This is a genomic window from Amycolatopsis sp. NPDC005961 (assembly GCF_040629235.1).
GTDB lineage: Bacteria > Actinomycetota > Actinomycetes > Mycobacteriales > Pseudonocardiaceae > Amycolatopsis > Amycolatopsis camponoti.
Genome location: NZ_JBEXVF010000068.1, coordinates 1 through 50656 on the forward strand (window position 1 = coordinate 1; position 50656 = coordinate 50656).

The 50656-nt window shown below is 69.5% G+C and carries 55 protein-coding genes and 1 pseudogene; 41 read left to right on the top strand and 15 right to left on the bottom strand.

All coding sequences use genetic code 11. The annotated features are described in order from the left end of the window. From ABZ342_RS39340 to ABZ342_RS39355, 4 genes are all read left to right on the top strand, one after another. The coding region (locus ABZ342_RS39340) for a threonine/serine exporter family protein (RefSeq protein WP_360484342.1) at positions 1-430 on the top strand (430 nt) is incomplete at its 5' end. 82 nt (positions 431-512) lie between these two features. Further along, positions 513-1955 (top strand): trehalose-6-phosphate synthase, encoded by a 1443-nt coding sequence (locus ABZ342_RS39345; RefSeq protein WP_155547713.1) that lies wholly within the window; start codon positions 513-515, stop codon positions 1953-1955. Positions 1956-1990: 35 nt separating this feature from the next. Further along, positions 1991-4525: a trehalose-phosphatase gene (otsB, locus tag ABZ342_RS39350; protein ID WP_360484346.1), complete on the top strand. Its 2535-nt coding sequence runs from the start codon at positions 1991-1993 to the stop codon at positions 4523-4525. An 85-nt stretch (positions 4526-4610) separates the two neighbouring features. Then, positions 4611-5138 (top strand): hypothetical protein, encoded by a 528-nt coding sequence (locus tag ABZ342_RS39355; protein WP_360484349.1) that lies wholly within the window; start codon positions 4611-4613, stop codon positions 5136-5138. Here ABZ342_RS39355 and ABZ342_RS39360 read toward each other — a convergent pair. After that, positions 5116-5355 carry a DUF397 domain-containing protein gene (locus tag ABZ342_RS39360; protein ID WP_360484352.1) on the bottom strand — a complete coding sequence of 80 codons (240 nt, stop codon included), beginning with the start codon at positions 5353-5355 and terminating at the stop codon, positions 5116-5118. The two genes, ABZ342_RS39355 and ABZ342_RS39360, sit on opposite strands and share 23 nt — an antisense overlap. Positions 5356-5369: 14 nt before the next feature. Next, a complete protein-coding gene (locus tag ABZ342_RS39365) occupies positions 5370-6188 on the bottom strand; it encodes a helix-turn-helix transcriptional regulator (RefSeq protein ID WP_360484355.1) in 819 nt (272 codons plus the stop codon). Positions 6189-6307: 119 nt separating this feature from the next. Between ABZ342_RS39365 and ABZ342_RS39370 the strand changes: the two genes are divergently transcribed. Both ABZ342_RS39370 and ABZ342_RS39375 read left to right on the top strand, forming a co-directional pair. Next, positions 6308-6874, top strand: coding sequence for a helix-turn-helix domain-containing protein (locus tag ABZ342_RS39370; protein ID WP_360484358.1), 567 nt, complete (start codon positions 6308-6310; stop codon positions 6872-6874). A gap of 18 nt (positions 6875-6892) precedes the next feature. Beyond that, positions 6893-8176 carry an alpha/beta hydrolase gene (locus ABZ342_RS39375; RefSeq protein WP_360484361.1) on the top strand — a complete coding sequence of 428 codons (1284 nt, stop codon included), beginning with the start codon at positions 6893-6895 and terminating at the stop codon, positions 8174-8176. On the opposite strand, the gene ABZ342_RS39380 is transcribed toward ABZ342_RS39375, so the two are convergent. Then, positions 8173-8766, bottom strand: coding sequence for a C39 family peptidase (locus ABZ342_RS39380; protein ID WP_155547718.1), 594 nt, complete (start codon positions 8764-8766; stop codon positions 8173-8175). The genes ABZ342_RS39375 and ABZ342_RS39380 overlap by 4 nt on opposite strands. Before the next feature lie 96 nt (positions 8767-8862). Then, positions 8863-9234: a hypothetical protein gene (locus tag ABZ342_RS39385; protein WP_360484364.1), complete on the bottom strand. Its 372-nt coding sequence runs from the start codon at positions 9232-9234 to the stop codon at positions 8863-8865. A 65-nt stretch (positions 9235-9299) separates the two neighbouring features. On the opposite strand from ABZ342_RS39385, the gene ABZ342_RS39390 reads away from it, so the two are divergent. Together ABZ342_RS39390 and ABZ342_RS39395 are read left to right on the top strand one after the other, a co-directional pair. After that, positions 9300-9893 (top strand): sigma-70 family RNA polymerase sigma factor, encoded by a 594-nt coding sequence (locus ABZ342_RS39390; RefSeq protein WP_360484367.1) that lies wholly within the window; start codon positions 9300-9302, stop codon positions 9891-9893. After that, positions 9886-11037 carry a hypothetical protein gene (locus tag ABZ342_RS39395; RefSeq protein ID WP_360484370.1) on the top strand — a complete coding sequence of 384 codons (1152 nt, stop codon included), beginning with the start codon at positions 9886-9888 and terminating at the stop codon, positions 11035-11037. Before ABZ342_RS39390 ends, ABZ342_RS39395 begins: the two co-directional genes overlap by 8 nt. Here ABZ342_RS39395 and radA read toward each other — a convergent pair whose 3' ends face one another. Beyond that, positions 11038-12396 (bottom strand): DNA repair protein RadA, encoded by a 1359-nt coding sequence (gene radA, locus ABZ342_RS39400; RefSeq protein ID WP_155547721.1) that lies wholly within the window; start codon positions 12394-12396, stop codon positions 11038-11040. It lies immediately after the preceding gene. Between the two features lie 39 nt (positions 12397-12435). Beyond that, on the bottom strand, positions 12436-13119 hold the full coding sequence (locus tag ABZ342_RS39405; RefSeq protein WP_360484375.1) for a hypothetical protein: 684 nt from the start codon (positions 13117-13119) through the stop codon (positions 12436-12438). Positions 13120-13394: 275 nt separating this feature from the next. Between ABZ342_RS39405 and ABZ342_RS39410 the strand changes: the two genes are divergently transcribed. The 19 genes and pseudogenes from ABZ342_RS39410 to ABZ342_RS39500 all read left to right on the top strand — a co-directional run bounded on the left by ABZ342_RS39410 (position 13395) and on the right by ABZ342_RS39500 (position 28339). Further along, positions 13395-13886, top strand: coding sequence for a CarD family transcriptional regulator (locus tag ABZ342_RS39410; protein WP_004559016.1), 492 nt, complete (start codon positions 13395-13397; stop codon positions 13884-13886). 52 nt (positions 13887-13938) lie between these two features. Beyond that, complete coding sequence (locus tag ABZ342_RS39415; RefSeq protein WP_360484378.1) at positions 13939-14568, top strand: 2-C-methyl-D-erythritol 4-phosphate cytidylyltransferase; 630 nt, start codon at positions 13939-13941, stop codon at positions 14566-14568. Then, positions 14565-15032 (top strand): 2-C-methyl-D-erythritol 2,4-cyclodiphosphate synthase, encoded by a 468-nt coding sequence (gene ispF / locus ABZ342_RS39420; RefSeq protein ID WP_360484381.1) that lies wholly within the window; start codon positions 14565-14567, stop codon positions 15030-15032. Before ABZ342_RS39415 ends, ispF begins: the two co-directional genes overlap by 4 nt. A gap of 17 nt (positions 15033-15049) precedes the next feature. After that, positions 15050-15163 (top strand): annotated as a pseudogene (locus tag ABZ342_RS39425) (2-C-methyl-D-erythritol 2,4-cyclodiphosphate synthase); the annotation flags it as partial. 180 nt (positions 15164-15343) lie between these two features. Beyond that, positions 15344-15739 (top strand): PPOX class F420-dependent oxidoreductase, encoded by a 396-nt coding sequence (locus ABZ342_RS39430; protein ID WP_360484384.1) that lies wholly within the window; start codon positions 15344-15346, stop codon positions 15737-15739. A 10-nt stretch (positions 15740-15749) separates the two neighbouring features. After that, positions 15750-16136: a PPOX class F420-dependent oxidoreductase gene (locus ABZ342_RS39435; protein ID WP_360484387.1), complete on the top strand. Its 387-nt coding sequence runs from the start codon at positions 15750-15752 to the stop codon at positions 16134-16136. A gap of 22 nt (positions 16137-16158) precedes the next feature. Further along, positions 16159-16845: an HAD family hydrolase gene (locus ABZ342_RS39440; protein ID WP_360484390.1), complete on the top strand. Its 687-nt coding sequence runs from the start codon at positions 16159-16161 to the stop codon at positions 16843-16845. A 42-nt stretch (positions 16846-16887) separates the two neighbouring features. After that, positions 16888-18276, top strand: coding sequence for a cysteine--tRNA ligase (gene cysS, locus ABZ342_RS39445; protein ID WP_360484393.1), 1389 nt, complete (start codon positions 16888-16890; stop codon positions 18274-18276). 28 nt (positions 18277-18304) lie between these two features. Continuing rightward, positions 18305-19261 carry a 23S rRNA (guanosine(2251)-2'-O)-methyltransferase RlmB gene (rlmB, locus tag ABZ342_RS39450; protein ID WP_360484396.1) on the top strand — a complete coding sequence of 319 codons (957 nt, stop codon included), beginning with the start codon at positions 18305-18307 and terminating at the stop codon, positions 19259-19261. Positions 19262-19313: 52 nt separating this feature from the next. Further along, on the top strand, positions 19314-20747 hold the full coding sequence (locus ABZ342_RS39455; protein ID WP_155547730.1) for an MBOAT family protein: 1434 nt from the start codon (positions 19314-19316) through the stop codon (positions 20745-20747). 742 nt (positions 20748-21489) lie between these two features. Next, entirely contained in the window at positions 21490-22563 is a 1074-nt protein-coding gene (locus tag ABZ342_RS39460) for a DUF262 domain-containing protein (protein ID WP_360484398.1), read from the top strand. 269 nt (positions 22564-22832) lie between these two features. Next, positions 22833-23222 (top strand): hypothetical protein, encoded by a 390-nt coding sequence (locus ABZ342_RS39465; protein ID WP_360484401.1) that lies wholly within the window; start codon positions 22833-22835, stop codon positions 23220-23222. A gap of 45 nt (positions 23223-23267) precedes the next feature. Next, the gene (locus ABZ342_RS39470; RefSeq protein ID WP_360484468.1) at positions 23268-23846 is read left to right on the top strand and encodes a tyrosine-type recombinase/integrase; all 579 of its coding nucleotides are present in this window, start codon (positions 23268-23270) and stop codon (positions 23844-23846) included. Positions 23847-24134: 288 nt separating this feature from the next. Further along, positions 24135-24497 (top strand): hypothetical protein, encoded by a 363-nt coding sequence (locus tag ABZ342_RS39475; protein ID WP_360484403.1) that lies wholly within the window; start codon positions 24135-24137, stop codon positions 24495-24497. Then, the gene (locus ABZ342_RS39480) at positions 24497-25102 is read left to right on the top strand and encodes a histidine phosphatase family protein (protein WP_360484406.1); all 606 of its coding nucleotides are present in this window, start codon (positions 24497-24499) and stop codon (positions 25100-25102) included. The genes ABZ342_RS39475 and ABZ342_RS39480 overlap by 1 nt, the downstream gene beginning before the upstream one ends. 73 nt (positions 25103-25175) lie before the next feature. Beyond that, the gene (locus tag ABZ342_RS39485) at positions 25176-25757 is read left to right on the top strand and encodes a transglutaminase family protein (protein WP_360484409.1); all 582 of its coding nucleotides are present in this window, start codon (positions 25176-25178) and stop codon (positions 25755-25757) included. 182 nt (positions 25758-25939) lie between these two features. Further along, positions 25940-26953 (top strand): hypothetical protein, encoded by a 1014-nt coding sequence (locus tag ABZ342_RS39490; protein ID WP_196425757.1) that lies wholly within the window; start codon positions 25940-25942, stop codon positions 26951-26953. Between the two features lie 2 nt (positions 26954-26955). After that, positions 26956-27594 carry a hypothetical protein gene (locus ABZ342_RS39495; RefSeq protein WP_155547734.1) on the top strand — a complete coding sequence of 213 codons (639 nt, stop codon included), beginning with the start codon at positions 26956-26958 and terminating at the stop codon, positions 27592-27594. 73 nt (positions 27595-27667) lie between these two features. Next, positions 27668-28339 (top strand): HD domain-containing protein, encoded by a 672-nt coding sequence (locus ABZ342_RS39500; RefSeq protein WP_360484413.1) that lies wholly within the window; start codon positions 27668-27670, stop codon positions 28337-28339. On the opposite strand, the gene ABZ342_RS39505 is transcribed toward ABZ342_RS39500, so the two are convergent. Beyond that, the gene (locus tag ABZ342_RS39505; protein ID WP_155547736.1) at positions 28336-28986 is read right to left on the bottom strand and encodes a class II aldolase/adducin family protein; all 651 of its coding nucleotides are present in this window, start codon (positions 28984-28986) and stop codon (positions 28336-28338) included. The genes ABZ342_RS39500 and ABZ342_RS39505 overlap by 4 nt on opposite strands. Before the next feature lie 163 nt (positions 28987-29149). Then, positions 29150-30079: a hypothetical protein gene (locus ABZ342_RS39510; protein WP_360484416.1), complete on the bottom strand. Its 930-nt coding sequence runs from the start codon at positions 30077-30079 to the stop codon at positions 29150-29152. A gap of 129 nt (positions 30080-30208) precedes the next feature. Here ABZ342_RS39510 and ABZ342_RS39515 point away from each other — a divergent pair, with 129 nt between their 5' ends. The 4 genes from ABZ342_RS39515 (at position 30209) to ABZ342_RS39530 (ending at position 34452) form a co-directional block, all read left to right on the top strand. Beyond that, positions 30209-31438, top strand: coding sequence for a DUF445 family protein (locus tag ABZ342_RS39515; RefSeq protein WP_360484419.1), 1230 nt, complete (start codon positions 30209-30211; stop codon positions 31436-31438). A gap of 59 nt (positions 31439-31497) precedes the next feature. Next, positions 31498-32673 carry a DUF445 family protein gene (locus ABZ342_RS39520; RefSeq protein ID WP_360484471.1) on the top strand — a complete coding sequence of 392 codons (1176 nt, stop codon included), beginning with the start codon at positions 31498-31500 and terminating at the stop codon, positions 32671-32673. Positions 32674-32713: 40 nt separating this feature from the next. Next, positions 32714-33922 (top strand): DUF445 domain-containing protein, encoded by a 1209-nt coding sequence (locus ABZ342_RS39525; RefSeq protein ID WP_360484422.1) that lies wholly within the window; start codon positions 32714-32716, stop codon positions 33920-33922. A 95-nt stretch (positions 33923-34017) separates the two neighbouring features. Continuing rightward, positions 34018-34452 carry a hypothetical protein gene (locus tag ABZ342_RS39530; RefSeq protein WP_360484425.1) on the top strand — a complete coding sequence of 145 codons (435 nt, stop codon included), beginning with the start codon at positions 34018-34020 and terminating at the stop codon, positions 34450-34452. 1 nt (position 34453) lies between these two features. On the opposite strand, the gene ABZ342_RS39535 is transcribed toward ABZ342_RS39530, so the two are convergent. The 3 genes from ABZ342_RS39535 to ABZ342_RS39545 are packed head-to-tail and all read right to left on the bottom strand — an operon-like array spanning position 34454 to position 37101. Further along, positions 34454-35332, bottom strand: coding sequence for a metal ABC transporter permease (locus tag ABZ342_RS39535; protein ID WP_360484428.1), 879 nt, complete (start codon positions 35330-35332; stop codon positions 34454-34456). Between the two features lie 3 nt (positions 35333-35335). Further along, complete coding sequence (locus ABZ342_RS39540) at positions 35336-36187, bottom strand: metal ABC transporter ATP-binding protein (protein WP_360484431.1); 852 nt, start codon at positions 36185-36187, stop codon at positions 35336-35338. 2 nt (positions 36188-36189) lie between these two features. Beyond that, entirely contained in the window at positions 36190-37101 is a 912-nt protein-coding gene (locus ABZ342_RS39545) for a zinc ABC transporter substrate-binding protein (protein ID WP_360484434.1), read from the bottom strand. Positions 37102-37279: 178 nt separating this feature from the next. Between ABZ342_RS39545 and ABZ342_RS39550 the strand changes: the two genes are divergently transcribed. The 5 genes from ABZ342_RS39550 to ABZ342_RS39570 all read left to right on the top strand — a co-directional run bounded on the left by ABZ342_RS39550 (position 37280) and on the right by ABZ342_RS39570 (position 41820). Then, positions 37280-38380: a LacI family DNA-binding transcriptional regulator gene (locus ABZ342_RS39550; protein WP_155547743.1), complete on the top strand. Its 1101-nt coding sequence runs from the start codon at positions 37280-37282 to the stop codon at positions 38378-38380. 99 nt (positions 38381-38479) lie between these two features. After that, on the top strand, positions 38480-38971 hold the full coding sequence (locus ABZ342_RS39555) for a carbonic anhydrase (RefSeq protein WP_360484438.1): 492 nt from the start codon (positions 38480-38482) through the stop codon (positions 38969-38971). Positions 38972-38974: 3 nt separating this feature from the next. Then, complete coding sequence (locus ABZ342_RS39560; RefSeq protein WP_360484441.1) at positions 38975-39916, top strand: glycosyltransferase; 942 nt, start codon at positions 38975-38977, stop codon at positions 39914-39916. A 9-nt stretch (positions 39917-39925) separates the two neighbouring features. Then, positions 39926-40801, top strand: a complete 876-nt coding sequence (locus ABZ342_RS39565) for an A/G-specific adenine glycosylase (protein WP_155547746.1) — start codon at positions 39926-39928, stop codon at positions 40799-40801. A 62-nt stretch (positions 40802-40863) separates the two neighbouring features. Further along, positions 40864-41820, top strand: a complete 957-nt coding sequence (locus ABZ342_RS39570; RefSeq protein WP_360484444.1) for an N-acetylmuramoyl-L-alanine amidase — start codon at positions 40864-40866, stop codon at positions 41818-41820. Here ABZ342_RS39570 and ABZ342_RS39575 read toward each other — a convergent pair. Continuing rightward, a complete protein-coding gene (locus ABZ342_RS39575; protein ID WP_360484447.1) occupies positions 41817-42563 on the bottom strand; it encodes an alpha/beta hydrolase in 747 nt (248 codons plus the stop codon). The two genes, ABZ342_RS39570 and ABZ342_RS39575, sit on opposite strands and share 4 nt — an antisense overlap. 75 nt (positions 42564-42638) lie before the next feature. Between ABZ342_RS39575 and ABZ342_RS39580 the strand changes: the two genes are divergently transcribed. Continuing rightward, positions 42639-44045, top strand: a complete 1407-nt coding sequence (locus ABZ342_RS39580; RefSeq protein WP_360484450.1) for a M1 family metallopeptidase — start codon at positions 42639-42641, stop codon at positions 44043-44045. Here the strand turns inward: ABZ342_RS39580 and ABZ342_RS39585 are convergent. Next, complete coding sequence (locus ABZ342_RS39585) at positions 44031-45419, bottom strand: AAA family ATPase (protein WP_360484453.1); 1389 nt, start codon at positions 45417-45419, stop codon at positions 44031-44033. The two genes, ABZ342_RS39580 and ABZ342_RS39585, sit on opposite strands and share 15 nt — an antisense overlap. Before the next feature lie 51 nt (positions 45420-45470). Here ABZ342_RS39585 and ABZ342_RS39590 point away from each other — a divergent pair, with 51 nt between their 5' ends. Continuing rightward, complete coding sequence (locus tag ABZ342_RS39590) at positions 45471-45782, top strand: antibiotic biosynthesis monooxygenase (RefSeq protein WP_155547752.1); 312 nt, start codon at positions 45471-45473, stop codon at positions 45780-45782. Beyond that, positions 45775-46593, top strand: coding sequence for a Sir2 family NAD-dependent protein deacetylase (locus ABZ342_RS39595; protein ID WP_360484457.1), 819 nt, complete (start codon positions 45775-45777; stop codon positions 46591-46593). Before ABZ342_RS39590 ends, ABZ342_RS39595 begins: the two co-directional genes overlap by 8 nt. Here the strand turns inward: ABZ342_RS39595 and ABZ342_RS39600 are convergent. After that, positions 46547-47641 carry a hypothetical protein gene (locus ABZ342_RS39600; protein ID WP_360484460.1) on the bottom strand — a complete coding sequence of 365 codons (1095 nt, stop codon included), beginning with the start codon at positions 47639-47641 and terminating at the stop codon, positions 46547-46549. The two genes, ABZ342_RS39595 and ABZ342_RS39600, sit on opposite strands and share 47 nt — an antisense overlap. 25 nt (positions 47642-47666) lie before the next feature. Beyond that, positions 47667-48626: an endonuclease/exonuclease/phosphatase family protein gene (locus ABZ342_RS39605; protein WP_155547755.1), complete on the bottom strand. Its 960-nt coding sequence runs from the start codon at positions 48624-48626 to the stop codon at positions 47667-47669. Positions 48627-48788: 162 nt separating this feature from the next. On the opposite strand from ABZ342_RS39605, the gene ABZ342_RS39610 reads away from it, so the two are divergent. Together ABZ342_RS39610 and ABZ342_RS39615 are read left to right on the top strand one after the other, a co-directional pair. Next, positions 48789-49772, top strand: a complete 984-nt coding sequence (locus tag ABZ342_RS39610) for an ATP-binding cassette domain-containing protein (protein ID WP_360484464.1) — start codon at positions 48789-48791, stop codon at positions 49770-49772. Then, complete coding sequence (locus tag ABZ342_RS39615) at positions 49769-50575, top strand: ABC transporter permease (RefSeq protein ID WP_155547757.1); 807 nt, start codon at positions 49769-49771, stop codon at positions 50573-50575. Before ABZ342_RS39610 ends, ABZ342_RS39615 begins: the two co-directional genes overlap by 4 nt. The last annotated feature ends 81 nt before the right edge of the window (positions 50576-50656 follow it).

The window sequence follows — 50656 nt, forward strand, 5'->3', positions numbered from 1 at the left end:
CAAGATGCGCGCGATGCTGGTCGCGGCGGCCGCCGGCACCATCGGCGCCGCCGTCTACGGCGCGCTCATGCTGTCCCAGCTCGACGGCGTCAGCTCGTCCGCGATCGCCGCCACGCTCGTCGGTTTCTGCGGTGGCGTGCTCGCGCGACGACTCGGCGTTACTCCACTGGTGGTCGCCGTGTCCGGGATCACTCCCCTGCTTCCAGGCCTCTCGACCTACCGTGGTCTGTATCAGATCGGGGTCGAGCCCGGCGGGAACATCTCGACGCTCATGACGGCCGTCGCTATCGGGCTTGCGCTGGCAGCGGGCGTGGTACTCGGCGAATGGCTCGCCCAACCGGTACGGACCGGCTTGGGCAGGCTCGAGCGCCGGTTCGCCGGACCACGCATGGCTGGTCCGCTCGAAGCGGCCGATCGACGCTTGGAGTAACCCGACGGTCACCGGCTGTTCATCGGTCACGCGATAGGGTTTCACTCTGGGGCCGCGACCCAGGACGCGAGGAGCAGCAGCTGTGAGTGACCAGAAGGAGAACGGGAACCAGGCCGACTTCGTCGTGGTGGCGAACCGGCTACCGGTCGACTTGGAACGCAGCACCGACGGCGAGCGCCGGTGGACGGCGAGCCCGGGTGGCCTGGTGTCGGCCCTCGAGCCGTTCCTGCGGTCGAGGAAGGGCGCCTGGGTCGGCTGGCCGGGCATCCCGGACGTCGACGTCGACGAGTTCGACGACGACGGCCTGGTGCTGCACCCCGTCTCGCTGAGCGCCGACGAGGTCCGCGACTACTACGAGGGCTTCTCCAACGCGACGCTCTGGCCGCTCTACCACGACGTCGTCGAGCGCCCGGTGTTCGACCGGGTGTGGTGGAACAGCTACGTCAAGGTGAACCAGCGGTTCGCGAAGGCCAGCGCCGAGGTCGCCGCACCGGGCGCGACCGTCTGGATCCAGGACTACCAGCTCCAGCTGGTGCCGGCGATGCTGCGCGAGCTCAGACCGGACCTGCGCATCGGCTTCTTCCTGCACATCCCGTTCCCGCCGGTCGAGCTGTTCATGCAGATGCCGTGGCGCGCCGCGATCATCCGCGGCCTCACCGGCGCCGACCTCGTCGGCTTCCACCGCCCCGGCGGGGCGCAGAACTTCCTCTGGCTGTGCCGTCAGCTGATCGGCCTCGAGTCGACGCGCGGCGCGGTCGGCGTCCGGTCGCGGCCGGGCACCATGCAGGTCGGCGACCGGACCGTCCGGGTCGGCGCCTTCCCCATCTCCATCGACGCCGCCGGGCTCGACACCCTCGCCCGCACGAAGGGTGTCCAGGAGCGGGCCGCGCAGCTGCGGCGCGACCTCGGCAACCCGAAGATCGTGATGCTCGGCGTCGACCGCCTCGACTACACCAAGGGCATCGACCTGCGCCTGCAAGCGCTCCACGAGCTGCTCCACGAGGGCAGGCTGCAGCCGGACGACGTCACGTTCGTCCAGCTCGCCACCCCCAGCCGCGAGCGCGTCGAGCACTACCAGCGGATGCGCGGCGAGATCGAGCAGATGGTCGGCCGGATCAACGGCGAGTTCTCCCGCGTCGGCCACCCGGTCGTGCACTACCTGCACCAATCGGTCGACCGCACCGAGCTGGCCGCTTTCTTCACCGCGGCGGACGTCATGGTCGTGACGCCGCTGCGTGACGGGATGAACCTCGTCTGCAAGGAGTACGTCGCGGCCCGGCACGACCTCGGGGGCGCGCTCGTGCTGAGCGAGTTCGCCGGCGCGGCCGCCGAGCTCTCTAGCGCATTCCTCGTCAACCCTCACGACCTGGACGGGGTGAAGGACGCTCTGGTGGCTGCCATTACGCTCGACCCGGCTGAGGGCCGTCGCCGGATGCGCGCCATGCGTCGCCAGGTCCTCACTCATGACGTCGATCGATGGGCGCGCTCGTTCCTCCAAGCTCTGGGTGCCGAAGCGGTCGACTGAAATAGTCCCGACCATGCACGAGCTCCCGAGGAGGAGTGTTGACTGCCGAGGCCCTGCCCGCCGAGTTGCGGCGCGCGATCGTCCAGATCGCCCGTACTCCGCGTCTGCTGGTCGCTTGCGACTACGACGGCACGCTGGCACCCATCACGCTCAACCCGGACGAGGCACGCCCGCTGCCCGAGTCCGTCGGGGCCCTCAGATCGCTCGCCGGTCTGCACGAGACCACCACGGCGGTCATCTCCGGTCGCGCCCTGCGTGACCTCGCCACGCTGTCGCGGCTGCCGTCCGAGGTGAACCTCGTCGGCAGCCACGGCTCGGAGTTCGACATCGGCTTCATCCACGCCCTCGACGAGAAGGCGCGGGAGCTGCACCGACGGCTCGAGTCCGAGCTCGAACAGCTCGTGCTGGACGTCCCGGGCGTGTCCCTGGAGGTCAAGCCGGCGAGCATCGCGGTGCACGTGCGCCGCGCCGAGCACGAGGCCGGCCGGCGCGTGCTCGCGGCCGTCCACTCCGGACCGTCCACATGGGACGGCGTGTCGACCACCGACGGCAAGGAGGTGGTCGAGCTCGCGGTCGTCCAGACGGACAAGGGACGCGCGCTCGACATCCTCCGCCACCAGGTCGGCGCCACCGCGGCGATCTTCCTCGGCGACGACGTCACCGACGAGAAGGCCTTCGCCCGCCTCTCCGGCCCCGACCTGGGCATCAAGGTCGGCGACGGCGAGACGCTGGCCGGCTACCGCGTGCCCGACACCGTCGACGTCGCGCTGGTCCTCGGCTTCCTGCTGGAAGAGCGGCGCAACTGGCTCTACGGCGAGTCGGCGCCGCCGATCGAGCGGCTGTCGATGCTGGCCAACGAGCGCTCGGTCGCGCTGTTGACGCCGGACGCCAAGCTCACCTGGCTCTGCCACCCTGGCCCGGACGCGCCCGCGGTATTCGCCGACCTGCTCGGCGGCGAGGGCGCGGGCCACTTCTCCATCAAGCCGCACCGCAACGGCCTCCCGCTCGGCCAGCGCTACCTGCCGAACACGATGACGGTCGAGACGCGCTGGTCGCGCCTGCTCGTCACCGACTACCTCGAGCCGGAGAGCCCGCAGCACCGGACGGACCTCGTCCGCGTCATCTCGGGCGAGGCGGTGGCGAGCGTCAAGTTCGCGCCGCGCCCGGAGTTCGGCGGTGTGCCGGTGAAGCTGGAGATCGTCGAGGGCGGCCTGCGGGTGCTCGGCACGTCGGAGCCGTTCGTGCTCTACTCGCCGGGCGTCGAGTGGACCCTCACCTCCGACGGCCTGCACGACACCGCGACCGCGCTCGTGCAGCCGACGCCGACCCAGCCGGTGGTGCTGGAGCTGCGCTGCGGCACCACGGACCTCGGCGACCACGAACTGTCCGAAGTGGAACGCCGCGACCGCGCGGGCCGCTACTGGAGCGAGTGGACGGCGAAGCTGCAGCTGCCGAAGGTGCAGACCGACCTGGTGCTGCGCTCGGCGCTGACCCTGCGCGGCCTGGTCAACACCGACACCGGCGGCGTGCTCGCCGCGGCGACGTCGTCGCTGCCGGAGGAGATCGGCGGCGTCCGCAACTGGGACTACCGCTACTGCTGGATCCGCGACGCCGCGATGACCGTGCGGGAGCTCGCGCACCTGGGCTCGGTCGACGAGGCCGAGGGCTACCTCAAGTGGCTGCACGGCGTGCTCGCGACGCTGGCCGGCCCCGAGCGGCTGCACCCGCTGTACACCCTGTCCGGCGGCGTGATCGGCGCGGAAGCGGTCATCGAGTCGCTGCCCGGTTATGCCGGTTCTCGCCCCGTTCGCGTCGGCAACCTCGCGAACCACCAGGTCCAGCTGGACGTCTTCGGCCCGGTCGTCGAGCTGGTCGGCACCCTGGCCGCGGCGCGCGGCGAGCTGCGCGACGAAGACTGGCAGATGGTCCGCGCGATGGCGGAAGCCGTGACGCGGCGCTGGAACGAGCCCGACCACGGGATCTGGGAGGAGCGGCACGTGCCGCGCCACCGGGTCTACTCCCGCGTCATGTGCTGGGTGACCATCGACCGCGCGGTCAAGCTCGGCGAGCAGTACGGCCGGGGCGTGCCGGGCGCGTGGCCCACCCTGCGCGACGAGATCAAGAACGACGTCCTCGAGCACGGCTGGAACGACGAGGTCCAGGCCTTCACCACGGCCTACGACGGCACGGACCTCGACGCGGCCTCGCTGTTCGTCGGGCTCACCGGCCTGATCGACCCGGCCGACGAGCGCTTCCAGCAGACGGTGACCGCGATCGAGGCGGAGCTGCGGAGTGGGTCCACTGTGTACCGTTACCGCCGCGACGACGGCCTCCCGGGCGGCGAGGGCGGCTTCCACATCTGCGCGGCTTGGCTGATCGAGGCGTACCTGCTCACCGGGCGGCGCACCGAGGCGCAGGAGCTGTTCGACCAGATCGTCGCGGCCGCCGGCCCGACGGGGCTGCTGCCCGAGCAGTACGACCCCATCGCCGAACGGTCCCTCGGCAATCATCCGCAGGCCTATTCGCACATCGGGCTGATCCGGTGCGCCAACTTGCTGGCGGCGGGCTAGCCCTTTCGGTCCGAACTGACGTCAAGGCCACCTTGCGAGCGTCCGACGCCCGTAAGGTGGCCTTGACGGCGTTCGGAGGTGGTGGATGCAGGGAACGTTCGGACAGGTCGAGTTCGTGCCGCTGCCGCCCCGGTTCGCCGACCGCGTGCGGTGGGGCTCGGTGGTCGTCGGGTGCTCGATGATCGCCGCGATGGTGCTGCTCTTCGGGCTCACGACGTTCCTGCAGGGCATCGTCCACGGCCACGCCTTCCCGGACGCGCTGGTCGGCAAGGCGGCGACGGTGCTGCCCCCGCTGGGCGTGCTGGCGATCGCGGTGCTGGTGCTGAGCAGCCGCCGGTGCCTGCGCGGGAACTACCTGGTGGTCGCCAGCGCGGCGTCGGCGCGCAACGCGCTCGTGTTCACGTACGTGCTGACGCTCGTGCTGATTCTCGGGTCGTTCGCGGTCCCGATCGTGTTCCGGGTGTGGCACGACAACCCGCGGTTGCGGGCCCCGGACCTGCTCACGACGTTCTCGACGCTCGCCTTCGCCACCATGGGTTTCCTGGTGGGGATGTTCTACGTGCGGCCGTCGGTGCAGACGCTCCGGAAGTTCAGCGATCACCCGATTTGGTGAGGAAAGCCGACCAGGCGGCCGGGGTCAGGTGGAGTTCGCCCGCGGGCGCCTTGGAGTCCCGCACGGCGACGGGCGCACCGAACGCGACCTCGACGCAGTCACTGCCTGCGCCATCACCGCTGTAGCTGCTCTTCAGCCACGCGACCTCGACACAATCGCTGCCCTGGCCGCTGCCGCTGTAGCTGCTCTTGAACCACCGTGCGTCTACAGTGGACATCGCAGCCTCCCCGCTCAGAGCCGTTCGATCAGCGCGATCGAATCCTCCGCATCCAAGGCCCGATCGGCGAAATCCTTGAACGCCAGCTTAGCAGCGGAGACCTCACTCTCCTTTTCCACGTGAATCGAGCCAAAGATGTGCTCCACGTAGGCGATATCCGGCTCCTCGGCATCTTCGAAGCTCGCGACGATGAGGTTCCCGAACTGCCCGTCGTAGGCACCCACGTCTTCCGGCACCACCTGCAGCGTCACGTTCGGCAGCCGAGCCCGCTCGACCAGGTGCCGCAGCTGCTCCTCCTGGTCCGCCCGTCCGAGGATCGGCTTCCGGATCGCGTGCTCGTCGATGATCGCGTGGTACTTCAGGATGGGCGCGTCGGTGAGGCGCAACTGCCGCAGCAGTCGCACGGTGACCTCGTTTTCCAGCACCTTCGGCTTCATCGGCCGCCGCCCCGCCGCGAAGACCTCGCGCATGTACGCCTCGGTCTGCAGCAGTCCGGGGATGTAACCGAACTGGAAGACCTTCACCTTGCTCGCCTCGGCCTCGATCGGCAGGAACCCGCGGTTGCCCACGCCGTAGTGGTGCCACCAGCCTTTCTCCTTGGCGCGGTCGTAGGCGGAGATGTACTCGCCCCAGTCCGAGACGACCACGTTGTACCGGTCCAGCAGCGCGCGGAAGTCGTGGTACGGCGGCAGGTACCCCATCTCGATCCGCGACATCTTGCTCGTCGACATGCGCAGCGGCGCGCCGGCTTCGTCCTGGGTCATGCCGAGCCGTTCGCGCATGCGCTTGAGCTGGCGCCCCATCTGCCGGGCGGGCAGGTTCGGCTCACCCACGACGTCTGACCCCTCGGAACCACATGGGCACGGATAGTAAGGCCCGGGTCTGACAATCTGGGATTCCCGCGTGCAGAGATTTCTTTGCACAACTTTCTTTGCACGGCTACAGTGGCGTCATGACCAGCGCTCCACCACCGGAAGAGCTCGACCCGGACGCCCTCAAGGCCGTCACGCACCCGCTGCGTCGGCGGATACTCGGCGTGTTGTCGGCCGGGCCGGCGACAGCCACGAAGCTCGCCCAAGCCCTGGGCGAGAACAGCGGCGCGACCAGCTACCACCTGCGGGAGCTGGCGCGGTTCGGGTTCGTCGAGGACGTCCCGGAGCTCGCGCGGGGCAAGGAACGGTGGTGGCGGACGCGGCCGCGGGACATCCGCTGGCCGCGCCGCAGCGAGCAGAGCGCCGAATCCCGGGTGCTGTTCGACGACATGCAGCGCCAGGGGTTCGAGGAAGACCTCGCGAAGCTCAGCCGGTTCGCGGAACAGCGGGAGGAGCTGCCCGGCGACTGGCCGGACGCGCTGTTCTACGCGCGTGGCGGCACCTGGCTCACCGCCGAGGAGCTGAAGCAGTTCTGGGACGACTACATGGAGCTGTTCCGCCGGTACTGGCGAGCCGAGGACGACCGGTCACCGGAAGCGCGGCGCGTGCTCGTGCGCCTGCTCGCGTTCCCGGAACCAGGGGAATGACATGACAGGGGATCTCGTATGCGAAGAGGGGCTCTACTACTGGCCGGGGTGATCCTGGCTCTTTCGGCGCCACCGGCATCGGCGGCGGACAGCTCGGAGGTGACGTTCACGAACGGCGGGGTGACGTTGCACGGCACGGTCGTCGCACTGCCCGGGGGAACGAAACTGCCGGGCCTGGTGATGATCCACGGCTCGGGGGCACACAGCCGGGAGGACTACCGCGAGCAGGCGGAAGCCTTTGCGCGGCAAGGCATCGCGACGCTGATCTACGACAAGCGCACCGAGGGCTACACGCAGTTCTCGCGCTCGTATACGACACTGGCGGACGACGCTTTGGCGGCGGTGGAGGTGCTGCGGACGCGGGCGGACGTCGATCCGTCGCGGGTCGGCGTGTGGGGGTTGAGCGAAGGCGGCTGGGTGGCGCCGCTGGCGGCGTCTCGTTCCGCGCACGTCGCCTTCGTCGTGACGCTGGGGGCGAACGGCGTCGAACCGTCGCGGCAGCAGGCGTGGGCGATCGAGAACCAGTTGCGGCGCTTGGGGATGGACGGGTCGATGGTGCGGATGGCGTCGTCGACGATGATGCGTCAGCTCGTCGGCGGCGGCGTGTTCCCGGAGGCGCACCACGACCCGGTGGCGGTGCTGAAGAGCCTGCGTCAGCCGGTGCTCGGGTTGTGGGGCGCGAAGGACGTCCTGACGCCGCCGGGTGAAGCGGTGCCGATCTTCCGGGATTCGTTGCAGCACTACACGTTGCGGGTCTTCCCGGACGCGCAGCACCAGCTGCGCCGCACCACGGACGGCTACGACAAGCTGCCCGGGTACGCACCGGGGTACCTGGAACTGGTGGGCACGTGGGTGAACCACCCGCCTGCCGCGTCTTCCGCCGACGCGCCGCCGCCGCAGGACCGGCCGAGCTTCGTGGTCACGCCGCTGGCTTGGTACGAGTCGACGTGGCTGCAGCTCGCCGTCCTGGTGTTCTTGCTGGTGGCGTTCGGCTTCGGACTGGGCAGGGGCGCGGCCCGCCCGGCCCGCTGGCTGGCGGCGACCGGGTTGCTCACGGTGGTGGGCTTCCTGGTCGTGGACGTGCTGATCCAGGTGACGCTGGGCCGGAACCTGGGCCCGGTTCTCGCGGGACGGCCGTTGCCGTGGCTGGCACTGCAGCTGCTGTCGTTGGGCGCGGTGGCCGCCACCATCGGCACGGCGGTGGCGTGGTGGCGGCACCGAACCCCGCGGCTCGGCGTGCTCCTGGCCGGCGGCGTGGTGTTCGTCCCCTGGGCGGTTTATTGGGGACTGCTGGGGATCTAGGCGGAGTAGCCCTTCGGCGGGATCAGCGTCGCGAGCTGGTTGAAGCTCAGCCAGTAGATCTGGTTCCCGCCGAAGCTCGCCGGGTCGGCGATCTTGACGGTCATGTCCGAGCTGTCGTACCCGATGATCGTGAAGTAGTGGTAGATCGTGTAGTTCGGGTAGCCGGGCGGGTGGTTGTTCGCGGGCGCGACGATGTTGGCGACGATCGCGTAGCCGTTGTTGATGTCGAGGGTGATGTCCCGCCAGAGCAGGTCGCGCTGGGCTTGGGTGGGCGGGTCGTTCGGCATTTCCTTGGTCTCGTACCAGGAGGTGCCGAGGTCGGAGTTCAGGACGCCGGTGACCTGCCCGACCCAGTCGGTGCCGTTGGTGGTGGTGCCGAGCTGGGAGGCGAGTGTGCCCTGGCTGGGCAGGTTCCCGGTCCGCGCGGACATGGCGATGCGGGTCGCGGCGGGCCCGCACCAGTACCCGGTCTGCTGGACCTGGTACTGGATGTTGAGGACGGCTTCGGTGGTGGCTTGGGCGACGGCGGGCAGGCCGACGAGCCCGAGGGTGGCGACGAGCGTGACGAATCCCAGGCGGAATCTGCGCATGACGATCCTTCCCCAGTTGTGGCGCCAGTGAGTCAACGCCTCACGAGGATGATCGGGGCCCCGGCGTGGCTTGTCTCTCACCCCGCCCCGGATGGATCACGCCGAAAGGTGGATGTCGTAGTCCTGGTGGAAGTGCTCCGGCCGCAGCGCGTCCTGCCGCAGTTCGACCAGCTCGGCCATCGCGGCCGCCGACGTGGCCAGCTCGGGATAGGTGAGAACCAGCTCGTACCCCTCGCCCCGACCGGCTCGCCACCCGGCCGGTATCTCCCTGTCGAGCACCTCGAACACGCTAGTGGCGTACCACTCGGGGGCCTGGTCGTCGTTGCGGACGAGGAAGGCCGGGCCCTTCTCGAACAGCGCGAACCCGTAGACCTCGTACTCCCGGCCCGGAGTCAGCCGGAACGTGGGCGGAGATGCACAAGCAAGGCCGTAGGCAGGCGTCACCCGCTGCCCACCGGAGTCCGCCACACATCGGATGATCACCCCGTAGGTTCGCCCGTGAACGCTCGCGGGGGCTGCGGGCAACTGGGGGCATGCAGGTGATCCACGAGGGATCGGAGATCTGGGGGCACGACCGCCCTGACCTGGGCGGAGCCGAGCCCGGGCCGGCGTTCGGCCGGCTCTTCGACGCCCATGCCGCGGCCTTGCGCCGGTACCTCGCCCGGCGGGTCGGGGCCGAACCGGCGAACGACCTCGTCGCCGAGACCTTCCTCGTCGCGCTTCGGCGCCGCGAGAGCTACCGGCCGGAGCTGGGCACCGCGCGGTCGTGGCTCTACGGCATCGCGACCAACCTGCTGCGCCACCACATCCGGTCCGAGCTGCGCGGCCTGCAGGCCACCGCGCGGCTCGCCCGCGCCGGCGACACCAGCCACGCGGCCCACGACGGCCGCGTCGCCGAGCAGGTCGACGCCCAGGTCCGGGCCGCCCAGCTCGCCGGTGCGCTGGCCAAGCTCAGCCCCGCCGATCGCGACACGCTGCTGCTCGTCTCGTGGGCCGGGCTCGAACCGGCCGAGGTCGCGGAGGCGCTCGGCATCCCGCCGGGTACCGTCCGGTCCCGGCTGCACCGGATCAGACGCTGGCTCAGGACGAACGCCCCGGCTCAAGAGGAGGTGCAGGACCTTGCGTGAAGACAACGTCCGGAAGATCTGGTCCGACGCCGAACTCGACGCGGCACTGTCGGACCTGCACGACGACGTCGATGAAGACGACGGGCTGGCCTTCTCCCGCGCGTCCCTCATGGCGGCGGCCGAGACGTACGAGACCCCACCGGCCACTCCCCGCCGCGGGACCTGGCGGTGGATCGCGGTGGCCGCGGCCGTCGTCGCGCTGGTGGGCGGGCTCGCGGTCGTGACGTCGCTGCGGACGCCGGCCCCGGAGCCGGCCCAGCCCGCCGCGACGCTCGCCGACCTCGACCGTCCGCTCGAACCCGGCGAGTTCCACTACGCGCAGAAGCTCCAATGGCTGCCGGAGAGCCTCGAAGGGCGCCCGGCGGAGATGCAGCAGTCGGTCGAGCTGTGGATCCCGGCCGACCCCACCGGCATCTGGCACCGGCGCACGAAGTGGACCGGCGCCGTTTACGGGCTCTCGTCCGATGAACAGCGGAAGGTCCGGGTGAACCTTTCGCCCTTCGACGAGTACGGCCGCGGCGGCTCGTTCCCCGGCCCCCCGAACGCGGGCGGGACGATGAATCCGACCTGGAACACGCCGTTCCAAAACTGGCTGACGCCGGACGCGGCCTTCATCGCCTCGCTCACGCCCGACCGCCGGAAGCTGATCAAGCGACTGGGCTTGGACACCATCAGCTTCCACGACTCCGGGAAAGTCCACACCGCCACGGAGTCACTCGCCATGGTGCGCAGCGTGCTGGAGACGGGCCTGGTCCGGAAGGACATCCGGTTCGGGCTGCGCGACGCGTTCGCCGAGATCACCGGCGCGTTCGTGACACCGGGACACACCTCGGACGGCCGGCCCGCCACGGTCCTCATCGCGAAGGACTCGGGCCAGCGGGTCTTCCTCGAACCGGCGACGGCGCAGCTGCTGGCCTGGGACGCCGGCCCCATGTTCACGCCGGTCACCCCCCGTAGCGAGGTGGCCGTCAGCACGTCCAAGAACCGGCCCCCGTCGAGCGGCACCGCGGGTGGGCCGACCTCGTCGAGCGACATCGGGGCTCCGCAGGCCACGACGACCGTCACCTCGGCGCCGCTGCCTCCGCAGCTGCTCCAGGTCCAGGAGACGCTGTACTCCTTCGCGATCACCCGGACCGCCGGATGATCAGCGGGCGTGGCTGGCCGCGTTCAGCGCGTCCGCGACGTTGGCCACCTCCAAGACCCGGATCCCGGCCGGCGGTTTCCCGGAGTCCGGGGGCACCAGCGCGTGCGTGAACCCGAGCCGGGCGGCCTCCGCGAGGCGGCGCGTGACGCTCGGCACCCGGCGGATCTCGCCGGCCAGCCCGACTTCGCCCACCGACACCAGCCGCGGCGACAGCGCGACGTCCTCGAACGACGACGTCAGCGCGAGCACCAGGGCCAGGTCGATGCCCGGCTCGGTGATCTTCATGCCGCCGACCGTGGCCGTGTAGACGTCCTTGTCGCCGAGCTTCAGGCCGCCGCGCTTCTCCAGCACCGCCAGGACCATCGCCACCCGAGCCGAGTCGAGCCCGCTCACCGCGCGCCTCGGCTGGGGCGCCGACGTCGACGACACCAGCGCCTGCACCTCGCCCAGCAGCGGCCGCTTGCCTTCCATCGACACCGTGATCGCCGTGCCCGGCACCGGCTCCGCCGTGCGGCTGATGAACAGCCCGGACGGGTCCGGCACCCCGACGATGCCTTCTTCCTGCAGCTCGAAGCAGCCGATCTCGTCGGACGCGCCGAACCGGTTCTTGATGCCGCGCAACATCCGCAGCGTCGAGTGCTTGTCGCCCTCGAACTGCAGCACCACGTCCACCAGGTGCTCCAGCACGCGCGGACCGGCCACCGAGCCGTCCTTCGTGACGTGACCCACCAGCACGACCGGCAGCCCGCGTTCCTTGGCCAGCGCGACCAGCCCGGACGTCACCGCGCGGACCTGCGTCACCCCGCCCGGTGAGCCCTCGACCGCCGGGGAGGCCATCGTCTGCACCGAGTCGACGATCAGCATGCCCGGCTTGACGTCGTCGACGTGCCCGAGGATCGCCGCGAGGTCGCTCTCGGCGGCCAGGTACATGCGGTCGTGGACGTTGCCCGTGCGTTCGGCGCGCAGCCGGACCTGGCCCGCGGACTCCTCGCCCGTGACGTACAGGGACCGGTCGACGGTTTTCGCCCACTGGTAGGCGACTTCGAGCAGCAGGGTCGACTTGCCGACGCCGGGCTCACCCGCGAGCAGCACCACGGCGCCGGGCACCAGGCCTCCGCCCAGCACCCGATCGAGCTCGGAGACGCCGGTGTGCCGGGCTCGCGCGGCTTCGACGTCGACCTCGCCGATCGGCCGGGCGGGTGCGCTCGGCGCTCCGGCGGCGACGCGCTGGATGGCCGGCCTCGACGGGGCGCCGCGTTCCTCGAGCGAGCCCCATTCCTGGCACTCCGGACACCGGCCCAGCCACTTGGCCGCTTCGTACCCGCAGCTCGCGCAGCGGTAGGTGGTCCCTTTCTTCACCCCGCGAGGCTATCGGCGACCACCGACAAAACCGGGGACCTACTCCTTGACGTGCGCCGGCGCCGCGATGGGCAGCTCGACGGTGACCGAGCCGGCGACCTGGAAGACGAACGTGACCTTGATGGTCTGGCCCGGCCACAGCGGCTGCTTCAGCGCGGGCAGCGTCACAGTGCCCTTGCCGACGGTCGCCGGGGCGGCGGTCGGGGTCGCGCTGGTCGACGGCGTTTCGGCCGACGAAGACGACGTCGCGGTGCCGGTGGAGCTGGTGCCCGTGGAGCTGGTGCCGGTGGCCGTCCCGGTGGCGGTCGGGGTCTCCGAAGAAGAGGACGGCGGTGTGGTCTGCACCTCGTTGGTGGACTCGACGGCGTCGTCCGGGCCGATCACCAGGGAGTGCCCGGCGACGATGGCCTTCGAGCCGCCGATGGTCGCCTGGGCGCCGTCCTCGGTCGTCACCGAGACGAGCGAGTCGTCCTGGGCGCCCTGGTTCACGATCGTCAGCGTCAGCGCCGGGGTCGCGCCGACCGGGTAGCCCGGGCCGGAAGTCGGGTACTGCACCGCGGCGTCACGCAGGACAATGGTCTTGACCTGGGCATACGTGCCGTTGACGGCGGGCTGCTGCGAGTCGGTCTGAGTGATCTGGCCGGCCCCGCACCCGGCGAGCACGAGCGCGGCACCGAGCGCCAGCACGCCCGCGCCGAGCACGCGACGATTCTGCAGCCTCACGTCGCAGTCCTTCCCTTTTCACGGCCTCGTCCCCGCGAAGACTAGCCGGGGTCGATCTCCCGCACCGAACCGGTCCGCGTTGCGCCCAAGATCAACCGTCCACAAAGGAATTCGTTGTGCCCGTTGACACCCGCCCCGGCCACCTGCGTGAGCATGGGGGTCGGACGTTTGTCAACCCCCGCCCAGGCCGCTGACCTGCGAGGACGAGTCCGGCCCGCTAGGTGGGCACTGGCGGACCGTGATAGGATGGAGTCAGCGAAAGGGGCAGAGGACACATGGTTTTCAAGGTCGGAGAGACCGTCGTCTACCCGCACCACGGTGCCGCACTCATCGAAGCCATCGAGACCCGCGTGATCAAGGGCGAGGAAAAGAAGTACCTCGTCCTCAAGGTCGCGCAAGGGGATCTCACGGTTCGCGTGCCCGCTGACAACGCCGAGATCGTAGGCGTACGCGATGTCGTCGGGCAAGAAGGACTGGACAAGGTCTTCGACGTTCTGCGTGCTCCGCACACCGAAGAGCCAACGAACTGGTCTCGTCGGTACAAGGCCAACCTCGAGAAACTCGCCTCCGGCGATGTGAACAAGGTGGCCGAAGTGGTGCGCGACCTCTGGCGGCGAGAGAAGGACCGCGGGCTTTCGGCAGGCGAGAAGCGCATGCTCGCCAAGGCGCGGCAAATTCTGGTCAGCGAGCTCGCGCTCGCGGAGGGCACCGACGAGGACAAGGCTGAAGTCCTCCTCGACGAAGTTCTGGAAACCGCGACGGTCTGAGCCCAGGGCATTCGCCCGACGGGCGGGTGAGTGCCTCTACGATCGCGAACCGATGAACGTCGTCGTGATCGTGACCGTCGCACATCATGCCTCCGACGGAGAGCTCGCTCTCACGCCGGTCCATGGTGAGGCGCTACTCACGCACACCGTGCGGGGGCTGCTCGGAGTACCGGAGATCGATCTGGTGCTCGTGGCGGCCCCCCAGCGGTGTGCTTCGTTGTTTTCGGAGGCCCTCCGTGTCTTCGAACAGCGTGGTCTCCCGTGCCGGGTCGTGCCCGGCTCGATCCGGGAGGCTTTCGCCACCGTCGAGCCCGATCTTGCCCGTGACACAGTTGTACTCCTCCACGACGCGCTGCGGGCCTTCATTCCTGCGGAAACCGTGCGTGGTGTCCTGAACGCGGTCGGTGACTCCCCTGTCGTGGTACCGGTGCTCCCGATGGCGGACACGGTGAAGGTGACCGATTCGTCCCTGATCGTGGGAACCGAGGACCGGACGCGGCTGCGCACGGCCCAGACCCCGATCGGCTACACGCTCGAGGCGTTCCTGGCGGCTTCGCCGTGGGACACGACCGGCGCGGCACTGGTGGACGGCCACCCGGACGCGATGCGCGTCACGACCGAGTTCGAACTGTCCCTGGCCGAGGCGATCGCGGCGGCACCGAAGAACGAGGAGACGCTGTGAGGATCGGCAACGGGGTCGACGTCCACCCGGTCGAAGCGGGCCGCGAGTGCTGGATGGCGGGATTGCTGTGGCCGGGAGTGGACGGTTGCGCGGGCCATTCGGACGGCGACGTGGCCGCACACGCACTGTGCGACGCACTGCTGTCGGCGGCCGGGTTGGGCGACTTGGGCGCGGTGTTCGGCACGGGCGACCCCCGGATGGACGGCGCTCACGGGGCCGACATGCTCGTGGAGGTCCGGGAGTTGATCTCCGCGGCGGGCTGGCGGGTGGGGAACGCTTCGGTCCAGATCGTCGGGAACGCGCCGCGGGTGGGGAAGCGGCGCGAAGAGGCGCAGAAGGTGCTGTCGGAGGCAGTGGGCGGCCCGGTGAGCGTGTCGGGGACGACGTCGGATGGCTTGGGGCTGACCGGGCGGGGTGAGGGGATCGCGGCCTTCGCGACGGCGCTGCTGCTGGCTCGCACGTAGTCGATCCGAGCCGCGGAATAGGCGACGGCCCGGTGAGCGCGTCCGGGACGACGTCGGACGGCTTGGGGCTGACCGGGCGCGGCGAGGGCATCGCGGCCTTCGCCACGGCGCTGCTGCTGGCTCGCACGTAGTCGATCCGAGCCGCGGAATAGGCGCCCGCCCGGTGAGCGCGTCCGGGACGACGTCGGACGGCTTGGGGCTGACCGGGCGGGGTGAGGGGATCGCGGCCTTCGCGACGGCGCTGCTGCTGGCTCGCACGTAGTCGATCCGAGCCGCGGAATAGGCGCCCGCCGGCGCCGGTTCGGCGTGATATGGCCCTCACCCTCTCGGACGCCGTCCGCGCCCTGATCGACGGGAAGAACTTCGCCACCGTCGCCACCCTGGATCCCGATGGTGGTCCGCAGACCTCTGTTGTCTGGATCGGGCTCGACGACGGCGATCTCGTCTTCAGCGCGACCGAGGATCGCCGGAAGGTCCGCAACCTGCGCCGCGACCCGCGCGCGAGCGTCTCGATCACCGACGCCGAAAACCCGTACCGACACACCCAGCTCCGCGGACGGGTCACCATCGAGCCCGACCCGGACAAGGCCCTCCCGAAGACCCTCAGCCACAAGTACCTCGCCCAGGACCCGCCGCCCGAAGGGCCCGAGACCGAGCGCGTGATCGTCCGGCTGAAAACCGACAAGATCGCCGGCAACGTGAAATAGGGTCCGGACCATGTTCAACGAAGCCACCAAGGCCCTCCTCGACGGCACCAACTACCCCGTCGTCGCCACCACGAACGCCGACGGCTCGCCGCAGACCTCCGTCGTCTGGGCCAAGCGGGACGGCGACACCGTCGTCTTCGTGACCGTCCAGGGCCGGCGCAAGGAGCGCAACATCCGGCGCGATCCGCGCGTCTCGCTCTCCGTCTTCGACCTGGCCGATCCCGAGAACTACGTCGAGATCCGCGGGCGCGCCGAGGTCACCGTCGAAGGCGGTGCCGAGCTGAACGACGAACTGGCCCGCAAGTACACCGGCACGGTGTTCCCGCCCGAGCCGCCGGAGGTCGTGCGCGTGCTCGTGCGGCTTGTTCCCGAACACATCACAGGGCATTCGGCCTGATGATCCCGTTAGGCTGAAACCCATGACGATCAGCGCGGTGTTGTTCGACTTCTCCGGCACGTTGTTCCGGCTCGAGCAGGACGAGACCTGGCTCACCGAGCTGACGAACCACGAAGGTGAGCCGCTCGACATCGAGGCGCAGGCCGAGCTGATGCGCCGGATGACCGCGCCCGTCGGGCAGGTCGTCGAGCTGGACGCCGAGCACGTGCACGCCTGGCACAACCGCGACCGCGACCCCGGGCTGCACCGGAAGGTCTACCTCGAGGTCCTCAAGAAGTCCGGCGTCCCGCACGCCGACCAGGCCGAAGCCCTCTACAACCGGCTGATCACGCCGAGCCAGTGGACGCCGTACCCGGACACCGAGGCCGCGCTCAAGGCCGCCTCCGAAGCCGGGCTCAAGGTGGGCGTGCTGAGCAACATCGCCTTCGACATCCGGCCGGCCTTCACCGCCCGCGGGTGGGACGCCTACGTCGACGAGTTCGTGCTGTCGTTCGAGGTCGGCGCCATCAAGCCGGAGCTGGAGATCTTCCGCAAGGCCGTGCAGGCGCTCGGCGTCCCGGCCACCGAGACGCTGATGGTCGGCGACAGCGAGGAGGCCGACGGCGGCGCCCGAGCGCTCGGCTGCGAGTTCGCGCTGGTCGACCCGCTGCCCACGGCCGACCGGCCGGACGCCCTGCTCACGGCCCTGCGCACGCACGGCGTCGCCTAACCGCCTGCGACCTCGCTCACGCCCACCCCGTACCCTTTGAGGGTGGCCCTTCACCTTTTCGACACAGCGACCCGGAGCGTGCGGGAGTTCCACCCCGTCCGTAGCGGAACGGCGTCGATCTACGTGTGTGGTGCCACCGTGCAGGGCGTTCCGCACATCGGGCACGTCCGCGGCGTCCTGAACTACGACGTCCTGCGCCGCTGGCTCGTCCACAGTGGACTGGACGTGCTGCTGGTCCGCAACGTCACCGACATCGACGACAAGATCCTCACCAAGGCCGCCGAAGCCGGCCGGCCATGGTGGGAGTGGGGCGCGACGCACGAGCGCGCCTTCGAAACCGCGTACGAGCAGCTGGGCTGCCTGCCGCCGTCGGTCAACCCGCGCGCGACCGGGCACGTCACCCAGATGATCGAGCTGATGGAACGCCTCATCGAGAGCGGCCACGGCTACGTCGCGGACGGCGACGTCTACTTCTCGGTCAAGTCGTTCGACGAGTACGGCAAGCTGTCCGGCCAGGTGCTGGAGGACGTCCAGCAGGGCGAGACGCCGACCCGCGGCAAGCGCGACCCGCGCGACTTCACCATGTGGAAGAGCGCGAAGCCGGGCGAGCCGTCGTGGCCGACGCCGTGGGGCAACGGCCGGCCGGGCTGGCACCTGGAGTGCTCGGCGATGGCGACGTCGTACCTCGGCGCGGAGTTCGACATCCACGGCGGCGGCATCGACCTGGTCTTCCCGCACCACGAGAACGAGCGCGCCCAGTCGAACGCGGCCGGCGACGCCTTCGCGCGGTTCTGGCTGCACAACGCCTGGGTGACCATGTCGGGCGAGAAGATGTCGAAGTCGCTCGGCAACACCGTGTCGATCCCGTCGATGCTGGAGCGCTACCGGGCGCCGGAGCTGCGCTACTACCTGGTGCAGCCGCACTACCGCTCGACGATCGAGTACTCCGAAGGCGCGCTGTCCGAAGCCGCGCAGGGCTACCGGCGGATCGAGACGTTCCTGCGTCGCGCCGCGCAGTCCGGCGAGGTGACGCTGGGCACGATCCCGGAGGCGTTCGCGAACGCGCTCGACGACGACCTGGCCACCCCGCAGGCGTTCGCCGTGGTGCACAACACGGTGCGCGACGGTAACGCCGCGCTCGACGCGGGCGACACCTCCAAGGCACTCGAATTCGCCGCGGCCGTCCGCGCGATGACCGAGGTGCTGGGCCTCGACCCGCTGTCCGCGCGCTGGTCGGAGGCGGGCGGTTCCGACTCGCCCACCAAGGACGCGCTGTCCCGGATCGTCGAAGGGCTGCTGGCCGAGCGCCAGCAGGCCCGCGCCGAGAAGGACTTCGCCCGCGCGGACGCCGCCCGTGACCGCCTCCAGCAGGCGGGCATCGTGGTGGAGGACACCCCCAACGGTCCTCAGTGGACAGTCAAGTCCGACTGATCCCGTTACAAAGCAAGGAACTTTCACCATGGCAGGCAACTCGCGGCGCCAGGGCGCGATCCGCAAGACGGGCACCAAGAAGGGTGCCGTCGTCGGCTCGGGCGGTCAGCGCCGCAAGGCCCTCGAGGGCAAGGGCCCGACCCCGAAGGCGGAGGACCGCCCCGGGCACAAGGCCTACCGCCAGAACAACGCCCAGGCCAAGCGCGACCAGGCGCGGCAGAAGAAGGCCGACAAGCCGGAGCTGATCGCCGGGCGCAACCCGGTGGTCGAGGCGCTGCGCGCGGGCGTCCCCGCGACCGCGCTGTACGTCGCGCTGAACATCGAGATCGACGACCGCGTGAACGACGCCGTCCGGCTGGCCGGCGACAAGGGCATCTCGATCCTGGAGATCCCGCGCGAGGAGCTGGACCGCAAGACGAACCGGGCCGTGCACCAGGGCCTGGGCCTGCAGGTGCCGCCGTTCGAGTACGCCCACCCGGACGACCTGATGGCGGCGGCGCGCAACTCGGGCGAGGTGCCCCTGTTCGTCGCGCTCGACGGCGTCACCGACCCGCGGAACCTGGGCGCGGTGATCCGCTCGGCGGCCGCGTTCGGCGCCCACGGCGTGCTGCTGCCGGAGCGGCGCAGCGCGGGCATGACGGCGGTGGCGTGGCGCACGAGCGCGGGCACGGCGGCGAAGCTGCCGATCGCGGTCGCGACCAACCTGACCCGCCAGCTCAAGTCGTGGGCGAACGACGGCCTGATGCTGGTCGGCCTGGACGCGGACGGCTCGGTGGAGATCGACGACCTCAACCTGGCCGCCGATCCGCTGGTGATCGTGCTGGGTTCGGAGGGCCGCGGCCTGTCGCGCCTGGTCCGCGAGACGTGCGACGCCACGGTGTCGATCCCGATGGCAGCGGGCGTGGAGTCGCTCAACGCGTCGGTGGCGGCGGGCGTGCTGCTGGCCGAGGTGGCGCGACGCCGCCGTGTCGCCGGTCGGGTCTGACACCACCACCCACTCGGGTTAAGGTCACCGTCGGATAACTCGAGGGGACCCGATGTCGTTCGTTTCGCCACTGTTCCTGTGGTACTTCATGCCGGCGGTGCTCATCGCCGTGCTGGTGTGCCCGCGGACGTGGCGGAACGGCATCATCGCGGTCGGCAGCCTGCTGTTCTACACGATCGGCGCCGGCGCGTTCGTGTTCCTGCTGCTCGGCTGCATGGTCGTCAACTTCCTGGCCGGCCCGCTGCTGGCACCGGACCCGTTCGACATCAACGGCGCCCGGCGGCGAAAGATCCTCATCGCGGTGGTGTCGCTCGACGTCACGGTGCTGCTGATCTGGAAGTACGCCGGGTTCGCGACGCAGCAGATCGCGGCGGTCGCGCACTGGTTCGGCGGCAGTGTGCCGGTGGCGAGCCTGGTGGTGCCGATCGGCATCTCGTTCTACACGTTCCACCACATTTCGTATGTGGTCGACATCTACCGAGGCGAGCGTCAGGCGCTGCGCAACCCGGTGTCGTTCGCCGCGTACATCGCGATGTTCCCGCAGCTGGTGGCGGGCCCGATCGTGCGTTACCGGGAGATCGCCGACCAGCTGCCCCAGCTGCGCTCCCACCGCCTCGACGACCTCGCGGCGGGCTTCCCCAGGTTCGCGCTCGGCCTGTGCAAGAAGACGATCATCGCCGACTCCCTGAGCCCGTTGGTCGAGGCGTGTTTCAAGGTGCCGCCCGACCAGATGACGTTCGCGACAGCCTGGCTGGGCGCGATCGGCTACACCCTCCAGCTGTTCTTCGACTTCTCGGGCTATTCGGACATGGCGATCGGCTTGGGCCGCATGCTGGGCTTCAGGCTGCCGGAGAACTTCGCGAGGCCGTACTCATCGGTGACGATCACGGAGTTCTGGCGCCGCTGGCACATGAGCCTGAGCCGCTGGTTCCGCGACTACGTGTACATCCCCCTGGGCGGCAACAGGAACGGAGCGGCCCACACGTATCGCAACTTGTGCATAGTGTTCGTCCTGACGGGCTTCTGGCACGGCGCGCAGTGGACGTTCCTGGTGTGGGGCTGCTACCACGGAGCGCTCCTGGTGATCGAGCGCAGGTTCGGCCTGGACCTGGACCCGGCGGTGAGGTGGAAGCGCTACCTGCGCAGGGCGTTGACGATGCTCTTGGTGGTGTTCGGCTGGGTGTTCTTCAGATCACCGGACCTGGGCCACGCACTGTCGATGATCGGCCACATGCTGATCCCCGACTTCGACGGCCTGGGAGCGGGAGTCGAGGAGGCGTTCACGAACCAGCGCCTGGTCCTCCTCCTGGCCGCGCTGGCAGTGTTCCTGCTACCGGCCCACCCGGTGACCGGGCCCCTGCTGGAGTCGTCCCGAAGCAAGCCGGCAACGGCGCTACGCATCGGAGTGATGACGGTCGGGCTGCTGTACGCGGCAATCCTGATAGCGACAGGAACCTTCAGCCCGTTCTTGTACTACCAGTTCTAGCGGCCGCCCCTGGACGGGTGGATCTTCGGTGGCCCAAACCGCCTTCTACCTGCGGTTTCAGGTCTCGCGAGTTCTCCGCACTTCTCGCCGCTGCCCGTCCTCAGACGGCCTGGAGACGGCCTGAGCGGCCTCGACCACTCCTCCCCCCATCGTCCCGATAAGCAGCCATCCTCAGCGGCCGTCGCGCCGGGTCAAGGCACGCTTCCCAGCCTTGACGCGGTTCGGCGGCCGCTGGACGATCCGGCGCTCGGGTCGGTGGGGCTGGTGATAGACGTCTAATAGCCGGTTGGGTCGCTACCGGCCGTTGTCACGATCAAGCTTCGGGGTGATGCTGACCGCCGGCTGGGCGTAACGGGGTTCGGCCTAACGGCGACCCGGAGGTGTACGGCTCATCGCCAAAGGAGGTTCGACGTTGGCTAAGTGGCTCAGACGTGCCGTCGACGGGCGGCGCTACGCAGCTGTACCGATGGCGGGCGCGCCGCCCGGCCGGTCGGTCGGTCGGCAGAGCGGAGCCGGCTTGGGCGTGGTCGCCAACGTGAGCAGCTACGCCAGGCGATCGGCGCGCCGCCCGACGGCGCACCCTTGATCCCATAGAGCCAAGTTCGTTAAGGCTTCGCCACCTTGAAAGGCTACCTCGAATGCAAGACCCACCTACGGACTTCGAGCGAACCAGCCTAGAACAGGGCGGCCGATACGCCTACACTAAGCCAGAAACCGCGCCACCTCTGGAGGAATTCGACTAATGCAGGGCAGTACGCCGCAGCACTACACGATCGCAGACTTCTTAAAGTGGGACGACGACAAGGAACTAGTCCTTAACCCGAAATTTCAACGAGGACCGGTTTGGGCAGCTCCGGCTCGATCATATTTAATTGATTCGATCCTACGCGGTTACCCTATCCCAAAGTTGCTTTTGCGCACTGCGGTGGACCGCGATAGCAGGCGGACAATTCGAGACGTCGTCGACGGCCAGCAGCGACTTCGCACGATCATCGACTTTGCCAACAACAAGCTAGTACTAGGCACCAAGGCAGGCGAGTACCGAGGCAAACGGTATTCCGACCTTGAAGACGAAGAAAAGGATGGCTTCCTGTCTTACAAGCTGACATGCGAGCAGCTCATTAACGCCACGGACGAAGATGTTTTGGAAGTATTTCTACGAATAAATTCTTACGCGGTCCCAGTCAACCCGTCCGAATTGCGAAACGCCAGGTTCGACAACGAATTTGCAAGTCTCGTAAAGGACACAGTTAGGCGACTTGGAGCCGTTTGGAGCTTGGGTGTCCTGACAAATCGGGACCGGGTACGAATGCTAGACCAGTCACTTGTGGCTGAGGTTTACGGATTCTTCATGGAAGGCGTTACAGACGGCGACGAGGGTCGCATTACACGTCTATATGAGCACTGCGCCCGGCTTGAAGCACATGAGCTACCGGACGAAGAAGTCGCCGTAAAGATTTTCCTTGAGACTGCAGATTTCTTGACCGACCTGGCGCGTGAGCCAATTGCAGCAAGGCCGCATTTCCTGATGCTAGTAGCCTGTGTCATGTATGCACACGGACTACTTCCCCAAGGAAAGCTGGACTTCACGAACATACCTGAGCCCAGCAGCCTCCTGCAAAATAAGGAAGCCGCAGTAGAACAGCTTCGAAATCTCAACGTCGTCCTGGCCGGCGATTCCGACGACGAGGTTTCCCCACATTTCTCCGCACTAATCGAGGCAAAAACAACAACTCAACGCATGCGCAGTCGACAAACTCGGTTTGAGTATTTTAGTCGCGCACTTGCAGGCGAGGATCTTTTGGCCAGAGGATGAATACGCCCCCACCCCTCCTCGCAGACGTAAGTGCCCGATTTAAGAGGGAGACGTCTCAGATCGAGGCCGCCTTCTTATCGTCTATCTCATGCGACCACGTAACCGAGTTTTCTATGCAATACTCGCCACAAGTAGACGGTTGCGTTGTTTCCCTTTGGGATGCCTGGAATCGATTTCTACGAGACGTCGTCATGACGTGCACATCTGGCCCAGCAATCGGACAGAGCGGCTCTACATATCAACCACAACTCTCACTCAACGAGACAGCCGTGTTGGCATACCTACAGGCAAACCGACGCTCACTCGGCGTTAAGCTGACCGCAGGCGAGCCAAATTGGTACAATGTACAGCAACTGTCCGCAATCGCAAGCGGCCTCGGCCTGTCAAATTCTTCACAAATCGTCGCTGCCGTCGGAACCAGCGGCATCAACCTCGGCACAACTGGCCAAGTTGCAAATCCCATAGAAGACGTCCGACTGGTTCGCAATTTTATCGCACACAAGACACATGCCAAAATCAGAGAAGTCAGAGCTTTGGCAGATTTCGGATCACAAGGACACGTCTATCAATACCTTTGGGCAAAGACGCTCGGCGGCGTTGAGCGGTTCTCAATGTGGGTCAATGCGTTCCGCGTAATCGCCGATACCTGCTGTTGGTGAAGACAGACTCGATCAGGGAGCGAATTCGGCGGGCACCCGCTCGGCCTGCGGCAGGGTGAGGCGTTCGGCCTGGCTCTCGATGACGTCGACTTCAACGAAGACATGGTGACGGTCCAGTGGCAGGTGAAGTTCGTCTACGGCAAGCCGTGCTTCGGGCCGCCCAAGCGGGGCAAGATCCGCGAGGTTCCGCTACCGACGTCCGTCGCCCAGGACGCAAAGGAACACGTCGCAAAGTTCCCGCCGATCGTCGTCACGTTGCCCTGGCGGCATCCCGGCGGCGAACTCGTCTCGGCGCGCGTGATCGTCTACACGCGTGACCGGACCGCCGTGTCCCGTCCCGTCTACAACCAGTGCGCGTGGGGACCGGCCTTGAAGAAGTCGGAGGTTCCCCGGGTGAAGCGCGTCGACGGGTTCCACGCGCTGCGGCACTTCTACGCTTCGACGCTGCTGGACGCTGGCGAGTCGATCACCGCGCTCGCCGAACACCTCGACCACAGCGATCCCAGGTTCGCGCTACGGACGTACACGCGCCACATGCCGTCGAGCGAGGACCGGAACCGACGGGCCGTCGACAACGTGCTCGGCGTCCGGCCTGAACCCCCGCACGGCCTGATGACGGCCTAGCAGCATGATCAAGGCATGGATCCGCAGGTCAAGTGCGGTTCCATGCCTTGTACCTACCAGTTCTAGCGAACGCGGCAGACCACCCAACCGCACCCGATCGACCACACCACCCCACCGAACCGATACGCAGCCATCTCAGCGGCCGCCACGCCGGGTCAAGGCACGCTTTCCCGCCTCGACGCGGTGGGGCGGCCGCTGAACGATCAGGCGTTCGGGTCGAGGGGTTTTCCATCGAAGAAATTCCAGCTCCCCAAGACCCCGACGACCATGATCAGCGACAATCCCCCTATGACCGAGCCCCCCGACCTGGCCAAACTCCCCGGCGTAATCCCGTACGTCGACAACCACACCGGCCCCCGCCGCCTGCTGGCGGTGGAAATCCCCCACCTGGGCCACACGGTCCGCGCGTACGCCCCCATAGCCAGCATCGACGGCCGCCAGTACATCGTCTCCTGGGGGTCGGTCTCGTTCGAGATCCCCGCCGACCGGAACGTCCACGTCAGCGTCCACCTCCAGACCAACAGCGGCCGCGACTACACGATCACCCCGTTCGCCTCGACGATCCTGCCGCCCCACCCCGCGCCGATGCGGCTCGTCGCGCAATTCGCGCCCAGCCACGGCCCCGAAGGCACGCTGGTTCCCATCGCCTGATGCTCGCGACGAGATTCCTCTTCCTCACCCGCCACGGCGAAGCCGGCCCGAACGGCACGCTCACCGAAGCCGGTCAGCGCCAGGCGGTCCTCCTGGGCCGGCGCCTACGCGACGTCCCCGTCACGGCCGTCCACCACGGCCCGCTCCCCCGAGCGACCCAGACCGCCCAGCTCATCGCCGCCCAGCTGCCCGGAGTCGCGGTCCACGAAGAAAACGCCGCCGGCGACTTCGTCCCCTACCTGCCCAGGCGCGAGGAACTCCCCGAGACTTCCGGAGACCTCCTTCTGGCCTTCGCCCGCCAACACCCGCCGGCCGACGAAGAACTCGCCGCCGAGGCCGAGCGGCGGTTCACCGGCCCCGTCCCCGCCGCCGAGCCGCGGTACGACGTCGTCGTCACGCACAACTTCCTCGTCGGCTGGCTCGTGAGCGCTTCGCAGGACGCGCCGCGGTGGCGGTGGCTCGCGCTCAACCACGCCAACGCCGGTCTCACCGTCATCCGGTACTCGCCGGGACGGCCCGCGGCACTGCTGACGTACAACGACCTCAGCCACCTTCCCGCCGAACTGCGCTGGACCGGCTTTCCGCCTGATTTCTACGTTCCGTAATCGGTGAACGCGGAGCGTTGCCGCCTCCGAAAATGACTCTCGCCCGAATGGCCGAGCCTGTCACGATGGCCGGATGAGTCCCGTTCCGTCGCCCACGTCCGTTCGGCTGAGCGACTACCTCGTCGCGGACGCCGTCGTCGATCACGAACACTCCGCCATCCGGGCGCGAGCCGAAGCTCTGGCGGCCGTGAGCGAAGATCCCGTCGAGCGCGCGAAAGCCGCTTTCCTCTTCGTCCGGGACGAGGTCGACCACGTGATCGACGCCGGCGACACCCGTGTCACGTGGCGGGCGTCGGACGTCCTGCGCGAGCGCGTCGGGATCTGCTATGCGAAGGCCCACCTGCTCGCCGCTTTACTGCGCGCACAAGGGATCCCGGCCGGGTTCTGCTACCAGGAGCTCTCCGCGCTGCACGGGCTGAATGCCGTGTACCTGCACGGCGGGTGGGCCCGTCTCGACGCCCGCGGCAACCGCACGGGTGCCGGCGGGGAGTTTTCGCTCGGCGAGGAAAAACTGGCCTGGCCGGTGGACACCGCACGCGGCGAGCGCGATCACCCGGAGATCCACCCGGCGCCCGCACCGGTCGTCGTGGATTTCCTGATGACGGCCGAACCCGGTCCCGGCTGGTACGAAAAAGATCTCCCGGCCACGCTTTGAGGCAGTTTTCCGCGATTTTCGGAAACCTCGCGCACCTGGTTAATTATTGCCGAGAGTGACGTCTGTCCGTCATCCTTGTCCCCCGAACTTCTTATTTCGCACGTCCCGTCAGGCGCGTAAAGTGACTCCCCGCGCTCGAACAGACACTTTACGCATTCGTCCGTTCGGGTGGCTCGAGGGAGGTGAAGCAAGTGGCCGCGGAAGGCGGATCCCGCCGCCGTACCCCACTGCAGGAGATCTTCTGGACCAGGACGAGCTTGCTCCTCACGGTGCTCGTCGTCGTCGCCGGCCTCAGCCTGTGGCTCGCCGGCCTGATGGACCCCGGCACCGGGAAGAACCTGGTGACGTCGCTGGGCACCGGCACCCTGATCTCCGCGATCGTGGGGTTCGGCACCACCCTGATCACCGCCAGCGCTTCGCAGAAGGCGCTGGTGACCCCGGTGATCGAAGAAAGCCGGCGCGCGCTGGAGGACCTGAGCTCCGAATACCGCGCGCTGAACAAGGAGTTCTTCCCCACCGACGTGTTCGAGGCGACCACCGACCCTGATCCCGCGTTCAACCGAGCGCTGATGGCCGACCTCAACGCGACCCGGCAGTACTTCTTCCGCGGCTTCTCGGGGCGGCACGCGGCCGCCCGCCTGCTGCTTTCCCGCACGGAACGCGAACTGCGGGCCGTCATCGCCGATCCGCGTGACGCCAGCGCGATCAGCGGGCGCGCCCGCTACCTGCTGCGCCGCGAAGCCGGCGACGTCGACTCCGAGCAGATCCAGACCCGGCTCGACGAAGAGATCCGGATCGGGCTCGTCGGCCTCTTCCTGGCGCGCAGCCGCTGCGCGCAGGTCGACATCACCGTGGTCGCCGACCCGCCACTGGACCGGCTCGAGATGTTCGACGACAGCGTGTGGGTGTCGCTCTACAGCGACGTCCGCGGCGCCACGAAGCTGTACCCGCGGACCCTGCGGTTCACCGAAGGTTCCTTCCTCTACAACATGGAGCGCGCCGAGTTCGTGCGCGTCTCGCAGTCCCGGACCGGCCGCCACTTCCGCATCACGTCCGCCACCACGCGGACGGATTTCCTGGCGCTGTTCGAAAAGATCACCGGATCCCCCTTGTCCGAGGAGCAGTTCCACGAGCTGGAAAGCAAGTTCCACGCCTTCCGCGCGGAGTTCTCCGAAGTCGCCGAGCTAGGGAGCTGACCTTGCTCACCCGCCTGTCCCCCCTGTCCGAACTGGCCACGCGCCTGCGAACGGCCCGGTACCCGCTCGCCGCGGACTGGCGCGCCGTCGACGAGTGGTTCCGCCCGTGGGCCGCCCAGTCCGGCCTGCGCGAGGAACTGCGCTCGCAGCTTCGCGCGCTGTCCACCGCGGAAGCCGGGAAAGTGCTGCGCTCGTCCCGGGAAACGACGACCCACTTCGCCTGGTGCCTGCTCGATTCGCCGTCCGACCCGTTTTCCTTCTGGCTGCACGAATACAAGGCGCAGGAGGACTGGCGGGAGGGGTACGCGGATTCCGTGCACAACCACAGGTACCACTTCTGCACCACCATTCTCCGGGGTGACTACCGCCACGAGAGGTACGAGACGACGATCGAAGCCGGCACCGGCTTGATCAGTTCCGCGCGACGGCGGCGCAGCACCGTGTGCCGGGCCGGCACCAGCATCACCATGCTGGCCGACGAGTTCCACCGCATCCCCGAAGCGGCCGACGGCACGATGACTTTCCTCGTGAAATCACGCCCGGTGAGCAGTTTCAGCCTTTCTTTCGATCCCGCCACGGGAATCGGCCATCGTCACGTTCCGGTAGAGGTCCGATTGGGGGAATTGGCCGACCGCATCTAGCTACACACCGGCGTCAGCGGCGCTTACCATTACTCCACCCGTCTGAACACCACGGCCGGGATCGGAGAGGTGTATGCGCACGCAGGAAAGCACGATCGACCATGTGATCATCGACGCCGTCGAAAACCGGGTTCACCGGCTGTGCCGCCGATATGCCGAACGGCTGCAGTTCCACGGCTGGCACCACGTGAGCTTCGTCCGCGCGAAGGCGGCCGGTTTCGCCGAGCACAACGGGGCGGACCGCGCCGTCGTCGAGGTCGCGGCACTGGTGCACGACGTCAACTACCTGGTGCTCCGCAACTCGCCCGCGGCGGCGGGCCGGAGCCTGCGGCTGGAGATCCTCGCGGAGTGCGAGGTCCCCCCGCGAATTGCGCGGTGGATCGACGCGATCGTCGACGAAGCCGAAATGGCCACCCGCGGCCGCGACATTTCGCTGGAGGCGCAGGCCCTGAGCGACGCGGACACGCTGTTCAAGGCGCTGCCGGTGACGCCGGTGGTGCTCGCGCACCGGTACCTGCGCGAGAACGGGCTGAGCCTGCGCGAGCTGGCGCACAAGATCGTCGGCGAGCAGTGCGACGTCCACGACGAGGGGTTCTACTTCTACAACCCCGAGGCGGCGGCGACGTACTCGCGCTGGGCGACGGCGAACCTCCAGCTGTGGCAGTGCATCAAGGAGGCGGTCGACGACCCGACGGTGGCGGAGCTGCTGGAAGCGGTCCACGCCGTCGACGCGATGGCGTCCTAGTTCTGGCCGTAGCCGCGCAGCCGGTCGACGACCTTGGCCACCTCGGGCGGCGGCAGCAGGCTCGGCCGGCCGGCGCTCTGCGCGAGCAGCCACACCCGGCAGGCCCACTCGAGCTGCTGGGCCCGGTGGTAGGCGGCTTCGAGGCCGTCGCCGTAGGTGAGGGTGCCGTGGTTGGCCATCAGGCAGCCGCGGCGCCCCTCCAGGGCCTCGAGGACGGCCGCCGCGAGCTCGGGGGTGCCGTAGGTGGCGTAGCGCGCGACGCGCACCGAGGGGCCGATCGTGGCGACGATGTAGTGGATCGGCGGCACCTCGCGCACGAGCGTCGAGACGGCGGTGGCGTGCGGCGAGTGCGTGTGGACGACGGCGGTGACGGGCTCGCGGTCGGGATCGCGCACGTCCCAGTAGACGGACAGGTGCACGGGCAGCTCGCTGGTCGGCGTGAGCGAGCCGTCGACGACCTGGCCCCCGAGATCGACGACGACGACATCGGCCGGGTTCATGCTGGAGTAGGGCACGCCGGTCGGGGTGACGGCGACGAGATCCCCGGCCCGCACGGAGACGTTCCCGGAGGTACCGACGACCAGGCCGTCCCCGACCATCCGGCGCGCATAGGCGCAGACGGCGGCCCGCTCGGTCTCGAGGATCATGCCCTGCAGACTGCCAGCCACCCATTGGCTTCGGCCACCTCGGGCCCGACCAGGACACGCCCCGCCCTTCCCTGGGGGGCGTCCCCTGTCCAGTCTATCGCTTCTGACCTGCTAAAACGGCCGCACCGGAAATCTGTGGACAACCGGACCCGATGTGGATAACTCAGCCTTTCGCCGAGGCGGCAGGTGCGGCCGGAGCCGGAGCCGGAGCCTTCGCGGCCGGGGCAGGGGCTGACGCCGGAGCCGGCGTCGGCTTCCGGTCCCCGTTCGCGGTGGCGGGAGCTTCCTCCACCGGCGCCAGCAGCCGCATGGCCTCCTGGACCGCCACGTCCGTCGCCGCGATGCGCTCGGCGACCTTCGTCCGCAGGTCCAGCGCCAGCTTCCGGTTCTGATCCGCCGTCGCCTGCTGCGAGCGAGCCGACGCCAGCGCCGCCTCGGTCTCCTGCTTCTTCCGGGCGTTTTCCTCGTCGAACGCCTTCTTCCGCGCGGCCAGCTCCTCCGCGGCCTTGCGGTCCGCCGCGGCGCGAGCCTCCGCCGCCGCGGCCTCCGCCGCCGCGTCCGCTTCCTTGCGCGCCCGCTCGGCCGCCGCCGCCAGCTCGACCCTCTTCGCGCCCGCCGCCGCGTTCAGCTTCTCGATCTCGCCCTTCGCCTCGGACCGCAGGCGCGCGCGCTCTTCCTCCGCGTCCTTCGCCAGCTTGTCGGCCGTGCGGCGGGTCTCGTGCGCGTACTTGTCGGCCTGGTCGCGGGTCGACGCCGCGTCCGCCTCGGCCGCCGAGCGGAGGTCGGCGATCTCCTCCTCGGCCAGCTGCATCATCATCCGGACGCGCTCGGCCATGGCGCCGGCGCCGGACGGGCTCGAGCTCATCCTGGCCAGGGCGGCCTTCGTCTCGGCCAGCTCCTTCTGCGCGTACGCGAGAGCCTTGGAGAGGTCCGACGACGTCGCGACGGCTTCGTCGCGGCTGCGGGACGTCTCACGCAGGTTCTTGTTCAGCTCGGCGACGCGTTCGTCGACCTGACGCTGGTTGTAGCCGCGGACACCCACGGCGAACTGGGCGGTCTTCGGGGCGGAGTGGGGCTTCTCGGGCGCGACCATCGGGCCACCTTAATGAGCAAGGGACCTTCAGGACGTACCGCCAAACGGATGCATCACGAATTTGGGAACCCCCGGTAACACATGGCATCCTGACGTCCGTTGACCAGCGGTTGACGCGAGGAGGCCACTGTGGACATACAGGCAGTCCTCGCGGACATCGGCGAGCACTGGCACGTCTACGCCACCATGCCGCTCATCGCCGCCCTGATCGGCTACCTCACCAAGCGCGTCGCCATCGAGATGATGTTCCGGCCCCTCGAGTTCCGCGGCATCAGGCCGTTCCTCGGCTGGCAGGGCGTGATCCCGGCGAACGCGCGGCGGATGGCCACCACCGCCGTCGATCTGCTGACCCGCAACCTCGTCGACCCGCAGGAGATCTTCTCGCGGCTCGATCCGGAGGAAATGGTCAAAGAGCTCGAAGCGCCCCTGCTCAAGGCCGTCGAAGACGTCACGCGGGAGGTCATGGAGACCTACCAGCCACGGCTCTGGGAGCTGCTGCCCGCGCGAGCGCAGCGCATGCTCGTCGACCAGGTCCGCGCGCAGGCCCCCGAAGTCGTCAAGCGGCTGCTGCGGGAGGTCTCGACCAACATCGACGACGTCCTCGACGTCAACGACATGCTGATCGGCGCGATGGTCCGCGACAAGTCGCTGACGTGTCGGCTGATCCGCGAGGTCGCCGCGCCCGAGTTCAAGTTCATCGCGCGCTCGGGCATCTGGTTCGGGTTCGTGATCGGGCTCGTCCAGTTCGTCGCCTGGGCGCTGACGAAGGAGCCGCTGATCATGCCGATCTTCGGTTTCGTCACGGGCTTCGTCACGGACTGGCTGGCCCTCAAGATGATCTTCTACCCGCGCGAGCCCCGCGGGTTCGGCTTCTTCCGCTGGCAGGGCATGTTCCAGAAACGCCGTCAGGAGGTCGCCGCCGACTACGGCGCGCTGATCGCCGACGAGGTCCTGACCGTGCGGAACGTGATGGAGGCCGTGCTCACCGGGCCGCGCGCGGACAAGCTGTTCGCACTGGTCACCCGCGAGGTGCAGCGCACGATCGACGCGCAGGCGAGCATCGCCAAGCCGCTGGTCGCGCTGACCATGGGCGGCAAGCAGTACCAGGAGATGAAGCGCGCGGCCGCCGAGAAGGCCATCGCCTACCTCCCCGAAACGGTGAAACACGTCGAGAGCTACGCGACCGGCGCGCTCGACGTCCGCAACACGATCGTCGAAAAGATGCAGCAGCTGACGCCGCTCGAGTTCGAAGGCATCCTGCGTCCGGCCTTCAAGCAGGACGAATGGAAGCTCATCGCGGTCGGCGCGGTGATCGGCGGGCTGGTGGGTGAACTCCAGGTGCTGCTCCTGCTGCACTGATCACGGGCCGATAGCGTGCGCGGGTGGACTTCGGCACGCACTGGCAGGTGTACGTCACCATGCCGTTCATCGCGGCGCTGATCGGCTACGTCACCAAGCGCGTCGCCATCGAGATGATGTTCAAGCCGGTGGAGTTCGTCGGCGTCAAGCCGTTCCTCGGCTGGCAGGGTGTGCTGCCGGCGAACGCCGAACGCATGGCCGCGACGGCCACCACGATGCTGACGACGAACCTCGTCGACCCCAAGGAGATCTTCGCCCGGCTCGACCCGGAGCAGGTCGCGAAGGAGATCGAGCAGCCGCTGCTGCGGGTCGTCGAGGAGGTCACCCGCGAAGTCATGGAGACCTACCAGCCGCGGCTGTGGGAGGTGCTGCCGAACGGCGCTCAGCAGCTGCTGCTCAAGCGCGTCCAGGCCGAGGCGCCGAAGGCGATCACCAAGATCATGCGGGAGATCGCCGACAACATCGAGGACGTCCTCGACCTCCAGCACATGGTCGTGACGAACCTCGTCCGCGACAAGGCGCTGCTGAACCGGCTGATCCGCGACATCTCCCGCCCCGAGATGCGGTTCATCGCCCGCTCCGGGATCGGGTTCGGGTTCGTCCTCGGCTGCGTGCAGCTCGTGGTGTGGGCGCTGACGAAGTCGCCGATCGTGCTGCCGCTGTTCGGCCTCGGCATCGGCTGGCTCACCGACTGGCTGGCCCTGAAGATGATCTTCCTGCCGCGCGAGCCGCGCCGGTTCTTCGGGCTCTACACCTGGCAGGGCATCTTCCAGAAGCGCCGCGACCAGGTCGCCGCCGACTACGGCGACATGATCGCGCGCGAGATCATCACCATTCCCCACCTGCTGGAAGCGGTGCTGCGCGGGCCGAAGTCCGACAAGCTGTTCGCGATGATCACCCGCGAGGTGCAGAAGACGATCGACGCGCAGGCGAGCGTCGTCAAGCCGTTCGTCGCCATCGCCGTCGGGACGCGGAAGTTCCAGGAGATGAAGCAGACGGCGGCGGCGAAGGCCGCGGAGCGCGTCCCGGAGACGATCCGGTACGCCGAGAACTACGCGATCAACGCGCTCGACGTGCGGAACACGATCGTCAACCGGATGAAGAAGCTGAGCGCGCTGGAGTTCGAGCAGCTGCTGCGGCCGGCGTTCCGGCAGGACGAGTGGAAGCTCATCGCGGTCGGCGCGGTGATCGGCGGGCTCGTCGGCGAGTTGCAGGTGCTCGCGCTGCTCGGGTAGCCGGTACGGTTCCGTTCTCGGGTGTGCGAGGGAGGTCTGGGTGGACGCTGTCCTGCACGACCTCGCCCTGCACTGGCCGCTGTACGCGGCGATGCCGTTCATCGCGGCGCTGATCGGCTACGTCACCAAGCGCGTCGCCATCGAGATGATGTTCCGGCCGCTGGACTTCATCGGGATCCCGCCGTTGCTGGGCTGGCAGGGCGTCGTCCCGAAGCACGGTGGGCGGATGGCGGCCGTCGCGACCGAGCTGCTGACGGCGAACCTGCTGGACCTGCGCGAGGTCTTCGGCCGGATCGACCCGGTGATCATCACCAGCGAGCTGGAACAGCCGCTGCTGCGCGCGGTCGACCACATCGCGCGCGACGTGCTCGCCGAGCACCACCCGCGACTGTGGGAGGTCATGCCGACGCTGGCCCAGGAGATGCTGATCAAGCAGGTCCAGGCGTCGGCGCCGAAGCTGGTGCGCGAGTTCCTCGACGACGTCCGCGAGAACCTCGACGAGGTCCTCGACGTCCAGCACATGACGGTCCAACGGCTGACGCGGGACAAGGCGCTGCTGGTCCGGCTGATCCGCGAGACGTCCCGCCCGGAGATGGCGTTCATCGCGCGGATGGGCATCTACTTCGGCTTCGGGCTCGGCCTGGTGCAGACGATCGTGTGGGCGTTCACGCGCGAGCCGTGGGTGCTCCCGGCGTTCGGCGGCGTGATCGGGCTGTGCACGGACTGGCTGGCGATCAAGCTGATCTTCGTCCCCCGCGAGCCGGTCCGCGTGGGGCGCGTGATCTTCCAGGGCAAGTTCCAGCGCCGGCGCGCGGAGGTGGCGCGCCAGTACGGCGAGCTGATCGCGACCGAGGTCCTGACGGTCCAGAACCTGCTGGACGCGGTGCTGCGCGGCCCCCGCGCCGACCGGCTGGCGGCGCTGGTGGAGCAGATGGTGTCCTCGGCGGTGGACAGGCAGATGCCGTTGTCCTTCGCGGTGGGCGGCACGCGGCTGCGGGAGATGAAGCACGCGGCGGCGCGGAAGGCGCTGGAGCAGCTGCCGGACACGGCCCGGTACGCCGAGGGGTACCTGACCGAGGCGATGGACGTCGCGAAGATGATCGAGCAGCGGATGCTGGCGTTGACGCCGCTGGAGTTCGAGGGACTCCTGCGGCCGGCGTTCCGGCAGGACGAGTGGAAGCTGATCGCGGTCGGCGGGGTGATCGGGTTCGTGGTCGGGGAGCTGCAGGTCCTGCTGATGCTCGGCTGACCGGGTGACGGCGGCGGCGCGCCTAACCCGGCGCCGGAGTTCGCGCGTGTCCTGGGGCGGCCGTCCGGCCGATCAGGGCAAGCAGAGGGGAACTCATGAAACGGTTCGTCACCGCGGTCGTTCTTTCGCTCACCGGCCTGTTCGCGGGTGCGGGTGTCGCGTCCGCCGACGTCATCGTGCCCCCGGAGCAGTTCGGGCACGTGTGCAGCGGCTACCAGTACGTGCCCTCGAACCACGGTCTTTATTGGCAGTCCTGCGCCTGGGCGGACAACAACGAGGTGTACTTCACCGTCCACTTCGGCAACGCCACCGACGTCACCTGGGCGGTGACCGAGGTCAACATCGGCTTCTACAAGTCCGGCGGCTACACCCAGTGCACACCCATCCCGAGCTTCTACGTCTCGCCCCATTCGGTCCGGCAGACGCCGAGCAACGCCTGCTGGCGGACCCGCGCCAGGGCCGCCTACCAGTCCGTCGGCTACCCGAACTCGTCCGCGTGGGCGATCAGCGACACGCTCCAGGTGCAGTAGCTCAAGCCGCGACGAGGTCCGGGGCCGGGTCCACCGTGCGGACCCGGGTCCGGCGGTCGCGCTGCCAGGCGATCACCCGGCAGATCACGTAGATCAAGAACGAAATCGCCGTCACGAACGCGCTCACCGGCAGCCCCGGGGCCAGCGACAGCACGATCCCGCCGATCGCCGCCACCTCGGCGAACACCACCGACAGCACCGTCGCCTTCCACGGTGACGCCGTCACGCGCGCGGCCGCCGCGGCGGGCGTCACCATCAGCGCCACCACCAGCAGCGAGCCGACCACCTTCACGCTCAACGCGGTCGAAACACCCACCAGCAGCGCGAACACCACGGTCAGCGTCTTGACGGGCACCCCACGCGCCACCGCCACGTTCCGGTCCACCGAAGCGAACAGCAACGGCCGGTACACCAGCGCCAGCACCGCCAGCACCACCACCGACGACACCACGAACAACGTCAGGTTCGTCGAGTCGATCGTGATGATCTGGCCCGTGAGAATGCCGAACTTGTTCCCGGACCGTCCTTTGTAGAACGACAGGAACAGCACGCCCATGCCGAGCCCGAACGACAGGATCACGCCGATCACCGAGTCGCGGTCGGCGTCACGCGCGCCGAGGATGCCCAGCAGCAGGGCCGCCACCACCGCGCCGATCAGGGCGCCGTACTCGACGCCGATGCCGAGCAGCAGGGCCGCCGCGCCGCCGGTGAACGCCAGCTCGGACGTCCCGTGCACCGCGAACGACATCCGCCGCATCACGATCAGCGGACCGAGCACCCCCGCCACCAGGCCGAGGATCGCCGCCGCGAGCAGCGCCGTCTGGACGCCGTCCAGCTCGGTGATCAGCTCCCACGTCTTGCCGAAGTCGAACAGGTCCAAGACTCAGCCCACTTGTTCTTCGAGGTCGTGTTCGTGGTGGTGCGGCTCGTCCTCGCACAACGCGCTCTGCGCGCCCGCGATGTGGATCTGCCCGCCCACCTTCAGCACCTCGACGCGGGTGCCGTACAGCTCCGACAGCGTGCCGGTGGTCATGACCTCGTCCGGCTTGCCGATCCGGAACGAGCCGTTGACCAGGTACAGCACCCGGTCGACGAACGGCAGCACCGGGTTGATCTCGTGCGTCACGAACAGCACCGCCGTGCCGGCCGTGCGCCGCCGGGAGTCGATCAGCTCGCTGATCGCGCGCTGGTGCGCCAGGTCCAAAGACAGCAGCGGCTCGTCGCAGAGCAGCACCTCGGGGTCGCCGACCAGGGCCTGCGCCACCCGCAGCCGCTGCTGCTCGCCGCCGGACAACCGCCCGACGGGCTGCTTCGCGTACCTCGTCGCACCCACCGCTTCGATGGCCTCGGAAACGCGGCGGCGACGCGCGGCCATGCCGAACAGGCCGGGGCCCCAGCGGTGGCCGTCGAGGCCCAGCCCGACCAGGTCGACGCCGCGCAGCGTCAGCGACTCGTCGATCGCGCGCTGCTGCGGGATGTAGCCCACCTTGCGGTTCGCGCCGCCCGGGCGGCCGCCGGCGATCTCGACCGTGCCCGCCGACAGGCCCTGCATGCCGAGCAGCGCCTTGAGCAGGCTGCTCTTGCCGGAGCCGTTGGGGCCGAGCACGGCGAGGAACTCGCCCGGCTCGACGACGAGGTCCAGCCCCGACCAGAGGGTCCGGGGACCGAACGCGAGCCCCGCCCCGCGGACCCGGACCGCGGGGCGTACGTCGTCGGAGACGGAGAGAGGAGGCATGGCTACTTCAACGCTCCTGCCAGCGCGTCTACTTCCCCGGTCATCCAGCCAATGTAGTCGGTCACACCCTGCGGCAGCGTCTCGGTCACGTCGACGACGCCGATCCCGGCGGCCTTCGCCTGGCCGACGACGTCCTGGGTCAGCGGCGTGACCGTCTGCGCGTTGTTGATCAGCGCCTTCACCTGCTTGGTGGCGATGAGCTGCTTGTACTCGTTGACCGCGCCGGCCGGGACGTCGGTGTCGTTCTCGACGGCGTCCGAGAAGGCCTTCGGCGTCGCGTCCGTCAGCTTCGCGCTCTCGAGCAGGTAGTGCGCCACCGGCTCGGTGACGACGACCTTCGTGCCCGGGTGCGACGCGCCCAGCTCGCCGAGGCGCTTCTCCAGCGCGTCGACCTTCGCCTTGAACGCCGTCGCGTTGTCGGCGAACGCCTGCTTCGACGCCGGCTCCAGCTCCCCGAGCTGCGCCGCGACCTGGTCGGCGACCTTGTCGACACCGGGCAGGTCGTACCAGACGTGCTCGTTTTCGTCGCCGGTCGCGGCGATGTCGTAGGCGACGAGCTTCTTCGCGTCGCCGGCCTGCGCGGTCAGCTTGTCGAAGAACTCGTCGTAGCCGCCGCCGTTGGACAGCAGCAGCTTCGCGTCCTTCGCCGCCAGCGCGTCGTCAGCCGTCGTCTCGTAGGAGTGCGGGTCGGCCGACGGGTCGTGGATGATCGACCTGACCTCCACCTTGTCGCCGCCGACGGCGTTCACGACGCTGCCCCAGACGTCCGTCGAGGCGACGACCTTGATCTTCCCCGAGCCGCCGGACTGCGAGCCACCGTCGGAGCCGGACGTTCCACCGGAGCACCCGGCCAGGACGAGCACGGACAGGGCCGAAGCGGCGGCGAGCACGCTCCTGGTGCGGCGGGAACTCATCTCAAGGACTCCTGCAGACGCTAATGGAAACCGTTGTCAGATTCACCTTACCCCATCCGGATGACTTCCTGGCCATCCGCGCTCGGTTTGGTGTATGCGTCTTCGTGCATGCGGATCGAGACATCGACCACCCGGGGTGTCTCTTCATGAATTCCTTCTGAACCGTTACGGTTTGCTGATGGGACGTCCTATTCGCACCCGGAGGCAGGCGACGCTGGCGTCGCTCGCGGCGGAGCTCGGTGTGTCCAGGACCACGGTGTCCAACGCCTACAACCGGCCGGACCAGCTGTCCCCTGAACTGCGGCGCCGCGTCCTCGAGACCGCCCGCCGCCTCGGCTACCCCGGTCCCGACCCCGTCGCCCGCTCGCTGCGCACCCGCCGGGCCGGTGCGGTCGGGCTGCTGCTCACCGAGAACCTCTCTTACGCTTTCCGCGACCCCGCCGCCGTCGGCGTGCTCGAAGGACTGGCCCTGGCCTGCGAAGACGCCGGTGTCGGCCTCCACCTGGTGCCGGCGAGCCCGGGCCGCGAGGACGTCGCCGCGGTGCACCGCGCGGGCGTCGACGGCTTCGTCGTCTACTCCGTGCCGGACGACGACCCGAGCCTGGCCGCCGTGCTGGAGCGCCCGGTGCCGACGGTGATCATCGACCAGCCGAGCATCGAGGGCATCGACCGCGTCGGCCCGGACGACGCCGCCGCCGTCGGCAAGATCGCCGAGCACCTGGTCGGCCTCGGCCACCGGCAGGTCGGCGTGATCTGCATGCGGCTGGCCCGCGAGCGCAACGACGACTTCGTCTCCCCGGCGCGCCAGAGCGGCGCGCACTTCCACGTCCAGCGCACCCGGCTCGAGGCTCTCGCGGTGGCGTTTTCGGCGGCCGGCGTCGACTGGGCCGGCGTCCCGGTGGTCGAGCGCTTCGACCACACGGTGGACGACGGCGCGTCCGCGGCCCGCCAGCTCCTGGACGCGTACCCGCAGATCACGGCCGTGATCTGCACCTCGGACATCCTCGCGCTCGGCGCCATGGCCGAGGCCGACCGGCGGGGGCTGCGGGTGCCGCAGGACCTGACCGTCACCGGTTTCGACGGCATCTCGGAGGCCGAGCGGATCGGGCTCACCACCGTGCACCAGCCGGTGCTCGAGAAGGGCAAGACGGCGGGCCGGCTGCTGCTCAGCTCGGGCGAGCGAAGCGCGCCGAAGGTCATCACGCTGCCGACCGAGCTGCGCATCGGACGCACGTCGGCACCCCCTAGGACGGTCGAGGAGCCCTGGTTCGGGGGCTGACCCGTGACATAGCTCGTAGTGCATTGCCCGAAGGGGTACTCACCAGGTCAAATGGAGTGGCAAGCCCGCGTGGCGGGGCCACTGGCCGGAAGGTGACCGATGACCTCGATCGACGTACTGCTCAAGCGCAACCAGGAACTGGGCGAAGTGACGCCGGGCGACCGGTCGTCGGCCAAGCCGTCGCTGCAGGTCGCCGTCCTGACCTGCATGGACGCCCGGATCCGGGTGTTCGAGCTCTTCGGGCTGCTGCAGGGTGAGTCGCACGTCCTGCGCAACGCGGGCGGCGTGGTGACCGACGACATGATCCGCTCGCTGGCCCTCTCCCAGCGCAAGCTGGGCACGCGCGAGGTCCTGATCGTCCAGCACACCGAGTGCGGCTTGTCGATGGTCACCGAGGACGACTTCAAGGACGAGCTCGAGGAAGCCACCGGCTTGCGGCCGACGTGGGCGGTCGAGGCGTTCCGCAACGTGGAGAACAGCGTGCGGACGTCGGTGGAGCGGGTGCGGCGGAGCGCTTACCTGCCGCACACGGAGAACGTCCGCGGCTTCGTCTACGACGTCAAGACGGGGAAGCTCACCGAGGTCAAGTAGCCCGTGCGCGTCCTCTTCGCGGCGCTCGCGTCGGCCGGCCACGCCTACCCGATGGTCCCGCTCGCGGTCGCGGCGCGGGACGCCGGGCATGAGGTGCACTTCGCCGCCGGCGAGCACGTCCACGCGCCGCTGGACCGGCTCGGGCTCAGCCCGTTCCGGTCCGCGGACTCGTTCTACGAGATCTACGCAGAAGACCTCGAGCCGGACCTGAAGCGGCTGCGGCCCGATCTCGTCGTGCACGGGTGGGGCGTCCCGGAGGTGGCCGTCGCCGCGCGGCGGGCCGGGATCCCCGCCCTGTGGCACGGGTTCGGCAGGCTGTTCCCCGAAGGGATCGGACTCGAACGCCCGGCAGGCGGGACACACCTGGACATCTGCCCGCCGTCCCTGCAGGACAAGGACTTCCTCGCGACGGCCGAGCGGATCGCCCTGCGTCCGGTGCCCTTCGCCGAGCCGGGTGACTTCCGGCGCCCTTTGATCTACCTGACGCTCGGCACCGCGTTCGGCACCCCGGAAGTGCTTCAGACGGCGATCGAGGGGCTGGCCGCGCTCGGCACGCACGTCGTGGTGGCCACCGGCGGGGTGACCCTCGGCGCGCTGCCGCCCCACGTCACCGCTCGGGCCTGGGTGCCGCAGGCGGCGGCCATCCACCACGCCGACCTCGTCGTGCACCACGGCGGCAGCGGCACCACGGTCGGCGCGCTCGCCGCCGGCGTCCCGCAGCTGGTCCTGCCCCAAGGCGCCGACCAGTTCGCGAACGCCGACGCGCTCCTGACCGCCGGTGCCGCGGTGCGCTTGCTGCCCGGCGAACTGAGCGCGGACGCCGTCACCGACCAGGCCCGGAAGGCGTCGGCGTGCCGCGACGCGGCCCGCGCACTCGCCGCGGAGATTGCGGAAATGCCGTCGCCGGACGAGGTCGCCCGCGAGCTGCCGAAGCACGCGAAGTAGCCTCCCGGCGTGGCTGTGGACGCTGACGTACTGCTCGACTGGTTTTCCGCGCACGGCCGGGACCTGCCCTGGCGCGAGCCGGAATGCTCGGCCTGGGGCGTGCTCGTCAGCGAGATCATGCTGCAGCAGACGCCGGTCGCGCGCGTGCAGCCGATCTGGCACGAATGGATGGCGCGGTGGCCGGTTCCGTCCGCGCTGGCCGCGTCGTCGCAGGGCGAGGTCGTGCGGGCCTGGGGCAAGCTCGGCTACCCGCGGCGCGCCCTGCGGCTGCACGAAGCCGCCGGGGTGATCGCGCGCGACCACGGGGACGTCGTTCCGTCCGATGTGGACACCCTGCTCGCGCTGCCCGGGATCGGCGCCTACACCGCGCGCGCGGTCGCCGCGTTCGCCTACGGGCGGCGTGCGCCGGTCGTCGACACGAACGTGCGGCGCGTCGTCGCGCGGGCCGTACACGGGGCCGGGGACGCCGGTCCCGCGTCGAACACGCGGGACATGAACGACGTCGAGGCCCTGCTGCCCGCCGAAGACGCGCCCGCCGCGAAGTTCTCCGCGGCGATCATGGAGCTCGGCGCGCTGATCTGCACCGCGCGAAGCCCGCGGTGCGCGGACTGCCCGGTCTACGACGAATGCGCGTGGCAGCTCGCCGGCCGCCCCGAGTACGCCGGCCCGGCCAAGCCCGTGCAGAAGTTCGCCGGCACCGACCGCCAGGTCCGCGGGCTGCTGCTCGACGTCCTGCGCGGTTCCGAGGGCCCGGTGGAGAAGGCCCGGCTCGACCTCGTGTGGCACGACGGCGGCCAGCGCGACCGCTGCCTGGACTCCCTGCTCGCCGACGGCCTGCTCGAACAGACCAGCGGCGGGCTCTTCGCACTGCCGGGCGAACACTAACGCGCTACAACAAAAGTTGGTCAATAGTTGTCATCGGCGCGCTGCGGAGCTACCTTTTCCGGATGGTCCACGTAGACCGCCGGACCCTGCTCAAGGCGGGGGCGACCGCGACCGCGGCCGGCGCACTGGGGATGACGACCACGGGTACGGCCTCGGCGGCCGTGCCGACGCCGACGATCCACCCGACGTCCGAGTGGGGCGCGCGGCCCGCCACCGGCCCGATCGTGGTGGAGAACCACAAGCCGACGTACATCGTCGTGCACCATGCCGTCGATCCGCCGATGAACAACGACTTCTCCCTGGCTCGCGCGTTCTACGTCGCGAGGTTCATCCAGGACCTGCACATGGACAAGAACGGCTGGATCGACAGCGGCCAGCAGTTCACGAACAGCCGCGGCGGGTACGTCACCGAAGGCAGGCACCGCAGCCTGGAAATCCTGCGCGGCGGCACCCAGCACGTCCAGGGCGCGAACGTCGGCAACCACAACAGCGAGGTCATCGGCATCGAGAACGAGGGCCTGTACAGCACGGTGGACGTGCCGCCGGCGCTGTGGAACTCGCTGGTGAACCTGGTCGCCTACATCGCGCACCAGTACGGCATCGCGCCCGAGTTCATCAAGGGCCACCGCGACTTCAACTCGACCGAGTGCCCGGGCCAGGTGCTGTACAACCGGCTGCCGGAGCTGCGGACGGCGGTGGGCCGCGTCCTCGGCGTCCCGGTGGCGCGCGCCGAGGCCGAGTGGCCGCTGCTCAAGCCGGGCGACACGGGCCGTCAGGTGCAGCAGGCCCAGCGGTTCCTGCGCGCGTCCGGGTACGACGTGCCGACCGACGGCGTGTTCGGTAAGTCCACAAAGGACGCCGTGGCCGCTTTGTCCGTTCAGGCCGGGCTGCCGCGCCACACGTGCACCGCGACGAAGGCGGCGGACGAGACCGGCTTCCTCGGCGCGGACGTCTGGCCGCTGATCGTCCCGTCCGACCGCTCCACGGCCGCCTGGCGAGCCGACCTGTCTCGCGCCTAGCGAGCCAGGACCTGGCTCAGGAAGGCTTCGACGGCACCCCGGTAGATCTCCGGGGCTTCGTCGTGCGGCAGGTGGGCCGATCCCGGGACCACCAGGTGCTTCGCCCCCGGGACCCGGGCCGCGACTTCGGCTTGCTGACCGGCGGGCATCGCCGTGTGCTCGCCCTCGACCAGCAGCAGCGGGCAGCGGATCGCGGCCACGACGTCCCAGTAGTCGCGGCGGCCCCATTCGGCGGCGATGACGTAGAGGTCTTCGAGGTCGGCGACGAGGTGGAAGCCGTCCTCGCGCTCCTCGACGCAGTCGGCGAAGTAGTCGCCCGCGGCGCCGAAGAACTCGCGGACGTGGTCGAGAGACTTGAACGGCACCGGCCAGCTCTCGAAGTACCCGCGCCACGTCTCGACGGTCCGGCCGCGCTGGTCCGGCGCGAAGTCCTCGGACACGACCGCGCGCACGAGCTCCGGGTACTTCGCGGCGGTCGTCCACGCGTGCAGGCCACCCATCGAGTGCCCGATGAGCACCGCCGGGCCGGCGTCGAGCGTCCGCAGCGCGTCGGCGACGTCGTCGGTGAACCGCTCGGTCGTCCAGGGCCCGACGCGCGGCGCGCTGCCGTGGCCGCGGGCGTCGAGGCCGTACACCGCGCCGTAGGGCCGGAGCCACTCCGCGACGCGCGACCAAGTCCGCGCGCGGCCCATCAGTCCGTGGAGCAGAACGATCGGCACGCCGGTGCCGCCGAAACAGAGCACGCGGTCACCTAACCACAAAACCGCAGGTGCGGAACGTGACCAAGTGATCGCAATCCATCACCTATGGTGGTGGGCATGCGCCGCCGACTCGCTGCCCTCGCCGTCTGCGCCGCGGTGATCGTCGCCGCGGCCTGCAGCGGTGACGCCGTCACGGCGCCGCCACCGCCTGCTCCCATACACCCGGTGGCGGGGGCGCCGGGCGCCGGTGATCCGTATTACCCGGACGACGGCAACGGCGGTTACGACGCACTGGACTACCACGTCGACGCGACCTACGACCCGCCGAGCGGCCACCTCGACGGAGACACGACGGTCACCGCGAAAGCCACCGAAGACCTCGGCCGGTTCGACCTCGACCTGCGCGGGCTCGACGTCCACAGCGTCGAGGTCGACGGGCAGCCGGCCCGCTTCACCCGCGAGAAGGCGTTCGAGCTGGTCATCACGCCGGCGGCGCCGATCCGCGCGGGGACGACGTTCCGCACGCGCGTCCGCTACGGCGGCGACCCGGCGAAGACCCCGCACGACGGCGGCAGCGAGAACGGCTGGCAGCACTCGGCCGACGGCGGCGCGTACATGGTCGGCGAGCCGCATTCGGCGGCGTTTTGGTACCCCGTGAACGAGACCCCGCGCGACAAGGCGACGTTCACACTCACCGCGCACGTCCCGGCCGGCTGGACGGTGCTTTCGAACGGCCGCGAGGGCCCGCCGGGGACGTGGACCGAGCCGAACCCGGTGGCGAGCTACCTGACGACGATCTCGATCGGCAAGTTCAGTGTCGACAGGTCGACATTGCCGGACGGGACCCCGGTCGTCACGGGGTACGCGCCCGGCACCGAGGACCGCCGCGCGATCGGCGACCGCCTCCCGGAGGTGCTCGGCTTCCTGAGCGGCAAGTTCGGGCCGTACCCGCAGTCGGCGGCCGGCGGGATCTTCCTGAACGAGGACGTCCATTTTTCCTTGGAGACGCAAACCCGCCCGACGTACGCGAAGTGGGCCGACCTGCCGACGCTGGTCCACGAGAACGCGCACGAGTGGTTCGGCGACTCGGTGTCGTTGAAGAGCTGGTCGGACATCTGCCTGAACGAGTGCTTCGCGTCGTACGCGCAGTGGCTGTGGGCCGAGCGCGAGGGCCAGAGCCTGGACGACCGCTACCGCGCGGCGATCGAGATCACCCGCGGCAGCACGGACTTCTGGGGCCAGAAGCTGGTCGGCATGGGCCAGGGCCACGAGTTCGAGGGCGTGTACAACAAGGGAATCCTGGCGCTGCACGCCCTGCGCCGCCAGATCGGCGACCCGGCGTTCGACCGCCTCCTGCACGAGTGGCCGTCCCGCTACCGCCACGGAAACGCGTCGTGGGCGGACTTCGAGAAGATGGCCACGCAGGTCAGCGGGCAGAACTTGAAGGCGTTCTTCGACGAGTGGTTCCGGGGGACGAAACTCCCCGCGGACGCGGACCTCTTCCCGGGGTCACTGCGCAGCTGAGCTGCCCAGCAACGACCGCGTCAAGGCGCTGTGCGCTTCCTGCATCTCCCGCAGCGCCGTCCCCAGCTCCTCGTCGCCCACGACGACGTCCTCCTCCGGGCGGGAAGCCAGTGCCAGCAGCGATGCCCGCCTCAGCAGCTCCTTCGCGAACGACGCCGTCACCCCCTCCGTCGCCGCCACGATCGGGGTCAGGTCCGCCGTCAGCTTCAACCCCCGTGCGTACAGCCGGAGCAGCGCCTCGCGACCGGCCGCGTCCGGCAATGGGATCTCCACCGCCAGATCCACCCGGCCCGGGCGGTCGGCCAGCGCCTTCTCCAGCTCGCCCGCCCGGTTGGTCGTCAACAGGAACGTCACGTCCGCGTCGCCGCCCACGCCGTCCATCGCGTCGAGCAACGTGAACAGCAGGGGCTGGACCATCGGTCCGTAACTGCGGTCCTGCGCGATCAGGTCGACGTCCTCCAGCACGACCACGCTCGGCTGCAGCCGGCGGGCCAGCTCCGCGGCCTTGCCCACGAACCGCATCGCCGTGCCGGTCAGGATGATCACCGTCGTGTCCGGCAGGCGGCCCATCAGGTAGCGGACCGTGTGCGTCTTGCCGGTTCCGGGCGGGCCGTGCAGCAGCAGGCCACGCTTGAGGTGCTGCCCCGCGGCCAGCAGCCGCTCGCCGTGTTCCGCGATGCCGACCGTGTGCCGCTCGATCGCGTCGAGCACGCCGTCCGGCAGCACGACCTCCTCGCCGGTCAACGCCGGCCGCGGGAGGAACGTCAGCAGCTCGTTCGCGCGGTGCTCACTGGTGCCGAAGGCCACCACCTGCCCCCGCAGGAGGTCGTGCTCGGCCATCAACCGCTCGACGCGGTCGCGCACTTCGGTGGCGATCGCGCGAGACGTCGCGAGGACCTCCAGCCGGCACTGCTCGAGCCCCCACTGCGGGGTCGCCCCGCGAATGGCGAGCAGCACCGGCTCACCGTCCGGCGCGCTCGTGCCGACCAGCCCCAGCTGAACGGCTTCGGTCGCGTCGTGCGGGCCGGTCGCCGTGGTGGTGTAGTCCACCGAGCCGAGGTCGTACATCCCCTTGCTGCGCGCGGTGGCGAGCATCCCGATCAGGTCCTCGTGCGTGCGCTGGCCGCCCGCGATGCCGAACCAGCCCACGGCCGTGCCGTGCTCGGCGAGGTAGGCGTCGACTCCCCGCTGGATGTTGGCGTGCTCCCACATCGGCCAGTTCCGGGTCACGACCACCACCTCCGGCAGCGGTGCCCCCAGGTGGCCGGTCACCCGCTCGGTCAGCTCGTTACCCTGGCCGTCCGCGACCTCGTCGGCGGTCGCGCGGATGATCCGGGCGAGGTCGGTCGCGAGGTCGCGCTCAGTACTCCCCATGCCCTCCACAGTGGCACGGGTCACAGTGCCAGGCCAACTACTCTGGGACCCATGAGTGTCGTGAAGATCAACGCGATCGAGGTCCCCGAAGGCGCCGGCGCCGAGCTGGAGAAGCGGTTCGCGGCGCGGATGCACTCCGTCGACCAGCAGCCGGGCTTCCTCGGGTTCGAGCTGCTGCGCCCGGTTTCCGGCGAGACGCGCTACTTCGTCTACACGAAGTGGGAGACCGAGGAGGCGTACCAGGCGTGGGCGAAGGGCGGCCCGGCCGCGGCGGCGCACTCGGGTGAGCGCGCCAAGCCCGTGTCCACCGGGGCGAACCTGCTCGAGTTCGAGGTCGTCCTCGGTTCGCAGCCGGGTGAGTGACGCTCTCGGGCGGGCCGCGGAGCTCCTGGACGGCGCCGGCGCGCTGCTGATCTGCGCCGGCGCCGGGATGGGCGTCGACTCCGGGCTGCCGGACTTCCGCGGCGGCGAGGGGTTCTGGCGCGCGTACCCGCCGTACGCCCGACTCGGCCTGCGGTTCGAGGAGCTGGCCGACCCGCGGCACTTCGCCGACGACCCCGAGCTGGCCTGGGGCTTCTACGGCCACCGGCTTTCGCTTTATCGCAAGACCGTGCCGCACGAGGGTTTCCGGCTGCTGCTCGGCTTCACCCCGTCCGTGCGCGTCTTCACGTCCAATGTGGACGGCCAGTTCCAGAAGGCGGGCTTCGAGCACGTCGCCGAGGCGCACGGCTCGATCCACCACCTGCAGTGCCTTTCCGGGTGCACGTCGGACATCTGGCCCGCCGACGTCGACGTCGTGCTGGACACCGAAACCCTGCGAGCCGTGCCGCCGTTGCCGTCGTGCCCGCGGTGCGGCGGGCTCGCGCGCCCCAACATCCTCATGTTCGGCGACTTCGACTGGGTCCCGGACCGCAGCCAGGCCCAGCTCGACGAGCTGACGGCGTGGCGCCGGACCGCGCGTGACCTCGTGGTGGTGGAGCTGGGCGCGGGCCAGGCGGTGCCGACGGTCCGCCGCTACGCCGAACTGGCGAGCGCGGCGAGCGGCGCGCTGATCCGCATCAACCCGCGGGAGCCGGAGATCCGCCACGGCCGCGGGGTGTCGATCGCGGCCGGGGCGCTGGAAACGCTCACCGCGCTGGCCGCAGCCACAGGTCGCGGTTCCCGGCGAGCATGACCCGGCCGTCGGCCAGTGTCGTGGCCACCCGCACCGGCCACTCCGCGCAGCCCAGCTCGCCGCGCTGCCAGCCCTGACCGTCGCGCGCCAGCACGGCCGAGCAGGAGCGCGGGCGCTGGTTGCCGCGGTTCGGTTCGAGGGTCCGGCCGGCCAGCACGAGGGTGCCGCGCCCGTCCAGCGTGCCCGCCACGATCCCGCCGGGCCCCGGAACGTCCACTGTGGACCATGAGCCCGGCTTCCCGGTGACCACGAAAGGCTTCTGCGTGTAGCCGTTCGTGGTCTCGCCGTAGAGCAGCCACTGCCCGGCGACCGGCAGGATCCCGTACACGAGTGTCTCGTCCGACGGCGTCGCGAGCTCCGACACCGTCCAGCTGCCGCCGCCGTCGTGCGAGGCCCAGAGCTGCAGCCGCGGGTTCGAATAACCGGCCGCGAGCAGCTCCGGCCCGGCGGCCGCCACCGACCACGGCCCGTTCGCCCCGGTCACCCCCTCGGCGAGCGGCATGACGACCGTGCGTTCCGTCTTACCTCCGTCGTCCGACACCCAGGCCACCGGCCGGGTCGTCTGCCCGTCCAGGAACGCCGTCCCGACCGCCACCAGGTTGCCGCCCGAACGCGCCAACCCCCGCACCTCCCGCCGGCCGCGCAGCTCACCGAGCTCGGTCACGGTGCCGCCGGCGTCCCGGTGCGAGAACTTCGCGCCGGCCCCGAGCACCGAGCCGTCCGGACCCGCCACCGCGGCCACCGCCGGCAGGCCGCCGCCGATCGGGCCGATCCGCAACGTCGTGCAGTCCGCGTCGCCGGTCCAGTTCGCGTTGAGCATGCGGTTGCCGGTCGCGTAGTCGCCGATGCCGAGCACACAGCTGTTCAGCGGGACCAGGGCGTTCAGCCCGCCGGTCGTGGGGATCCAGTCGGTGTCGGACGGGAACTCCACCGCTCCCGCGTGCGCCGCGAACCCGAGTGCGCTCTTCGGGCCGTCGTCCGCCGGGGCCGCGGTGGACTGCCCGCAGGCGGCGACCAGCAGGACGAGGGCGAGCACGAGTCTTCGCATACCGGTCACCCTGCCAGGAACGGCGTCACGGCAGGCGGACTTCGGCGAACACCGCCCGGTGGTCGCTGCCCGCGACGTCGAACACCCGGTAGTCCTGGACCGCGGCCCGGTTGTCGACCACCACGTGGTCGATCGTCACCACCGGCGACGACGACGGCCACGTCGGCGTCAACCCCGAGCCGTGCTCCTCCGCCGCGTCGTTGTAGCCGCGGGAGAGCACCGTGCGGAACGCCGCGTGGTCCAGCGTCGCGTTGAAGTCGCCCGCCAGGATGCGCAGGCCGTGCTCGCCGGCCGCGCGGGAGAGGTCCTTGATCTCCCGCTCCCACTGCGGGGTGTCGACGTCCGGGGAGATCGGGTGGACCGCGACGATCTCGGCCACCACGCCGTCGCCGAGGTCGGCCTGGGCGCCCGGCTGCTTGGCCGCCGAATCACCCGTCAGGTTGACCTCCTTCAGCGGGAAGCGCGACACGATCCCCGAGCCGAACGCGCCCGGCGCCGGGTGCAGCACCCGGTACGGGAGGGCCTGGAACAGCCCGGCCGCGGTCAGGCCGTCGACCGCGCGAGGCGTCAGCTCGACGAGGTTCAGCACGTCGATCCGCTGCTCGCGCACCAGGTCGACGACCGCCTTCGGGTCCGCCTGGCCGTAGAGCAGGTTCGACGCGAGCACGCGCAGTGTCTTTCCGTGCACCTCACGCTGGTCGCTCGCCGCCAGCCGCGGCAGCACGAGGACGGCCAGCGCGATGGCCAGCACCAGCGCGGTCCCGCCGACCCACCAGCGCCGCAGCGCCAGCGCGAGCCCGCCGAGCAGCGCACCCGCGGCCGCCACGTACGGCGTCAGCGCCAACGCGACAAGCGTGTACCAGTCGCCGTCGTAGCCGATCAGGCGCAGCGCGACCAAGGCCGCCAGCAGTACCAGCGGCACCACCAACAGGGCCGTGACCAGCGGGTTCTTCCGCCGGACCCGCGTCTCTTCCGCAACGGTCATGTGCCGAGTATGCCGACGTGCCCGCCACCCGGCCCGGGCGCCGACAACTCCTCCACAAGATCTCCACCAGCGCCTGCCAGCCGCTGCCAGCGCGCTGTGCGTGCGCTGCCAGCGGCCCCGGCCACAGTGAAGCTCACCAGCGACAGCGAAGGAGGAACGCCCATGTCGCACGCGATCCAGGCCGAGGGCCTGGTCAAACACTTCGGGGACACCAAGGCGCTCGACGGGGTGGACCTCGAGGTTCCCTACGGCCAGGTGGTCGGGGTGCTCGGGCCCAACGGCGCGGGCAAGACGACCGCGATCCGCATCCTGGCGACGTTGATGAAACCCGACTCCGGCAGAGCCACCGTCGGGGGCTTCGACGTCGTCACCGACCCGGTGCGGGTCCGCAGCCTGATCGGGCTGACCGGGCAGTACGCCTCGGTCGACGAGGACCTCAACGGCATCGAGAACCTGATGCTCATCGGCCGGCTCTACGGCCTGTCCCGGGCCCACGCCAAGACGCGGGCCACCGAGCTGATCGAGCGGTTCGAGCTGACGCCCGCGGCCAAGCGGCCGATCCGGACGTACTCGGGCGGCATGCGGCGGCGGATCGACCTGGCCGCCAGCCTCGTCGGCCGGCCCGAGGTGCTCTACCTCGACGAGCCCACCACCGGGCTCGACCCGCACGCCCGCAACGAGGTCTGGGACGTCGTCCGCAACCTCGTCGCCGAGGGCGCGACGGTGCTGCTGACCACGCAGTACCTCGAAGAGGCCGACCAGCTGGCCGACAAGATCACCGTGTTCGACCACGGCCGCGTCGTGGCCGACGGCCGCGCCGACGAGCTCAAGCGCCGCGTCGGCGGGCAGACGCTGCAGGTCCGGCCGACCCAGCTGTCCGACATGGACGCCGTCCACCGGATCCTCGGCGACCTGTCCGGCGTCAAGCCGACCCGGGACGACGCCAGCGGGCTGCTGACCGCGCCGGTCAACGACCCGGTGCTGCTGTCCACCCTGGTCCGCAAGCTGGACGAAGCCGGGATCACCGCGGACGAGCTGGCGCTGCGGCTGCCCAGCCTCGACGAGGTGTTCCTCGCCCTGACCGGGCACACCGCCGACGAACCGACCGAAGACACCACCCGCGACCTCGAAGGGAGCCTGGCATGACGACGCTGGCGCTCGACCGCCCGGCCCCGCCGCGGCACATCAGCCCCGCCAAGGGTTTCCAGCACGCGCTTTCGCTGGCCTGGCGCGGTGTCCTGAAGATCCGCAAGAACCCGGAACAGCTGGCCGACGTCACGCTGATGCCGATCATCTTCCTGGTCATGTTCGTCTACCTGTTCGGTGGCGCGCTGTCCGGGTCGACCGACGCGTACCTGCAGATGGTCGTGCCGGGCATCATGGTGATGAACATCCTGCAGGCCTGCCTCACGGTCGGCACGAACCTCAACACCGACATCACCAAGGGCGTCTTCGACCGGTTCCGCAGCATGCCGATCGCCCGGTCGGCACCGCTGATCGGCGCGGTGCTGGCCGACATCGTCCGCTACGTGGTCTGCCTGACCGTGCTGATGGTCGTGGCGACGATCATGGGCTACCGGATCGCCACCAGCCCCGGCGAGTTCGCCGTGGCGATCCTGCTCGCGCTGGCGTTCGGGCTGTGCTTCTGCTGGGGCTCGGTGTTCGTCGGCATGGTGATGAAGTCACCGGGCGCGGCGACGGCGCTGATGTTCGTCTTCATCATGCCGCTGACGTTCGGCAGCAACGTGTTCGTCAGCACCAGCACCATGCCGGGCTGGTTGAAGGCGTGGGCGGACATCAGCCCGGTGAGCCTGATGGCGAACGCGCTGCGCGGCCTGATGAACGGCGGCGCCGTCGCCGGTCCGCTGGCCGGAGCGCTCGCCTGGATGGCCGGTGCCGTGATCGTGTTCTTCCCGCTGGCCACCTGGGCCTACCGCCGGCGGGTCTGAGGCGCGGTGGCAGCGCCGTGCGCGACGACGCCGAGGAGCTCGGCCGTGTCCAGCGCGTCCCGCAGGTGGCCGGCGAAGTCC

Excerpts from the sequence above, each read along its gene's own strand:
- ABZ342_RS39355 (WP_360484349.1), top strand. The coding sequence starts at position 4,611 with ATGCAGGGAACGTTCGGACAGGTCGAGTTCGTGCCGCTGCCGCCCCGG.
- ABZ342_RS39360 (WP_360484352.1), bottom strand. The coding sequence starts at position 5,355 with ATGTCCACTGTAGACGCACGGTGGTTCAAGAGCAGCTACAGCGGCAGC.
- ABZ342_RS39370 (WP_360484358.1), top strand. The coding sequence starts at position 6,308 with ATGACCAGCGCTCCACCACCGGAAGAGCTCGACCCGGACGCCCTCAAG.
- ABZ342_RS39375 (WP_360484361.1), top strand. The coding sequence starts at position 6,893 with ATGCGAAGAGGGGCTCTACTACTGGCCGGGGTGATCCTGGCTCTTTCG.
- ABZ342_RS39380 (WP_155547718.1), bottom strand. The coding sequence starts at position 8,766 with ATGCGCAGATTCCGCCTGGGATTCGTCACGCTCGTCGCCACCCTCGGG.
- ABZ342_RS39390 (WP_360484367.1), top strand. The coding sequence starts at position 9,300 with ATGCAGGTGATCCACGAGGGATCGGAGATCTGGGGGCACGACCGCCCT.
- ABZ342_RS39410 (WP_004559016.1), top strand. The coding sequence starts at position 13,395 with ATGGTTTTCAAGGTCGGAGAGACCGTCGTCTACCCGCACCACGGTGCC.
- ABZ342_RS39415 (WP_360484378.1), top strand. The coding sequence starts at position 13,939 with ATGAACGTCGTCGTGATCGTGACCGTCGCACATCATGCCTCCGACGGA.
- ABZ342_RS39430 (WP_360484384.1), top strand. The coding sequence starts at position 15,344 with ATGGCCCTCACCCTCTCGGACGCCGTCCGCGCCCTGATCGACGGGAAG.
- ABZ342_RS39435 (WP_360484387.1), top strand. The coding sequence starts at position 15,750 with ATGTTCAACGAAGCCACCAAGGCCCTCCTCGACGGCACCAACTACCCC.
- ABZ342_RS39440 (WP_360484390.1), top strand. The coding sequence starts at position 16,159 with ATGACGATCAGCGCGGTGTTGTTCGACTTCTCCGGCACGTTGTTCCGG.
- rlmB (WP_360484396.1), top strand. The coding sequence starts at position 18,305 with ATGGCAGGCAACTCGCGGCGCCAGGGCGCGATCCGCAAGACGGGCACC.
- ABZ342_RS39455 (WP_155547730.1), top strand. The coding sequence starts at position 19,314 with ATGTCGTTCGTTTCGCCACTGTTCCTGTGGTACTTCATGCCGGCGGTG.
- ABZ342_RS39460 (WP_360484398.1), top strand. The coding sequence starts at position 21,490 with ATGCAGGGCAGTACGCCGCAGCACTACACGATCGCAGACTTCTTAAAG.
- ABZ342_RS39475 (WP_360484403.1), top strand. The coding sequence starts at position 24,135 with ATGACCGAGCCCCCCGACCTGGCCAAACTCCCCGGCGTAATCCCGTAC.
- ABZ342_RS39480 (WP_360484406.1), top strand. The coding sequence starts at position 24,497 with ATGCTCGCGACGAGATTCCTCTTCCTCACCCGCCACGGCGAAGCCGGC.
- ABZ342_RS39485 (WP_360484409.1), top strand. The coding sequence starts at position 25,176 with ATGAGTCCCGTTCCGTCGCCCACGTCCGTTCGGCTGAGCGACTACCTC.
- ABZ342_RS39500 (WP_360484413.1), top strand. The coding sequence starts at position 27,668 with ATGCGCACGCAGGAAAGCACGATCGACCATGTGATCATCGACGCCGTC.
- ABZ342_RS39505 (WP_155547736.1), bottom strand. The coding sequence starts at position 28,986 with ATGATCCTCGAGACCGAGCGGGCCGCCGTCTGCGCCTATGCGCGCCGG.
- ABZ342_RS39510 (WP_360484416.1), bottom strand. The coding sequence starts at position 30,079 with ATGGTCGCGCCCGAGAAGCCCCACTCCGCCCCGAAGACCGCCCAGTTC.
- ABZ342_RS39520 (WP_360484471.1), top strand. The coding sequence starts at position 31,498 with ATGCCGTTCATCGCGGCGCTGATCGGCTACGTCACCAAGCGCGTCGCC.
- ABZ342_RS39530 (WP_360484425.1), top strand. The coding sequence starts at position 34,018 with ATGAAACGGTTCGTCACCGCGGTCGTTCTTTCGCTCACCGGCCTGTTC.
- ABZ342_RS39540 (WP_360484431.1), bottom strand. The coding sequence starts at position 36,187 with ATGCCTCCTCTCTCCGTCTCCGACGACGTACGCCCCGCGGTCCGGGTC.
- ABZ342_RS39545 (WP_360484434.1), bottom strand. The coding sequence starts at position 37,101 with ATGAGTTCCCGCCGCACCAGGAGCGTGCTCGCCGCCGCTTCGGCCCTG.
- ABZ342_RS39550 (WP_155547743.1), top strand. The coding sequence starts at position 37,280 with ATGGGACGTCCTATTCGCACCCGGAGGCAGGCGACGCTGGCGTCGCTC.
- ABZ342_RS39555 (WP_360484438.1), top strand. The coding sequence starts at position 38,480 with ATGACCTCGATCGACGTACTGCTCAAGCGCAACCAGGAACTGGGCGAA.
- ABZ342_RS39570 (WP_360484444.1), top strand. The coding sequence starts at position 40,864 with ATGGTCCACGTAGACCGCCGGACCCTGCTCAAGGCGGGGGCGACCGCG.
- ABZ342_RS39580 (WP_360484450.1), top strand. The coding sequence starts at position 42,639 with ATGCGCCGCCGACTCGCTGCCCTCGCCGTCTGCGCCGCGGTGATCGTC.
- ABZ342_RS39585 (WP_360484453.1), bottom strand. The coding sequence starts at position 45,419 with ATGGGGAGTACTGAGCGCGACCTCGCGACCGACCTCGCCCGGATCATC.
- ABZ342_RS39590 (WP_155547752.1), top strand. The coding sequence starts at position 45,471 with ATGAGTGTCGTGAAGATCAACGCGATCGAGGTCCCCGAAGGCGCCGGC.
- ABZ342_RS39600 (WP_360484460.1), bottom strand. The coding sequence starts at position 47,641 with ATGCGAAGACTCGTGCTCGCCCTCGTCCTGCTGGTCGCCGCCTGCGGG.
- ABZ342_RS39605 (WP_155547755.1), bottom strand. The coding sequence starts at position 48,626 with ATGACCGTTGCGGAAGAGACGCGGGTCCGGCGGAAGAACCCGCTGGTC.
- ABZ342_RS39610 (WP_360484464.1), top strand. The coding sequence starts at position 48,789 with ATGTCGCACGCGATCCAGGCCGAGGGCCTGGTCAAACACTTCGGGGAC.
- ABZ342_RS39615 (WP_155547757.1), top strand. The coding sequence starts at position 49,769 with ATGACGACGCTGGCGCTCGACCGCCCGGCCCCGCCGCGGCACATCAGC.